Origin of the sequence: Caballeronia sp. SL2Y3, from assembly GCF_022879575.1 — a bacterium.
Taxonomy (GTDB): domain Bacteria; phylum Pseudomonadota; class Gammaproteobacteria; order Burkholderiales; family Burkholderiaceae; genus Caballeronia.
In genome coordinates this window covers 224,279-280,988 of sequence record NZ_CP084260.1, presented here as the reverse complement: position 1 = coordinate 280,988, position 56,710 = coordinate 224,279, and the positions used below count along the sequence as shown (strand labels likewise).

Below are 56,710 nucleotides of genomic sequence, written 5' to 3'. Positions count from 1 at the left end.
CCCGCCCGCAGGCTTCGCGGCCATCGGCGCGTCGCGGTCGATGCCGGCGGCCTGCAGCTTCGTCAGATAGTCGCGCCAGCGTTCGTCCTGTTTCGTCGCGAGATCGTAAAGGATGTCCCACGAATAGATGCCGGTATTGTGCCCGTCCGAAAAATTCAACTGCAGCGCGTAATGTCCGACCGGCTCGATGCCCGTAATGGCGACTTCGCGCTTGCCCGTCTGCAGCGTTTCCTGCCCCGGCCCGTGGCCTTGCACTTCGGCGGACGGCGAATAGACGCGCAACAGTTCGAACGGCACGCGATACGACTCCTTCTCGCCGTATTGCAACTCCAGCACGCGGGATTTCGAATGCAGAACGACGCCGGTGGGAATCGGCGTCGTCGATGTCAGTCCGCTCATGGTGAGCCTTATCTCTTAAGTTAGTGTTGGCCGAACGCCTGATTCAGCTCGCGGCGAATGGCTTCGCGCAGAAGCGTCGCCTGCGCGCGGCGCTTGGCGAGTTGCGCCTCGGACACCGTGCGCTGGCGCGGCGCCCAGATGGGCAACGGAAAACGGGAATCGTTGGAAAAACGCGGAATGACGTGCCAATGCAGATGCGGCACCTGATTGCCGAGGCTCGCCAGATTGATTTTCTCGGGCACGAGCACGCGACGCATCGCGCGTTCGACGCCGTTGACGGCGGTCATCACGCGCGCGCGGTCGGCATCGGCCAAGTCCGACATTTCGGCGACATGCGCGCCCCAGATCACGCGACAAAAGCCGGGCCAGTCCGGCTCGTCGGCGAGGACGACGCGCAACGCGTCGTCCGACCACAGCACTTCGCCGCCGTCTTCGCGGCAAAACACACAGTCCATCTCAAACCTCTAGCGAATCAAACCTCGATTTCGCTATTACACCAGCACGCGCTCGATACCGCCATTGTTCGCGCGTTCGACGTACTGCTCCATCCAGTTTTCGCCCAGCACCTTGCGCGCCATTTCGACGACGATATAGTCCGCCTCGACGTTGGCGTCCTCGTTGTAGCGCGAGAGGCCTTGCAGGCACGACGGGCAGCTCGTGAGAATCTTCACGTCGGTGCCCTCGGTCTGCGCGCCGTCGCCCGCCGAGAGCACGGAGCCGGGCGCGGCGCCCGCCGTGCCCGCCGACGCGTTCATCGGATTGATCGCGTTCGAGCCGGCAACCGACGTCAGCGGAATGCCGCGCAGATTGGCCGCGCCCTTGCGCACTTCCTCCTCCTTGCGAAAGCGCACCTGCGTCGCGATGTCCGGGCGCGTGACCGCGAACGTGCCCGACTCGCCGCAGCAGCGATCGTTCTTCTGAATCTTGTAGCCGTCGTTCTGCGAGCCCATCAGATCGTTGACGAGCTTCACCGGATCCACCGTCTTGATCGGCGAGTGGCAAGGATCGTGATACATGTAGCGCGTGCCCTTCACGCCGTCCAGCCGAATGTTCTTCTCCAGCAGGAATTCGTGAATGTCGATGATCCGGCAGCCGGGGAAAATCTTCTCGAATTCATAGCCCGCGAGCTGGTCGTAGCAGGTGCCGCACGACACCACGACGGTCTTGATATCGAGATAGTTCAGCGTATTCGCCACGCGATGGAACAACACGCGGTTGTCCGTGACGATCTTCTCCGCCTTGTCGAACTGGCCGGCGCCGCGCTGCGGGTAGCCGCAGCACAGATAGCCCGGCGGCAGCACGGTCTGCACGCCCGCTTCCCACAGCATTGCCTGCGTGGCGAGACCGACCTGCGAGAACAGACGCTCCGATCCGCAACCGGGGAAGTAGAACACGGCTTCCGAATCGACGGTCGTCGTCTTCGGATTGCGGATGATCGGGACGATCTTGTTGTCCTCGATGTCGAGCAGCGCGCGCGCCGTCTTCTTCGGCAGATTGCCCGGCATCTTCTTGTTGACGAAGTGGATCACCTGCTGCACGACGGGCGGCTTGCCGGTCGTCGAAGGCGGATGCGCGGTCTGCTTCTTCACAATCTTCTTCAGCACGTCGGTGCCGAGGCGCTGCGCCTTGTAGCCGACGCCCATCATCGCGGTGCGCGCGACGTTGATGGTCTGCGGATTCGTCGCGTTGAGGAAGAACATGCCCGCCGCGTTGCCCGCGTTGAACTTCTTCTTGCCCATCTTGCGCAAGAGGTTGCGCATGTTCATCGACACGTCGCCGAAGTCGATCTTCACCGGGCACGGCGTCGCGCACTTGTGGCAGACGGTGCAATGGTCGGCGACGTCGTTGAATTCGTCCCAATGCTTGATCGACACGCCGCGACGCGTCTGCTCTTCGTACAGGAACGCTTCGACGAGCAGCGAAGTCGCGAGAATCTTGTTGCGCGGGCTGTAGAGCAGGTTCGCGCGCGGCACGTGCGTCGCGCAGACCGGCTTGCACTTGCCGCAGCGCAGGCAGTCCTTGATCGAATCGGAGATCGCGCCGATATCCGACTGCTGCATGATGAGCGATTCGTAGCCCATCAGCCCGAACGACGGCGTGTACGCGTTGCGCAAGTCCGCGCCTTCGAGCAGCTTGCCCGCGTTGAAGCGCCCTTGCGGGTCCACGCGCTTCTTGTACGCGCGGAAGTCGCCGATTTCCTCGTCCGTCAGGAATTCGAGCTTCGTGATGCCGATGCCGTGCTCGCCGGAGATCACGCCATCCAGCGAACGCGCGAGCTTCATGATGCGCGCCACCGCGTGATGCGCGTCCTGCAGCATCTCGTAGTTGTCGGAGTTGACCGGAATATTCGTGTGGACGTTGCCGTCGCCCGCGTGCATGTGCAGCGCGACGAACACGCGGCCGCGCAGCACGTGTTTGTGGATGGCCTGCGCTTCGTCGAGGATCGGCTTGAATTCGCCGCCGTTGAAGATCTGGCGCAACTCCGCGCGAATCTCCTGCTTCCACGAAATGCGCAGCGTGCGATCCTGCGCGAGATGGAACACCGTGGCGTCAGGCTGCACGTCCACGCGATCCGCGAACTTCTCGGCGAACGCCTCGTAGCCGAGCGTCACCAGATAGTGCTGCGCCTCGCGCAGCGGCAAGTCCAGCTTCTCGCCGACGAACGTCCAGCGTTCGCGCACGCGCTTGAGCAGATCGAGCGCCTGCTGCACGCGGTCTTCGAGCAGTTCGGCGCTCGGAATTTCGTTCGCGTCGTCGCTCTTGCCGAGCGGCAGCTTGCCATTGCGGAAGAACGCTTCGAGCGCATCCAGCAATTGCAGCTTGTTCTTGATCGACAGCTCGATGTTGATGCGCTCGATGCCGTCCGTGTACTCGCCCATGCGGTTGAGCGGAATCACGACGTCTTCGTTGATCTTGAACGCGTTGGTGTGCTTGGCGATCGCGGCCGTGCGCGAACGGTCGAGCCAGAAACGCTTGCGCGCCTCCGCGTTCACCGCGACGAAGCCTTCGCCGCTCTTGCCGTTCGCCATGCGCACGACTTCGGACGTGGCCTGCGCGACGGCATCGGCGTCATTGCCGACGATATCGCCGATGAGCACCATCTTCGGAAACGCGTTGCGCTTGCTCTTGGTCGCATAGCCGACCGCGCGCAGATAACGCTCGTCGAGGTGTTCGAGGCCCGCGAGAATCGCGCCGCCCTGCTTCGACGTTTCGAAGAGATAGTCCTTGATCTCGACGATGCTCGGAATGGCGTCGCGCGCCTGCCCGAAGAATTCGAGGCAGACGGTGCGCGTGTGCGCCGGCATCTTGTGCAGAATCCAGCGCGCGGACGTGATGAGGCCGTCGCAGCCTTCTTTCTGCACGCCCGGCAGCCCGGACAGGAACTTGTCGGTCACGTCCTTGCCGAGCCCTTCCTTGCGGAACGTGCGGCCGGCAATGTCGAGGTTTTCGCTGCGGATCAGCTTCTCGCCGGGCGCGCGATTGCCGTCGAACCAGTCGAGCCGGAAGCGCGCCACTTCGACGTCGTGAATCTTCCCGCAGTTGTGGTCGAGACGCGTGACTTCGAGCCAATTGCCTTCGGGATCGACCATGCGCCACCAGGCGAGGTTGTCCAGCGCCGTGCCCCACAGCACCGCTTTCTTGCCGCCCGCGTTCATCGCGACATTGCCGCCGACGCACGACGCATCGAGCGATGTCGGATCGACCGCGAACACGAAGCCCGCCTGCTCGGCCGCTTCCGTGACGCGGCGCGTGACGACGCCCGCGCCGGAGAAAATCGTCGCGACTTTATGATCGACGCCCGGCAGGTCGGTCATCTCGACCGGCCCGAGCTGTTCCAGCTTTTCCGTGTTGATGACCGCCGAAAACGGCGTGAGCGGAATGGCGCCGCCGGTATAGCCGGTGCCGCCGCCGCGCGGAATCACGGTCAGGCCGAGTTCGAAGCACGCCTTGATGAGCCCCGCGATCTCGGCTTCCGTATCCGGCGTCAGCACGACGAACGGATACTCGACGCGCCAGTCGGTCGCGTCCGTCACGTGCGAAACCCGCGCGAGGCCGTCGAAGCGAATGTTGTCCTTCTGCGTTTGCTTGCCGAGCACGCGCGACGCGCGGCGGCGCAAATCGGCCATGCGGCCGAATTCGGAAGCGAAGTCGTCCACGGCGCGGCGCGCGGCGGCAATCAGCAGTTGCACGCGTTCAGCGCGCTCGCGGCTGCCTGCTTCTTCGCTGTGCTCGGACAAGTCCGCGCTGCGGCGCTTCTCGATTTCGGTCAGGCGATGGTTCAGCGCCTCGACCAGCATCGCGCGACGCTTCGGGTTGTCGAGCAGATCGTCTTGCAGATACGGATTACGGCGCACGGCCCAGATGTCGCCCAGCACTTCGTACAGCATGCGCGCGGAGCGGCCGGTGCGGCGCTCGGCGCGCAGTTCGTCGAGCGCGGCCCAGGCTTCGTCGCCCAGGAGCCGCATGACGATTTCGCGGTCCGAAAACGACGTGTAGTTATAGGGAATTTCGCGAAGACGCGGCTCGATATCGAGCGCCAAGGCGGCATGGGCGCCGTTCGGATCGAAGGCTTGAGGTGCGTTCATGTTCGACGGTTCGGTGGTTCGGCGAGTGCGCTTTGCAAAGCGCGGACGCCGACGGTGCGCGTGGGGGCGCAGATTTTCGAATGAGACTTTTGTTTGCGAAGGCGGGCGATTCGCCTGAAAGCGCCGGCTTGCGCGGATGCCGCGAGCCTCACGGCGCCGCCTTCGATGTGCCCGAGATCAACGCCACGATCGCGCATGGCGCGCATGCCGCTCGGCCGCCGCGTGATGCGCGCGGGGAACATGCGCCAGAAATTCGATCCGAAGCTGCAAGTGCATCTGCCGGTCCTGATTGCTGATTTGCAAAAAGAAATTCTAACCCATCGCGAAAATCGCCGTTGGCGGCCGCTAGCACGACGAAGGGGCTTTTGCGCGCCCATTTTCGCCGCCGTTTGGCGTTTTTGCGCGCTTTTAGGCGTCCGGCCGGTCGGTCAAAGCCGCAGGGAGCCGGAAACCCGGTCCTTTGCGGCTATCATTGATGTTTTCGCCCTGAAAAAGCGCAGCCGATCTGCCTGACGAGTCCTCCGCATGAACCATCCCGATTATTTGAAGAAAGTGCTGACGGCGCGCGTCTACGACGTCGCACGCGAAAGCGAGCTGGAACCCGCGCGCAACCTGTCGGCGCGCCTGCGCAACTCCGTGTACTTGAAGCGCGAAGACAATCAGCCGGTCTTCTCGTTCAAGATTCGCGGCGCGTACAACAAGATGGCGAACCTGCCGGCGGATGTGCTCTCGCGCGGCGTCATCACGGCGTCGGCGGGCAATCATGCGCAGGGCGTGGCGCTCTCGGCGGCGCGGCTCGGCTGTCGCGCGGTGATCGCGGTGCCGACCACCACGCCGCAAGTCAAGATCGACGCCATTCGCACGCACGGCGGGCCGACGGTCGAGATCGTGCTGGCGGGCGAATCGTACAGCGACGCCTACGCGCGCGCCGTCGAGCTTCAGGAAGAGCGCGGCCTCACCTTCGTGCATCCGTTCGACGATCCTGACGTCATTGCCGGGCAAGGCACCGTCGCGATGGAAATTCTGCGCCAGCATCAGGGCCCGATTCACGCGATCTTCGTGCCGATCGGCGGCGGCGGACTGGCGGCGGGCGTCGCGGCGTACGTGAAGGCGGTGCGGCCGGAGATCAAGGTGATCGGCGTGCAGACCGAAGATTCCTGCGCGATGGCGCGCTCGATCGCGGCGGGCGAGCGCGTGACGCTCGGCGAAGTCGGCCTGTTCTCGGACGGCACGGCGGTGAAGCTCGTCGGCGAGGAAACGTTCCGGCTGTGCCGCGAACTGCTCGACGAAGTGCTCACCGTCGATACCGATGCGCTCTGCGCCGCCATCAAGGACGTGTTTCAGGACACGCGCAGCGTGCTCGAACCGGCGGGCTCGCTCGCCGTCGCGGGCGCGAAGCTGTATGCGGAACGCGAGGGCATCGAAGGCAAGACGCTCGTGGCCGTCACGTCCGGCGCGAACATGAACTTCGACCGCATGCGCTTCGTCGCGGAACGCGCCGAAGTGGGCGAGGCGCGGGAAGCAGTGTTCGCGGTGACGATTCCCGAGGAGCGCGGCAGCTTCCGGCGCTTCTGCGAACTCGTCGGCACCCGCAGCGTCACTGAATTCAACTACCGCATCGCGGATGCGCGCGCCGCGCATATCTTCGTCGGCGTGCAGATCAAGTCGCGCAAGGAGACGGCGCAGATGATGTCGTCGTTCATCGAGCATGGCTTTGCGACCGTCGATCTGTCGCACGACGAGCTTTCCAAGCAGCACATTCGCTACATGGTGGGCGGCCATTCGCCGCTCGCGCAGGACGAGCGCCTGTTGCGCTTCGAATTCCCCGAACGGCCGGGCGCGCTGATGAAGTTCCTGTCGTCGATGGCGCCGAACTGGAACATCAGCCTCTTCCACTATCGCAATCAGGGGGCGGACTACAGCTCGATTCTGGTCGGCATTCAGGTGCCGCAGTCGGACAACGCCGAGTTCGAGCGTTTCCTCGCGACGCTCGGCTACCCGTGGTGGGACGAGCAGGCGAACCCGGTCTACAAGCTGTTCCTCGCTTAAAGCCCGGGCAGCCGATGGCCTTCACGCTCGAAGACAAGCTCGTCGTCGCGATTTCGTCGCGCGCACTTTTCGACTTCGAAGAGGAAAACCGCGTCTACGAAACCGGCGATCTCGCCCGCTACGAGGCGCTGCAACGCTCGCGGCTCGACACGCCCGCGAAGCCGGGCGTCGCGTTCGGGCTGATTCGCAAGCTGCTGGCGTTGAACGCGCACGAGCAGCGCGTCGAAGTGGTGATTCTGTCGCGCAGCGATCCCATCAGCGGCCTGCGCGCGTTCCATTCGTGCCGCGAGCACGGGCTCGCGATCGAGCGCGGCGTGTTCACGCGCGGGCGCTCGCCGTTTGCCTACTTGAAACCGCTGCGCGCGTCGCTATTTCTGTCGGCGAACCCGGACGACGTGCGCGCCGCGCTCGCCGCTGGCTTCCCCGCCGCGCGCGTGCTGCCCGAAACGCCGCGCGCCGCGAGCCGGTATGCTGATGAAATCCGCATCGCGTTCGACGGCGATGCCGTGCTGTTCTCCGACGAAGCCGAACGCGTGTTCCAGACCGAAGGCTTGGGCGCGTTCGTCGGTCACGAGACGCAGAAGAAGGATTCGCCGCTTCCGGGCGGACCGCTGAAGCCGCTTCTGGCGGCATTGAACAAGCTGCAACGCATTGCCGACGACAACGAAAGCCAGTCGCCGATGCACATTCGCACCGCGCTCGTCACGGCGCGCTCCGCTCCCGCGCACGAACGCGCGATCCGGACGCTGATGGCGTGGAACATCGAAATCGACGAAGCGATGTTCTTAGGCGGCCTCGACAAGGGCGAATTCCTGCGCGAATTCGAACCCGACTTTTTCTTCGACGACCAAATCCGCCACTGCGAATCGGCCCGCGTCGTGACCGCGACGGGGCACGTTCTCAGCGGCATAGCGAACGCACCATGACACCCGACCAATCTCCGCTCGGCAAAGCCGTCAACTACACCGAACAGTACGATCCCTCGCTGCTCTTTCCGATCGACCGCAAGCGCGCACGCGACGAAATCGGTGTGCCTGCGCGCCTGCCGTTCTTCGGCACCGACGTCTGGAATGCATACGAGCTTTCGTGGCTGAACAGGCGCGGCAAGCCGCAGATCGCGGTCGCGACGTTCTTCGTGCCGGCGGAATCGCCGAACATCGCCGAATCGAAGTCGTTCAAGCTGTACCTCGGATCGTTCGCGCAGACGCAGTTCGATTCCATCGACGACGTGCGCGCCGCCATAAAGCGCGATGTCTCGGCGACGTGCGGCGCAACGGTGTCGGTGCAGCTCATGCCGCCCGCCGATTTCGGCAAGCTCACGATGGCAGAATTCGACGGCTTGTCGCTGGACCGGCTGGACCTCGATTGCGAGATTTATGCGCCGGACCCGTCGCTGCTGTCGGCATCGCATGACGAAGCGCCTGTCGACGAGACGCTGTTTTCGAACTTGCTGAAGTCGAATTGTCCGGTTACCGGGCAGCCGGATTGGGGCAGCGTGCAGATTCGCTATTACGGCGGACAGATCGACCACGCGGGTTTGCTGCGGTATATCGTGTCGTATCGCGAACACACCGGGTTCCACGAGCAATGCGTCGAACGCATCTTCATGGACATCATGCGCGAGTGCAAACCGGAACGGCTCGCGGTGTATGCGCGGTACACGCGGCGCGGCGGCTTGGATATCAATCCGTTTCGGACTAACTTCAATTTGCCGATGCCGGATAATGCGCGGTTGGGGAGGCAGTAAGGCAGGACCGCGCGCGTTGAACATACGAACCGGCAACCACTTCGCACGTAACGCTCACATCACCACGACGCCAGTACAGAAGGCCCGCTGTGAATCGGATCATTCCGATTTGTGGCGGGCTTTTTTGCGCCTCACGTATCTTCGACTTATTTAGTAAACCGTATAATCCAGGCGATCTACGCGACAGCTAAAAACGGTGAAGATGAGCAAGTTGTTGCATTCAGAAAGCGATCATCTGTCCATTGATACGCTTTGGGACAGTCTGGTAGCTGACGTTCGCTCAGAGTACCTGTCGCCCGCTCAAAAGTATCCTTGGATCATCGGCTTTTCGGGAGGCAAGGACTCGACGTTGGTCGCGCACCTAGCCTTTGAAGCGCGTTCTGATTGACATCGCGAGACCGCGGGCTCAATGGACGCCTATTGATTTGTCCGATCTGAAGCGTTGGTGTGGTAACAGTCCTAGTCCTGGGGACTTATCTGTCTTTATGGGACTTGACGTGACCGGCGAGAGCGTTTCGATTGACCTGGGCGCGGCGCCACATATGTTACTCGGCGGAGCGACCGGCATGGGAAAGAGTGTTTGCCTGCATTCCGTCATCCTGTCACTTCTACTCCGTCACAAGTCTGACGACGTGCAACTGGCGCTCGTCGATCCCAAACAAGTCGAATTTTCACCTTACTCGGACATCGATTTCCTCTTCGGTGATGAGGTTGTGTCAGAGGCGACGGTGGCCTTGAAGCTCTTCCAAGGTCTCGTAGCAGAGATGGATGCGCGCTATGCCACTCTGAAGGCCTTGGGTGTATCGACTATCGGAGCGGCTAGGTCCGCGGGGGCCCAACTCCCGTATATCGTCGTCATTGTGGAAGAATTCGCTGACTTGGTCCTACAGAACAAGCAGATCGAACCGTTGGTGATTAGACTGGCTCAGAAAGCACGAGCTTCAGGCATTCACTTGGTGTTGGCAACGCAGCGCCCAGACGCAAAGACTTTCTCCGGTCTAATTCGAAGCAATATTCCGACACGGATCGCGTTGACTGTTCAAAAAGAGGCTGAGTCCCGGATCATACTTGATGAAGGCGGCGCGGAATCGCTGACTGGCGCTGGCGACATGCTCATTAAACTCCCGGGCAGATCACTTCTTCGCGCGCATGGCCCACTCATCACGTTGGACGATGTCAAGGCGGTCGTGCAAGCCATATAGAGAAACAATTCTCGCGGAACGCAACTGCGAATTGGAGTGACGTCGCTATGGCCGTCACTCCACTCGATACTGTCTTACGTACGATTTCAGCGAGTCGCCGGCTTCTTATAAGCCACGCAATCCACCTCCACCTTGCAGTCGATCACCATCGACGACACCACGCACGCCCGCGCCGGCGGGTTCGCGCCGAAGTACTCCTTGAACACCTTGTTGAACGAAGCAAAGTCGCGCGGATCGTCCAGCCACACGCCGCAGCGCACCACATGCTCGGTGCCGTAGCCCGCTTCTTCAAGAATGGCGATCACGTTCTGAATCGCCTTGTGCGATTGCTCGACGATACCGCCGTTGATCACCTCGCCGTCCTGCATCGGCGTCTGGCCCGACACGTAGAGCCAGCCATCGGCCTCGACCGCGCGTGCGAACGGCATATGCGCGCCGCCTTGTCCCTTGCCGCCTTCCACGCCATAACGCTTCATCTTTCCACTCCTTTTGGTACGCAATAAGTCTTAAAACGCGCCGGCCGCATCCAGCTTCGATGCCGCGCCGCGCGCCACGAAACGTCCCGCGCGCTCGCCGGTAAGCGCCGCCTCGCGATACGTCAAAACGCCATTCACCCAGACCGCGTCGATGCCATCGGCCGCCTGCTCGGGCTTCGCGAACGTCGCGGCATCGCGCACGCGCTCGGGATCGAACACCACGAGATCGGCGTGATAACCCACCTTCACTTCGCCGCGCTCCGTGAGCCCGAAACGCCGCGCCGAGAGACTCGTCATCTTGCGCACGGCCTCTTCCAGCGCGATCAGCGCCGTGTCGCGCGCATAGTGGCCGAGCACGCGCGGAAACGCACCCCACAAGCGCGGATGCGGCAGCGGATCGTTCGGCAGGCCATCGGAGCCGACCATCGTCGCGGGATGCGACAGGATGCGCCGCACGTCGTCCTCCGACATGTTGTGATACACGGCGCCCGCCGGTTGCAGGCGCTTTGCGGCTTCGTGCTGGCTCACGTTCCATTCGGCCGCAACCTCGCGGATCAGCTTGCCCGCCATTTCCGGATGCGGCGTCGACCATGTGATCGTGATGTCGATATCGCCCGTCACTTGTTTGAGGTCCAGCGTCGACGAACTGCGGTTATACGGATAGCAGTCGCAACCGACCGGCCGTCCTTCGCGGACGGTTTCGATCGACTTAAGCACTTCGACGCTGCGCCCCCAGTTCGACGGCCCCGCGCATTTCAGATGCGAAATCACCACCGGCACGCGCGCATGACGGCCGACGCGGTACGCCTCGTCCATCGCGTCGAGAATGGCGTCGAACTCGGTGCGCATGTGCGTGGTGTAGAGCGCGCCCGCTTTCGCGAGCGGCTCGGCCAGCGCCTGGACTTCCTCGGGCGGCGCGTTGAACGCCGATCCATACGCGAGCCCGCTCGACAAACCCAGCGCGCCGTTGTCCAGCGCCTCTTCGAGCTGCGCGCGCATGCCGGCGATTTCATCGGCGGTCGCGGCGCGGTCGAGCCGGTCCATGTGGTTGTTGCGCAGCGCCGTATGGCCGATCAGCGCGCCGACGTTCACAGCCGGATGGGCGTCGTTCACTGCATAGACGTACGCCGCGAAGGTCGGATAGCGGAACGCGGCGGCGTCGCCGAGCAGGTTCATCGGATCGGGCGGATCGCCCTTCAGCGTGACCGGCGACGCGCTGATCCCGCAATTGCCGACGATCACCGTCGTCACGCCCTGCGTGATCTTCGGCATCATCTGCGGCGAGCGGATCACGTGCGTGTCGTCATGCGTGTGAACGTCGATGAAACCGGGCGCGAGCACTTTGCCCTTCGCGTCGAACACGTCGCCTGCGCTCCAGTGCGACAAGCCGCCCGGCGCTTCCATTGCGACGATGCGGCCGTCGCGCACCGCGACATCGCGCTCGACGGCGGGCGCGCCGGTGCCGTCGATCACGCGCGCGCCGACGATCAGCGTGTCGCCCTTTTCCATGATCAATCTCCCAAAGGTTGGCGCTCGCCGCCGCCGCGATGCGCGTCGAGCGCGTGTTTCATGCGGCGCAGCAGTTCGCGGCTGCGGTCGGCCTGCTTCACGGCAAGTTCGGTGACAAGCAGGTCGAGCGCCATCATCATCGCGTAGCGCGACGACGACGGCTTGTAGATGAAGTCCGTTTCGATGGCGATGACCGGAATGAGCCAGTCCGCGAGCGCGCCGAGCGGCGAAGCGGGCGCCGTCAGCGCGACGACGCGCGCGCCGTATTCGCGAGCGAGCCGGCAGCTTTCCACCATCTCGGGCGTCTGCCCCGTCACCGAAAGCGCGACGACGACATGCTCCTTCGACAACGTCGACGCGACCATGCGCTGCAACAGCCCGTCCTGATAAGACGCGACGGGCCGCCCGAGGCGAACCAGCCGAAAACGCATCTCGTCGGCGAGCGCGGTCGAACCGCCGCCCATGCCGAACACGTAGATCATCGACGCGGCGGCGAGGGCATCGGCGGCTTCGGCGACCGGCGCGGCGCGCAGCGCGCCCTGATTCTGCGCGAGCGTTGTCTGCACTTCCTCGAAGATGCGCGCGGCGAGCGAGTCCGGCAACGCGTCGGGCTCGCGCTTGAGGAACCGCTGGCCGACCGCCGCCGCTTGAGCGAGCCGCAGCTTCAGCTCGCGCACATCTTCGCAACCGACGGCTTTTGCGAAGCGCGTGACCGTGGCAATGCTCACATCGGCCTGCTCCGCGAGCGCGCCGATGCTCGCCCGCGACGCGCCCGTGAGATCGTCGAGAATCAGCGCGGCGACCTTGCGCTCCGCGCTGCGCAGCAGTGGCGCGCGCTCGGCGATGCGCGCGACGATATCGGAGCTCTGCGGATCGGCGGGGCCGTTCATGGTGTCGGGTTTACTCGGGGCGCGTGTTACTAAATAACAATTCAACGCCGATCCTACTTTGGGTACCATAGTGCCGTCAACCGTGAAGGCTTTCAAGCGCGTACACAAACGCATCTATTCGGACGATGGAGCAGCAGCACATGAAAGTTACAAACTATCAGAGCGCGACGATCGACCCGTTCGGCAAGGGTCTCGGCATGGTGCCCGGCACGAGCATCCCGTTGGGGGAAGCCGGCCGTCTGCAATGGAATCTGCTCGAAGAAGACGTGAGCCTGCCCGCCGCCGTGCTGTACGCCGAGCGCATCGAGCACAACCTGAAGTGGATGCAGGCGTTCGTCGAGGAATACGGCGTGAAGCTCGCGCCGCACGGTAAGACCACGATGGCGCCGCAACTCTTTCGCCGTCAGCTCGATACGGGCGCGTGGGGCATCACGCTGGCGACCGCGCATCAGGTGCGCGCGGCGTATCGCGGCGGCGTGCATCGCGTGTTGATGGCGAATCAGCTCGTCGGCAAGCGCAACATGGGCATGATCGCCGAGTTGCTCACGGATCCGAGCTTCGAATTCTTCTGCCTCGTGGATTCAGCCGATGGCGTCGATCAACTCGGCGCGTTTTTCACGGACGTGCGCAAGAAGCTGAACGTGCTGATCGAAATGGGCGTGCCGGGCGGCCGCACCGGCGTGCGCGACGACGCGCAACGCGAAGCCGTGCTCGCCGCGATTGCGCGCTGGCCGGGGGTGATCGAACTGGCGGGCGTGGAGTTGTACGAAGGCGTGTTGCAGGACGAATCGAAGGTGCGCGAATTCCTGAAGAGCGCCGTCGATGTCACGCGCAAGCTGATCGACGAGGGAAAGATCGCGCGCAAGCCGGCGATTCTGTCCGGCGCAGGATCGGCGTGGTATGACGTCGTCGCGGACGAATTCGCGAAAGCGACCAGCGATGCTATCGAAGTGGTGCTGCGCCCCGGCTGCTATCTGACGCACGACGTGGGCATCTACAAAAAGGCGCAGAACGAGATTTTCGCGCGCAATCCCATCGCCAAGAGCATGGGTCAGGGGCTGAAGCCCGCGCTTCAGTTGTGGGCCTACGTGCAGTCGATTCCTGAGCCGGACCGCGCGATCATCGGGCTCGGCAAGCGCGATTCCGCGTTCGATGCGGGCATGCCGGAGCCGGCGAAGCACTATCGTCCGGGCGCGGACGCGCCGCGCGACGTGTCGCCGGAGGAAGGCTGGGAGATCTTCGGCCTGATGGACCAGCACGCGTACATGCGGATCAAGCCCGGCGACGACGTGAAGGTCGGCGACATGATCGCGTTCGACATCTCGCACCCGTGCCTGACGTTCGACAAATGGCGGCAAGTGCTCGTCGTCGACCGGAAGTATCGCGTGACCGAAGTGATCGAAACGTTCTTCTAAGCCTTGTCGTCGGCGGTGGCCGCCGCGCTCGCCGCGGCCACTTCCTGAATGCGCGATTCGAGCATCTGGAGCGCGCCGGATAATGCTTCGATCGCGTCGTCGGGCATCGAGGCCATGGTGTCGTGCAGAAACGCGTTGCGGCGCGGCAGGCCCTCTTCCGTGGCGGCGCGGCCCTGCGCCGTCAACGCGACATTCGACACGCGATTGTCGCGCGCATCGACGCTGCGCACGATCCAGCCGAGCGATTCCAGCGTCTTCAACTGCCGCGTGAGCGCGCCCGGATCGACGCGCAGCCGCTCAACCAGCGCCTTCTGCGACAGCACGCCCGCGTGCTCGTGCAGCGCGAGCAGAATGCGCCAGCGCGGCATCGGCTGGCCGACCGCCAGCTCGAACGCCGACATGAACGCGCGATACGTGCGCCCGAACTGTTGCACCACGGCGATCCGATCCTGTTCGTTCATGCTTGTGCTTCCCTTGATCGTCATTCGGCGAGGATGACCGGTTCAGCCTGGCGTTTCAAGCGCACGAGCGGCACCCGGCGCGATTGCCATACCGACACCACCGCCACCACCGCCGCGACAGCGAGACCGATGTGGATCGCCGCGACCAGCGCCTCGCGCGCCGCTTCGAGCAGCATCGCGCCGTTGTGGCCTGCCGTCGAGAGTTGGGCGAGCAGCGTCTGCTGTCCTTCGTGGTTGATGAGAATCTGCGGGTCGGAGAGGTCGGCGAACCAACGCATCGCGTGATCCCGCTCCAGCGCGAGGCTCACGCCGCTCGCGTACAAATGGCTCACGAGCGTGCCGGTCAGCGCGGTGCCGATCATCCCGCCGATCATGCGCAGCGATTGCAACAGCGCAGTCGCGATGCCGAGATGCTGGCGGCCGGCCGTCTGTTGCGCGAACACGGTCAGGTTCGGCATCACGAAGCCGAGGCCGAGACCGCCGAGCAGCATGAAGACGAGCAGCAGCGCGCGCGGCATCGTGTGCGTCGCGACGACCACGCCGAGGCACGACACGGCGAGGCATCCGAAGCCGATGTACAGCATGCGGTTCGGGTTCGACAGCCGCGTGACGATGCGCCCGTTCAGAATGCTGCCGATGGTGATGAACACCACGAGCGGCGTAATCATCATGCCCGCGCCCTGCGGCGACATCCCGAAGCCGCCCTGAAACAGGAGCGGCGCGTAAAAGAGCAGCGAGAACATCGTGAAGCCGCCGAGAATCGCAAGCGTAAAGAGCGCCGCGAGACTCTGGTTGCGGAACATGTCGATGGGAAGGATCGCGTAATCGCAGCGCATTTCCCACTTCCAGAGCGCGAAGCCCGCGGCGGCGCTCGCCACGAGCAGCGTCGCCGTCTCCAGGCTCACGCCATGCTTGGGCAACAGTTCGACAAACAATTGCAGCGCGCCGAGCGCAACGGCAATGAGCACCGCGCCGGGCCAGTCGAGCCGCATCTTGCCTTCGTGCGCGACATGCCGAAGATGCGGCAGAAAGCGCCACACGAAGAACAGCGAGAGCACGCCGACCGGGAGATTCACGTAGAAGACGGAGCGCCAGCCGTAGTACTGCGTGAGGAAACCGCCGAGCGACGGCCCGACCGCGTTTGCAATGCCGAACGCCGACGACATCAGCACTTGCCAGCGCAGGCGCACGACGTTGTCGGGAAAGAGATCCGCGATGCACGCGAACGCCGTCCCGACCAGCATGCCGCCGCCGATGCCCTGCAAGCCGCGAGCGAGCACGAGGAACATCATGCTGTTGGCGAGCCCGCACAGCACGGAAGCAACCGTGAACACGACGATCGACGCGATCACGAACGGCTTGCGGCCGTAGTAGTCGCCGAGCCGCCCGAAAATCGGCACCGTGATGACGGACGTCAGGAGATAGGAAGTCGCGACCCACGCGTAGAGGTCGAAGCCCCTAAGCTCCGCGACGATGGTCGGCAGCGCGGTGCCGACGACCGTCTGGTCGAGCGCGACAAGCATCGTCACGAAGGAGATGCCCAGCATCGCCATGAGGGACTCGCGAAACGGGAGGACCTGCCCGCTCGAATGATGCGCGGCTGTATGAACGGCCATTTTTTGTAAGAGCAATGATTGACTAGTCAACTTAAATGGAATCATAGCACGGTGCCGCGCTCTAAGCTGCGTGGTCAATCACCCTTTTAGGATCAAGAAACGACGCATGGAACCGACGCCCATCATCACCTCGCCGCTCACGCCGGAGGACTTCGCCGCCCTCTCCCGCGCCAAGGAAGCGCTCGAAAGTCCGTCGCTCACGATGAAGCTGGCGAGCGTGATCGGCGCGCCCATCGAGAAGCTGATGGGCCGCCTGCCCGCCGCCGCGCAGGAAAAAGTCGACGAAGCGACGCAACTCGCGCTCAAGAAATGCCTGCAACTCGCGCTGCGAACGCTTGGCAAGAGCGCGCCGGCCGGTTCGCTGCTCGCGCCGCCGCCCGACAAGCCGAACAACCTGCTCCACAAGCTCGCGGTCGCGACGACCGGCGCGGCGGGCGGCGCATTCGGCCTCTTCGCGCTGCCGGTCGAGTTGCCGGTCACGACCACGCTGATGTTCCGCTCGATTTGCGATATCGCCCGAAGCGAGGGCGAGGACGTGCATCGCGTGGAAACGCAGTTGCAATGCTTGATGGTGCTCGGCATGGGCGGCACGCGTAAGGACGACGACAACGCCGATCTCGGCTATTTCATCGTGCGCGGCGCGCTGGCGCAGTCCGTCTCGCGGGCGACGAGCGAGATCACGGCGAAGGGGCTGAGCGGCCACGGATCGACGGCGCTGCTCAAATTTTTGCAGACCATTGCCTCGCGGTTCTCCGTGCAGGTCAGCGAGCAGGTGGCGGCCAAGTCGATCCCAGCGATCGGCGCGGTGCTCGGCGCGATGGTCAACACCGTCTTCATCGATCACTTCCAGCAGATGGCGCACGGTCACTTCACCGTGCGGCGGCTCGAGCGGCAATATGGCACTGCGGCGGTCGAACGCGCGTATCAGACGATCGAAGTCATGGGCAGCCGATGATGCGGCGCGGGCGCGCCGGTCACGTCGTCGATAAAACGGGCGGCGTGCGCGAGCGCCTGCCGCGCTTCGGGCATGAACGGCGCCCAGATCGGGAAGATATGCGGCACGTTGCGCCAGATCTCCAGATCGACGCGAACGCCCGCCGCTCGCGCCTTCTCCGCGACGCGCGTGGAATCGTCGAGCAGGAGTTCAGTGTCGGCGGCCTGTATCAGCAAGGGCGGCAAGCCGTCGTAATCGCCGAAAAGCGGAGACGCATAAGGATGCGCGGCGTCGGCATCGCCCAGATATTGCGCGGCGACCTTCGGGAAGACGGCGGCGTGGAACATCGGATCTCGGCCCTCGTTGCTCGTCATCGACGCGCCGCTGCCCGTCAGGTCCGCCCACGGCGAAAAGAGCACGGCGCCTGCCGGAAGCGCGTCGCCCGCATCGCGCAAGGCAAGCAGCGTCGCGAGCGCGAGACCGCCGCCCGCCGAATCGCCGGCGATCACGATGGTTTGCGGCGCGGCATCGGCGAGCAACGCGCGGTAGGCCGCGACGGCGTCATCCACTGCGGCCGGAAAGCGGTGCTCGGGCGCGAGCCGGTAATCCAGCGAGAACACATTGGCCTGCGCGCGCACAGCCAGCCCGAAACTGATCGCGCGATGACTACGCGGTGAGCAGAAGTAATAGCCGCCGCCGTGCAGATACAGAATCGTTCTGCGCGATGCCGCCGAGCGCAGCCATTCACCGTTCGCGCCGACTTCCAGTTGCCAGCCCTTCGGCACCGGCGGCGACCATAGCCGGCGCGACGTGTACGCGCGGGCGCGCTCGACATCGAGCACGGGCTTCGCGGTCTCCGGACGCATCCGGCGCCGCAAGACCCAGCACGCGAATGCGCTTTGCCAACTCATCGCGCGCGTTCCTGTCCTTCGATTTGGCGGTTCACGTCAGTTCGACGGCATGACCTGACCGCGAATTTCGCCGGTCGGATTCTCTTGCGTGTGGACGTTGAAGTACCACTGCCCCGCCATGAGATCGGAAACCTGCTGTTCCGTGAGCGTGGTCTTTCCTGACATGGGACTGGCAAGGGCGCCCTTATCGACGGGAACCTGCACTTTCGCGTTCTGCCCGACCGGCGCGGGCCCGTGGAAGTGCCCCATCGTGACGGGGCCGGAGAGGTCGGCGTACGTCGCGGTCCAGGCGAGCTGCCTGGTATTCGTGTCGAAAGTGGCGTCGAGCGTGCCGTGGCCTTTGCTCACGCGCGGCGGCACTTCGCTCGACGGCTGAAGGTTCGCCTTCAGCGCGACGGTGTCGGCATGGGCGATGGTAGATGCGAGCATCGCGGCAACGATGGCTGCGCAGTAGAACACATGCGGCTTGCGTGTCGAGATCATTTCCCGGTTCTCCGTTTTCATGGCGACGCGTCGGCCGCGTCTTATGGTAGTGCATTCGGAGTCGGGGCGCAGTTGGCAGCGGACGAGCCACCCGCAGATGCGAAAAGGGCGCCTCGCGGCGCCCTTCTCTGCTAGCTAGCTACAGCTCGATACTGCCGAGACTGCTTAGAAGCGGTGACGGATACCCGTCGTCACGAGAACCTGACGGCTGCTCGACGATGCACCGCCCGGCGCGCCGTTGATGCCTGCGAAAGGCATCACGCCTTCCGGCAGACCGCTCGCGATCTGGAACACGCCTTCAGCATAAATGTCGGTACGCTTCGACAGAGCGTAGTCCGTCTGGAGGCCGAACTGGTGGAAACGGACGCGCGTCGAATCGCCGTTGTGCAGGGCGTCGTCGAACTTCGCGTTCGTGAACGTGTAGGCAGCGCCCAGCGACAGCGCCGGCGTCAGCGCGTAACGGCCGTTCACTTCGTAGTTGTTGATGATGTTCGAACCGACGTTGAACGTGTTGCTGTCCTGACGCGTCTGCGTCCACAGTGCGCCGAACGTCAGCGCGCCGATGGAGTAGCTGCCGCCTGCGCCGAACGTACGATGGCGATCGATACCAGCGAAGCTGATTTCACTGCGGTCGAGGTTCGGAACGTCGACCGTCGCGCCCGTGATTGCACCCGTGCCCGAACCGCCGTTCTGGAAGTTGGCTTGCATGTATGCCGCGCCGAGCTTCAGGCCGGCGTTGGCATAGCCCGCACCCAGGCTGTACGCACGGTTGGCTGCGAAGCTACCGGCAGCGTTCGAGAACGCGTACAGGCCGCTGAACGTCAGGCCAGCGTAGTTTGCGCTCTGGAACTTGACCGAGTTGTTCTCACGGAACAGGTCGCCGTTCAGGTTGTCCAGGTTGCCCGGATGTGCGAAGTACGTACCGCCCCACGTGCCGCTCGCGCTGAGCGGGCCGAGGTAGTCGGTCACGGAGTCGGTCTGGTGGCCGAGCGTCACGGTGCCTGCGTTCGTCGACAGACCGACGTAAGCCTGGCGACCGAAGCCATTACCGCCGAGGTTGCCGCCGTTCGCGACGTCGAAGCCATTCTCCAACGTGAAGATCGCCTTCATGCCGCCGCCCAGATCCTCGGCGCCGCGCAGGCCCCAACGGCTCATTTGCACGTTGCCGCCGCTCATGCTCCACGAGTTGGTCTTGTAGTTGTCGGCGCTTCGCGGTGCTTGCACGTTGTTCACGAACGTCAGGCCCGCATCGACCAGGCCGTACAGCGTAACGCTGCTCTGCGCGCTCGCGGCAGTTGCGAACGATGCGGCGACGGCCGCAACAATCAGAGTCTTCTTCATTGTGTGTTCCTTAGAAAGAGTCTTACGACTCGATAGGGTTGCTCGCGGCGTCTCGACATGTCGGGAGTTGTCCCGCCGTATGCCTTTCACCGATATTCGGCAGCCCAAAGTGTATGGCTCGCCTCTGCGGCGACCAGCCCAAGGACACACAAAAATCTTTTCGAACAATTCAAAAAATGGAATTTCAATATGAGTAAACGCTTAGGCTTCTTGCACTTACCACCGCACTGAAATGTTGCCGCGCGCGCCGGTCCGTGCGTTCAGTTGCGGACATGCGACAGTGGCCCGAACACCACAGGCGTAAACAGTCGGACTCCTCTGATTACCCTTAATCTTGTGCCCCATTAACATCGCGCACGCGAGAGCGGCGCATCTTCCGCTCGTCAACATCAGGGAAAGAGCGTCCCGCATCGCTCGGCAAACCGTCTCACCATGAATCAACTGCAAGCGATGCGCGTCTTCCTCAAAGTCGCCGAAACCGAGTCGTTCGGGCGCGCGGCGGCGGCGCTCGATCTTTCCAATGCGGTCGTCACGCGCTACGTCTCGCTGCTGGAGGCGCATCTCAATACGCGCCTTTTGAACCGCACGACGCGCAGCGTGTCGCTGACCGAGGCCGGCAAGAGCTACGCCGAGGGCTGTCGCGCGGTGATCGAACAAGTGGAGACAATCGAGGCATCGGTTGCGAACAGTTCCGTCGATCCGTCGGGGACATTGAAGCTCGTCGCGTCCGCATCGTTCTCGTTGCTGGAACTGACGCCGATGCTGCGCGCCTTTCGGGACCGCTATCCGAGCGTCAAGCTGCGTTTGACGCTGCTGCACCGCCCGGTGGACCTCGTCGATGAAGGGTTCGACGCCGGCATTGTCGTGCCGCATCTCGTCAACAGCGGCACGCTCATCAGCCGACCGCTCTTCAAGGTCGCGGCGGCGGTCGTCGCCTCGCCGGAATATCTGGAGCGCCGCGGCACGCCCGCGCGTCCGGCATCGCTTGCCAAGCACGACTTCCTTGCGCCATCAGCGGACATACACGGCTCGACGTGGACCTTCACCGGTCCTTCCGGCGTATCGGAAGAGGTCTCGCTAGACCCGGCGTACACGGTGAACAGCTCGCCGATGTTGCGTCAGGCTGCGATGTCCGGCATGGGCATCGCCGTGCTGCCCGAAAGCTACGTCGAGCGCGATATCCAGGCCGGCGCCCTTGTGCGGCTCTTCGCCGGCTACCGGCTCAGGGATGCGGACAAGGAAGTATCCATCGTCTATCCGGGCCGCAGGCATGTCTCGGCGAAGACGCGTTCATTCGTGGACTTCGCGTTGTCGTATTTCCGGGACCGCGCGCCTGTCGAAGCGGGCCTCGTCCCGGCATCCGGGTAAGCCGTGCTTACGCGAGTGCGGCGCACTGCGCTTCGATGCGCCCGAGCAATTCGGTGCATCGATCAATCAGCGCGAGCCCTTCGCGCCGCCTGACCTCACGGCTCTTGTTCGGCAGATCGCGCCGGAATTCTTCGAGCGCATCCAGCAACGGCCTGTATTGCAGCACGCTCGCCGCGCCCAGCACACGGTGATGCCATTCGCGCAGATGCTCGATGGTGCCGCGCTCCAGCAACGGCTCGAGCGCTTCGAGGTCGTCGCGGAACGAAGTGACGAAGGCATCGAGCAATGCCTTCACGGTGGCCTCGCTGCCCCAGAGCTGCGCCATGCCGCTCAGATCGAGTTCGGCGTCGCGGTCCAGCCTTCTGTCCGACGCGCGATGCATCTGCGCTTCGTGTCTGCGCTCGCGACGCCCCGACGCCTTCCAGCGGTTCAGATGCTCGCGCAATGTGGCGAGCCGCGTCGGTTTGACGAGGAAATCGTCCATGCCGGCTTCGCGGCATCGCGTCGCCTCGCTCGAACATGTGCTCGCCGTAATGGCGAGAATCGGCAAGTGACGCCCCGTGCCCCGTTCTTTCGCCCGCACGCGCCGCGCCAACTCGTAGCCGGTCATGTTCGGCATATGGCAATCGGTAATCAGGAAACCGTAACGTGTCGTCTCCAGAGCGGCCAGCGCTTCTGCTCCGTCCTGCACGACATCGCACGCAAAGCCGAGCAGCGAAAGCTGATGCCGGATGAGTTCCTGATTCACGGGATGATCTTCCGCGACGAGCACGAGCTTGCCTTCGTGCAGCGCATCTTCGCGGCCCGGCGCTTCCATGCGCGTCTCGTGGCCGAGCGTGCCGTGCGCCGCAACTTGCGGCATGCCCGTGAGCGCCGCCACGCACGCCGCGCCGAGGCCGCGCCACGATAGCGGATTCACGCTGACGCGAATGTCGTCTTCCAGAATGCGATAGCCCGTGGGCTTCGGCTTCTCGGTGACATGGATCACGCGCGAGCCGAGCCGCAGCGCTTCTTTACGCGTATCGCTGAAAAAGACGAGATCGACGCCATCGAACGTCGCGAGCCGGCGCAAGCGCGGATCATTTGGTTCCATCCGCTCCAGTTCCAGTCCGAGCGCCTGACCGTACCCGAGCAGCGCCGCCGCGACACGCGAGTCGTCGATCGCGACGATGCCGCGCCTCCCGCGCAAGCCTTCCATTTGATATTGCTGAGTCTCGACCGGCACCTTGAGCTGGACGGTCATCGACGTGCCGACGCCCACTTCGCTTTGCAGCGTAAGCGTGCCGCCCATGAGGTCGACGAGCCGGTAGCAGATAGTGAGTCCGAGCCCTGTGCCGCCGAAGCGGCGCGTGGTCGAGGTTTCGGCCTGCACGAAAGGTTCGAAGAGCCGCGCCTGCGCTGTGGGATCGATGCCGATGCCCGTATCGCTCACGCACAGTTCGATAACTTGTTCGGATGCAGACTGTTCGACCGCTCTCACGTGCAGCGAAACTTCGCCCTTGATCGTGAACTTGATCGCATTGCTCATCAAATTGAAGAGAATCTGACGCAGGCGCACGCTGTCGCTGCTAACGCGCGCCGCCACATCCGGCGCGACGTCCACGCGCACCCTCAAGCCCTTTTCGTGCGCCCGCCCGGCGAGCAAGCCGACGGCACTGTCGACGAGTTCGCGCAAGTCGATCGGCGTGGATTCGATGTCCAGCCGCCCCGCCTCGATCTTCGTGTAGTCGAGCAGGTCGTCGAGAATTTGCAGCAGCGCGCTAGCCGAATCCTGAATCATGCCGAGCATTTGCGACTGGTCGGGATTGAGCGGCGTGTTCTCGATGACCTCGACGAGTCCCAGCACGCCGTTCATCGGCGTGCGGATCTCGTGGCTCATCATTGCGAGGAAATCGTCCTTCGCGCGCGAGGCGGCTTCGGCCGCATCTCTCGCACGGGCAAGCTCCTCGGCACGCGCGTGCTCGACGCTGGCGTCGGCCCAATAGCCGCTCCAGACGACCGAGTCGTCGTCTTCGCGATGCGCGACGAGATCGGCGCGTATCCAGCGCGTGACGCCTTTCACGGTGGAACGGAATTCGGTGTGCACGGGGTCCAGCGTGCGCGACGACGCTTCGATCTCGCCGAAGAGCCGCCCGCTGTCTTGTGCGTCGACGTGCTGCAGAATCGTGGTCGGATCGGCGGCGAGCGCCGCGAGGTCGAGGCCGAGCAGCTGCCGCGTGTCACCGTCGATGTACGGGAGGCTGTATTTGCCGCTGCTCGTGCGGCGCAACTGGAAAACGACCGCCGGCAGGGATCGCGTCACGTCGTGAAGGCGCTGCTCGGTCTGGCGCGCGTGCATTTCGGCATCGCGAATGTCGGTGATGTCGATCATCGTCCCGACGACGCCCATGCGCTCACCGTTGGACGCCGAAAACGCGCCCGTCCAGAAGAGTCCGTAACGCGAGCGGCCGCGATTATCGACGAATTCCGCCTCGACTTCCTGCCCCTGGCCTGACTGCAGCGTAGCGGCGGAAATCTCGTTCACGATCCGGCTGTGTTTCTCGCCCCACGCCCCCGCTTCGATGCTCGTGCGCCCGATGACGTCCTCGCGCCGCACGCCGAGCGCCGCTTCGAACGCGCGGTTCACCGCGATGTATCGGTTCTCCATATTCTTCGCGACGAGCGGATACGGGACCACTTCCATCATCGTCTGCTGGAAGCTCAACTGAGTCGCGAGACGCTGTTCCGTCTCGATGCGACGGTTCATCTCACGCTGAAGAAGGATGAACGCCCTAAGCGTGACGGCCAGAACGGCCGCGACGCCGATCAACACCGGCAGCAAACGAAGGGCACTGACGTCCCAGACCACCGCAAGCGGCGCGCTTGCAGGCCGCGACTGCGCCGCACCGGACGCGAAGCATAGCGGCGAGACAAGAAAGCCGACGACGAACCAACAGCGTGCGAGCAACGACCTCAATTCGACCCTCTCCGAAAATGCGCGCTCCGATGGGCTGCCCATGGGGCAGACTGCACCGAGCAATCTCGACGACCAACTTATGAGTCTGATCGTGCGAGCAACAGAGGAAAATCAGAGGCGTCCGAATTATTTCTTATGCCGCTCCGAAAAATGCGGAATCTCGCTCATACGAGCCCGACTTGACGCAAGTATTCGACGAGTTCGGTCTCCGACTCGAGGCCGAGCTTGCGCATGCCACTGCGCTTCTGCGTAGCGATGGTCTTGCTGCTTCGGCCGAAGCGCTTGGCGATTTCATGCACGAGCAGGCCGCTCGCGTACAGCCGAAAGACTTCCCACTCACGCTTGCTCAGGACGCCGGCTAGCGCCGGCACCGTACCCGGTAGCCGAGCGACCGCTTCGTCCACCGAAGGCGAGAGGAAGCAGCGACCTTCCCGGGTGACAGATATGGCTTCGAGAAGGCATTCGAGGGAGTCGCGCTTGTCGACGATGCCGTTGATCCCCAATTGAATCAAGCCGGCCAACATCCGGTTATGCGACATCATGGTGACGACGATCACGCGGGGCCGGGTTTTCTGCCACAGGAAACGCTTAAGAAAGGCGATCGAATTGCTTTCCCCGTCGATACCTCTCATGCCGATATCAGCAAAGACGTAATCGCAAGGCACGGAGCCGACCGCCTCGGCCAACTGCGACGAATCTTGCGCAGTGGCGACCACTTGAATTGCACCGTCCCGCTCCAGAAACGTCGTGATTCCCTTGACGACTGCGGGATGATCGTCCGCGACAATGGCCCTCAGCGGCGAATGTTTTCTCATTTCGTCTTATTGGTCTCATAGCGAGTAGCCGGCCATTGGACGGCGGTGCGCTCCCCACACTCGCTTTTATTCTTGGCGATTACTGCTTGCTCTCAGAGCAGATCGCTGTCGGCAATGAATCGGTAAAGATCGGCGTCTGTCGACAAATCGAGTTTGCGCATGGCCGCGCATTTCTGAGCGCTGATGGTCTTCACGCTGCGGTCGAGTTCTTTCGCGATTTCCGTCACGTTCGCGCCTCGCGCATAACGCTCGATGACTTCGAGTTCCCGCGTGGTCAGGCGCTGCCGGATGAAGCGGGCGCGGCTCTCGACACTGGCCACCGCCATGGTTCGGCGGACCGCCGGACCAAGGTACGTTTCGTTCGCGATGGCCGATACGATGGCGACGTACACCAGATCGAGCCGGTCTTCCTTGCTCAGGAACGCGTGCGCCCCAGCGTCCAATGCTTGCCTGACAAGTGCCGCATTATCATTGCGTGACAGAACGATGATGCGGACGTCCGGATAACAATGCGCGATGTGCTGGATGAGTTGAATGCCGTCTCCGTATCGGCCGCCCGGCATATAAAAATCCACGAGCGCGACATCACAATCGCCGCGTGCCAGCGATTCATCCAATTGCGTGGAATTGGCGCTTCGGCTGACGACTTCCACGTTGGGGAAGTTCGCCGCAAGCCGCTCAATTGCCAGAATGACGAGCGGGTGGTCGTCCGCTATCGCCAACCTTATCCGCCTTGCACGCGAGAAGACCTCGCTACCATTCCCGAATTCCATCGACACAAACCCTTAGTTATGAAGTCCGACAAGCAGACCTGATCCCGAATATAAGCATCGGGCACCACCCCCCCAAAAGACATAAGATGCATCTGAATTGGAAATGCTGCCCTACGCAAATCAGCATAGTCCGCGTGCTCGCACGAACGCGAAGAGACCGGGATCGTTCTTCACGCCGAGCTTGTTCATTGCATCGCGTTTTTGTCGGCTGATGGTGCGCACGTCGCGCTGCAACTCTCTCGCGATCTCGGTGATGGAGCGGCCTTTCGCGAATAGTTTGACCACTTCGATTTCCCTCGGCGAGAGGCGCGGCGCATCGGGCGAGGAAGGCGTTTCGGCGCCGGCCTCCGCGAGGGCCGCGCGAAACGATGCGCTCACGTAGCGGCGGCCAACACTCGCTTGCTTCACGGCGGTCGGCACAAGCTCAATGGGTTCGGCCTTGTCCACGAGGCCCATTGCGCCGGCATTCAAAATCGAGCGAAGAATGGCGACATTGCTGACGCTGGTCAGCACGACAATGCTTATGCCCGGCCAATCCTGTCTGACCTTGCGAATCAAGCAGAGCCCGTCCTGGGCGTCGCAGCCCGGCTCGGGCATGGCGAAATCGGTGACGAGCACGTCGCACGGCGTCTTCCGTAGCTCAGTAAGCAAACTACTCGCATTTCTCGCTTCGCCAATCACGCACAATCCTTCGTCCGCATTGATAAGCGCCTTCATTCCAAGGACTACGAAAGGATGGTCGTCGGCCAACACTACACGAAGCATGAATAGGCCCCCGGTTATCTCTATGTTTTAGTGGCGCCTTTCGACGCGCGAGCCATCGAAACGCCGCCGATGTGCGCGCGGATTAGCGCAATGACGCGCTCGGAAAACCAAACGCCTGCCCGAGCGGCGCTATTCGATTTGACTTGCTTTCAGACTTGCGTTTCCGCAATAAGATGACCAAACGCAAACATAGCTCTCTCAGTATTACAGAATATTTCCCATCAAAATAAGATGTGCGCTAATTCCAAACCATCGGACTACTCCGATTACGCCCGATTTGAATATATGCCGAATGACAGCGATTCACCCGGCGACGTTCTAATCGCCGCCAGTAAATAGCAAATGCCCGTCGGAATTTGCCAAAAAACACTGAGAGAAATAAAAAACGGGCCTCCTGCCAGAAGCAGGAGACCCGTTTTCTCGATGCGTCGCGCGCCGGAGCGCTTATCAGAACGGAATGTCGTCGTCCATGTCGTCGAAGCCGCCGCCGGCAGGCGCGCTCGGGCGGCTCGCGCCGCCACCGGAACCGCCCGCGCGTCCGCCGCCCGAGCCGGAAGGCGCCCGGCCTCCGCCGCCGCCGGAGCGCTCCATCGGCGCGCTGCGGCTGTAGCCGCCATCGTCGCCGCCGCCGGCACCGCCGCGTCCGCCCAGCATTTGCATCTGGTCAGCGACGATTTCGGTCGAATAACGCTCTTGTCCCGATTGATCGGTCCATTTGCGCGTGCGGATGCGGCCCTCGATGTACACCGACGAGCCCTTCTTCAGGTATTCGTTGACGATTTCAGCGAGCCGCCCGAAGAACGCGACACGATGCCACTCGGTGAGCTCTTTCATCTCGCCGGACGCCTTGTCCTTGTAGCGGTCGGTCGTCGCGAGACGAATGTTGGCCACGGCGTCGCCGCTCGGAAGGTAGCGCGTTTCCGGGTCCGCGCCCAGATTGCCTACGAGAATGACCTTGTTGACAGATGCCATGATTTCTCCGGTTGATTCTTTGCCTACTATCAGCCGTGCGGCGCTGTTCGCGCAGGCGTCGCTCTCATGCGAAGCCGGACAGCACGTCTGATTCGATTCAGATGATTAAACGTCTCTTAAGCCGCGCGCCCGGCTTTGCGCGGCGGCGGCTTCATCCACATTGCAACGACAAGCCACGCCAGCACGAGCGCCGAGCACGAGAAGAAGACCGCGCTCGGTCCGTCCAGCTTCAGGAGCCAGCCGCCGACCACCCCGCCCATGGCGAGGCCGATGGACTGCGTCGTGTTGTACACGCCCGCTGCCGCGCCCTTTCGCGTGCCCGGCGCGAGCTTGGACACGAGCGACGGCTGCGATGCCTCCAGCACGTTGAAGCCCAAAAAGTACACGAACAGAATCGCGGCCACGGACCATAGCGTATGGGGAGCCACGCCCAATAACAACTGTCCGAACAGGATAAGCCCGATTGCACCGAGCATGACGGCCTTCATCTTGCCGCGCTTCTCGGCCGCGATGATCGCCGGCACCATCATGACGAAAGCGAGCCCCATGACCGGCAGGTAGATTTTCCAGTGCGACGCCACGGGCAGTCCGCCCGCCTCCAGAATGCGCGGGACGACGAGGAAGAGCGCCGTCTGCGTCGCGTGCAGGACGAGCACGCCGAAGTTCAGGCGCAGCAGTTCGACGTTATGCAGCACTTCGCTGAAGGGCGCCTTGACGTGCACCGGGCGCGTCGGCGGATCGGGGACGATCCAGAGCACGACGCCAACCGCCACGATGGACAGCGCGCCGATCACCGTGAAAAGCCCGCTCATGCCGATCCAGTGAAAGAGAATCGGCGCGCCGACGATCGCCACCGCGAACGACACGCCGATGCTGCCGCCCACCATCGCCATGGCTTTCGTGCGGTTTTCCTCGTGTGTCAGATCCGCGATGAACGCGATCACCGCCGACGACACCGCGCCCATGCCCTGAATCACGCGTCCGGCGATGATCCACGCCATGGAATGCCCGACGGCCGCGACGAAGCTGCCGATTGCGAACACCAGCAGCCCGAACGCGATGACCGGCTTGCGCCCGAGCTTGTCGGAGATCCAGCCGTAGAAGATATAGAGCATCGACTGCGTGACGCCGTAAGCGCCCAGCGCAATGCCGACGAGCAGGACGTTGTCGCCGCCGGGAATCGTTCTCGCGTAGATGGAGAACACCGGCATGATCATGAAGAGACCGAGCATGCGCAGCGCGAAGATGGCAGCGAGCGACACGGTCGCGCGCAATTCCGGCGCGGAGAGACGTGCGGACGTGGCAGACGGATTGGACATCAGAGACGGGAAATGAATGAGGGTCGCGTCTGGCCCGGCCTGTTGCGACGTCAGGCGCGGCCGCCTTGTTCTTGCTCGAAACGGCACCATATGCAGAGGACGACCCGGCGCGCATGGCCGCTGCCCGCTGCGCCGGCAAGACCGCCGCAAGGCCCGCGGCAGGTGGCCTGGGGCCGGCCCGCGGCACGGGGTGCGCGGGCGCCGCGCCCTGCAAAAGTCGTTATAGTAGCAGGTTTGGCCCCCCCTCATTCCCCGCTCGTCGCCGGAACAAACTCGTGGAAGAAATTCGTATTCGTGGGGCTCGCACCCACAATCTGAAGAACGTCAGTCTCGACTTGCCGCGTCACAAGCTGATCGTGATTACGGGGTTGTCCGGGTCGGGCAAGTCGTCGCTCGCGTTCGATACGCTTTACGCCGAAGGCCAGCGCCGTTATGTCGAGAGTCTGTCGGCCTACGCGCGGCAATTTCTACAGCTGATGGAAAAGCCGGACGTCGATCTGATCGAAGGTTTGTCGCCGGCCATTTCCATCGAGCAGAAAGCCACGTCGCATAATCCGCGTTCGACGGTCGGCACGGTCACCGAGATTCACGATTACCTGCGTCTTTTGTATGCGCGCGTCGGCACGCCGTATTGTCCCGACCATCTGATTCCCTTGGAAGCGCAAAGCGTCTCGCAAATGGTGGACGCCGCGCTCGCGCTGCCGGAAGAAACCAAGCTGATGGTTCTCGCCCCCGTGGTCGCGGACCGCAAAGGCGAGCATGTCGAACTGTTCGAGGAAATGCAGGCGCAGGGCTTCATCCGCTTTCGGATTCGCTCGGGCGGCGGCACGGCGAACGAAGGCGTCGCGAAAATCTATGAAGTCGATTCGCTGCCGAAGCTCAAGAAGAACGACAAGCACACGATCGACGTGGTCATCGACCGGCTGAAAGTGCGCCCCGACATGAAGCAGCGTCTCGCGGAATCGTTCGAGACGGCGCTGCGCCTCGCCGACGGCCGCGCGATCGCGCTCGAAATGGACACGGACCACGAGAAGCTCTTCAGCTCGAAGTTCGCGTGTCCGATCTGCTCGTACTCGCTGCAGGAACTGGAGCCGCGCCTTTTCTCGTTCAACAACCCGATGGGCGCGTGTCCCCAATGCGACGGACTCGGCCAGATCACGTTTTTCGATCCGAAGCGCGTGGTCGCGCATCCGTCGCTGTCGCTGGCGGCGGGCGCGGTGAAGGGCTGGGATCGGCGCAATCAGTTCTACTTCCAGATGCTGCAAAGCCTCGCTGCGTTCTACGAATTCGACATCGACGCGCCGTTCGAGGAACTGCCGGAGAAGGTGCGCAAGACGCTGCTCTACGGCTCGGGCAAGCAGGCGATCCCGTTTTCGTACATCAACGAGCGTGGCCGCGCTTCGGTGCGCGAGCATGCGTTCGAAGGCATCATCCCGAATCTGGAGCGGCGCTACCGCGAGACGGATTCGACCGCCGTGCGCGAAGAACTGGCCAAATACCAGAACAATCAGCCCTGTCCGACATGCGATGGCACGCGCCTGCGGCGCGAGGCGCGCTTTGTCAAAGTGGGCTCGGGCGACCAGGCGCGCGGCATCTACGAAGTGAGCGGCTGGCCGCTGCGCGACACGCTCGGCTATTTTCAGACGCTGCGTCTGGACGGCGCGAAGGGCGAGATCGCCGACAAGGTCATCAAGGAGATCGTCGCGCGGCTGTCGTTCCTGAATAACGTCGGGCTGGATTACCTGTCGCTCGAGCGCAGCGCGGAGACGCTCTCCGGCGGCGAGGCGCAGCGCATCCGGCTCGCGTCGCAGATCGGCTCGGGGCTGACGGGCGTGATGTACGTGCTGGACGAGCCGTCCATCGGCCTGCATCAGCGCGACAACGACCGTCTGATCGATACGCTCAAGCATTTGCGCGATATCGGCAACTCGGTGATCGTCGTCGAGCACGACGAAGACATGATCCGCATGGCCGATTACGTGGTCGACATGGGACCGGGCGCGGGCGAACACGGCGGTGTGATCGTCGCGGAGGGCACGCCGCTGCAGGTGCAGAAGGACCCGAACTCCATCACGGGGCAATATCTGTCCGGCAAGCGCACGATCAGCTATCCGGAAAAGCGCAATGCGCCGGACGAGCGGCGGCTGCGCATCGTCGAGGCGCACGGCAATAATCTGAAGCATGTCACGCTCGATCTTCCGGTCGGCCTGCTGACATGCGTGACGGGCGTCTCCGGCTCCGGCAAGTCGACGCTCATCAACGACACGCTTCAGCACGCGGTCGCCCAGCATTTGTATGGCTCGTCGACGGAGCCGGCGCCGTACGAATCCATCGAAGGTCTGGAGCACTTCGACAAGGTGATCGCCGTCGACCAATCGCCGATCGGCCGCACGCCGCGCTCGAATCCGGCCACTTACACCGGCTTGTTCACGCCCATTCGCGAACTGTTCGCGGGCGTGCCGGCGGCGAAGGAGCGCGGCTACGAAGCGGGCCGCTTCTCGTTCAACGTCAAGGGCGGACGCTGCGAAGCCTGTCAGGGCGACGGCGTGCTGAAGGTGGAAATGCACTTTCTGCCGGACGTTTATGTGCCTTGCGACGTGTGCCACGGCAAGCGTTACAACCGCGAGACGCTCGACATCCAGTACAAAGGCAAGAACATCAGCGAAGTGCTCGACCTCACGGTGGAAGCCGCGCACGAGTTCTTCAAGGCGGTGCCGGTCGTCGCGCGCAAGTTGAGGACCCTGCTCGACGTGGGACTCGGCTACATCCGCCTCGGCCAGTCGGCGACGACGCTTTCGGGCGGCGAAGCGCAGCGCGTCAAGCTTTCGCTGGAACTGAGCAAGCGCGATACCGGTCGGACGCTATATATCCTCGACGAACCGACGACCGGCCTGCACTTTCACGACATCGCGCTCTTGCTCGAAGTGATTCACCGGTTGCGAGATCAGGGCAACACGGTCGTCATCATCGAGCATAATCTGGACGTGATCAAAACCGCCGACTGGGTAATCGACCTCGGTCCGGAAGGCGGCGCGGGCGGCGGGCAGATCATCGCGCAGGGGACGCCGGAGCAGGTCGCGAAGTCGAAGGCGAGCTTCACGGGCCGCTACCTCGCGCCGCTGCTTCAGCGTCCGAAGTCGGCCGCCTGACAACCGCCGCAGCCCGGCGGCAAGAACAACCGTGGTAGGCAGCAGCGAAAAGGGAACGCAGTCATGGGGAAGCGCAACGAAGCGGCCAACGAGGAGCGACGCGTACGGGACATGCCGGCGCGCCCCGTCAGGCTGACGAGCGACATGAGCCTGCCCAAGCTCCCCGCCGTGGAGATCGGCAGTTACATCGCGGCGTTCCTCGCCATGTTCCTCGTGCTGCATCTCAAGCTGCTGGGCGCGCTGCTTGCGGGCATGCTCGTGTTCCAGCTGGTACACATGATCGCGCCCGTCATCGAGCGGCACGTGATGAGCAAGGGCGCGCGGCTGATCGCGGTCGTGCTGATCTCGGCCATCATCATCGGCGGGCTGACCGGCCTCACCATTGCGACCATCGAGCATTTCGAGCACGACGTCCCGAGCCTGCAGCGGCTGCTGGACCAATTGGTGAGCGTCACGTCGCATGCGCGGCTGCGCGTGCCGGACTGGATCGCGAATTATTTGCCGGTCGACGCCGGCCAGATGAAGGAGCGCGCCGCCGAACTCATGCACAAGCACGCCGAGCAGTTGCAGGAAGGCGGCCGGGACATGGCGCGCGGCTTCGGGCATATTTTGATCGGCATGATCATCGGCGCGATCATCGCGGTGGGCGCGCCGAAGCAGACGCATCGGCTGCCGCTATCGACGGCGCTCGTCACGCGCGTCTCGCGTTTTGCCGACGCCTTCCGCCGCATCGTGTTCGCGCAGATCAAGATTTCGGCGATCAACGCCGCGTTCACCGCGCTCTATCTTCTCGTCGCGCTGCCGCTCTTTCACGAACGCCTGCCGCTCTCCAAGACGCTCGTGTTGATCACGTTCATCCTCGGCCTCTTGCCCGTGGTCGGCAATCTGATCTCGAACACCATCATCGTCGCGATCTCGTTTTCGGTGTCGTTCGGCACGGCGGTCGCGTCGCTCGCGTTTCTCATCGTCATTCACAAGCTCGAATACTTCCTGAACGCGCGGATCATCGGCGGGCAGATCGAGGCGCGCGCGTGGGAACTGCTGCTTGCGATGCTCGCGATGGAAGCCGCGTTCGGTCTGCCGGGCGTCATCGCCGCGCCCATTTTCTATGCGTACATCAAGCGCGAGCTGATCTATCTGCGGCTCGTCTGACCGCCGCCGCCCAAAAGCAAAGAAGCCCGCTCGATCCGAAGATCAGCGGGCTTTCTTACTTTATGGCACCTAGCAGCGTCTAGCGGAACACGACCGTCTTGCTTCCGTTGAGCACGATCCGATGCTCCACATGCCATTTCACCGCGCGCGCGAGCGTCACGCACTCGACGTCGCGGCCGATCGCCGTCAACTGATCCGGCGTCATGCTGTGGTCCACGCGTTCCACTTCCTGCTCGATGATCGGGCCTTCGTCGAGATCCGTCGTCACATAGTGCGCGGTCGCGCCGATCAGCTTCACGCCGCGATCGAACGCCTGATAGTACGGCTTCGCGCCCTTGAAGCTCGGCAGAAACGAATGGTGAATGTTGATCGCGCGGCCGGCGAGCTTGTCGCACATGTCCGGCGACAGAATCTGCATGTAGCGCGCGAGCACGACGAGATCGGTATCGTGCTGGTCGATGATCTCCATCACGCGCGCTTCCTGCGCGGCCTTCGCCTGCGCGGTGCCGCCGTTGAGCGGCAAGTGATGGAACGGAATGTCGTAGCTCGCGGCGAGCTGATAAAAATCCTTGTGGTTCGAAACGATCGCCGGAATCTCGATCTGCAATTGTCCCGTGCGATAGCGGAACAGCAGATCGTTCAGGCAATGGCCGATTTTCGACACCATGATGACGACGCGCGGCTTCGCCAATGCATCGTGCAATTCCCAGCGCATGCCGAACTCATCGGCGAGCGTGGCGAACGACTTGCGCAGCGCCTCGAGGCCGGGATCGCCGCCCACTTCCTGAAAATGCACCCGCATGAAGAATTCGCCGGTGCGGCTGTCGCCGAATTGCGCCGAATCCAGAATGTTCGCGCCGAGATCGAACAGAAAACCGGAGACGGCATGCACGATTCCCGGCCGGTCCGGGCACGACAACTTCAGGATAAAACTATGTTCGGTCGACATGAACCGGTTACTCCTTCCTCAATGCGTTGATGCTCGATGTTCAAACGGGCGGCGGCGCGTAGAGCGCCTCGATGCCCTGGCAGGCGTCTTCGTCGATCCAGCGATGGCGCAGCAGGCAGTCGAGCGTGGCGAGGCTCGCATCGACGGTCATCTCGCCTTCTTCGATCCAGCGCGCGACTTCGTCGATGCTCGCCTCGCGATGCTCGGCGACTTCTCCATCCTGATTGCGCGGCGTGAAGTCCGGCGGCAGCGCGATGTCGTACACGAAGATCTGTTCCGCCTGCGTGCCTTCCGGCGCTGATTGCAGTACGTGGAACGTGCCGCCGGGCGTCGCGGTCATGGCCAGTTTTTCGGGCATTCCCGCTTCTTCCCAGCACTCCTTGGCGAGCGTCGGCATCAGCCCGTAACCCCAGCCGACGCCGCCCGCCACCACGTTGTCCAGCATGCCGGGATCGGTCGACTTGGTGTGGCTGCGCCGCGCGATCCAGAGCCGCGGCGCGCTATCCCGATATTTTACGATGCCGTTCACATGCACCGCGTAAGTGATCGTGCCGAAGAAGCGCGACGCCGCGCGCTCGATGAACGCGAGCGGCGCGGCGTCGAAATGATTGCGGATCGCGTAGGTTTCGTCGCGCCAGCCGGGAATGATGCCCTCGGCGTGCAGCGCGGCGATGACGGTGGCGAGCGCCGCGGTGCGCGCGTCGATACCGCCGAGCGACGGATTCAGGCGCACGTCGGCGTCGCCGACCACGAACGTTTCCGGCCAGCGCGCGAGCAAGTCGACATCCGTCCTGCGAATCCAGCCGACGCGTTCATCGCCGATGAAGAACGGCACGTGCGCGGCGGCGTCGAAGCGGCGGGCGGCGACGAGGCAAGGCAAAGTCATGAAGGCTCCGGCGGGACCGTGGCAAAGAAAGACCGACGCGTGCGCGCCGTGCGAAAAGCGAAATCAGTCGCGCAGCGCCACGCGAATGCCGAGCACGATAAACGTCATGCCCGCGAGCCGGTCGAGCCAGACGCCCACGCGCGGACGGCGCTTGAGCCACGCGCCGATCATCCCCGCGCCGATGCCGAAGAGCGAAAACACGGCGACCGTCTGCAACATGAACACGCCGCCCAGCTCGAACATTTGCAGCATCACGCTTTGCGCGCCATGCGGATCGACGAACTGCGGCAGGAACACGATAAAGAACAGCGTGACCTTCGGATTGAGCATGTTGCCGAGCACGCTCTGCCGAAACACGGTCGACAGCGGCTGACTCGGGCGCGCGTGCGCCGTCGCGAGGCCGTGGCTGCGCAGCGCCTTGATGCCGATCCACACGAGGTACGCCGCGCCCGCGAGCTTCACCGCCTGAAACGCGAGCGGTGACGAGCGCAAGAGCGCCGCAACGCCCAGAGCGGCGAGCGTCGTATGAAAGATCACGCCGCACGCGAAACCCAGCGCCGCGACGACGCCCGCGAGCCGGCCTTGCGAGATGCCGCGCGCGAGCACTTGCAGATTGTCAGGCCCCGGCGCGATGGTGATTGCGACCGACGTCGCGAGAAACAAAAGTATGTTCGGCATCAATGGCCTCCGAACTCGCAGACCGTGTAGAGCGGCAAGCCGCCGTCGCGCAGCAGCTTGGAGCCGCCGAGATCGGGCAAGTCGATGATCGCGGCCGCTTCGACGACCTTCGCGCCGAGCCGCTCCAGCAGAATCTTGCCGGCCATCATCGTGCCGCCGGTCGCCACGAGATCGTCGACGATCACGACGCGGTCGCCGGGCTGGCACGCGTCCTCGTGAATCTCGACCGTCGCGCTGCCGTATTCCAGCTCGTACGACTGCGAGAGCGTCTTGTACGGCAGCTTGCCCTTCTTGCGAATGGGCACGAAACCGAGACTCAGCTCGTACGCGAGAATCGGCCCGATGATGAACCCGCGTGCATCCATGCCCGCGATGACGCTCAGGTTCGCGTCGATATAACGCTGCACGAACAGGTCGATGAGCGTGCGCAGCGCGCGGCGGTCCTGCAGAACGGGCGTGATATCGCGGAACTGGACGCCGGCTTGCGGCCAGTCTTCGACCGTGCGCACGCGCTCCTTGATGAACCGCGCCGCATCTGACGATGCAGACGAAGCGCTCGATGAAATGGTGGACATGACTTCTCCGAAATCCGCGCTGTGAGGCCGCGCTTGCCTGATGAAGAGAACTTAGGCTGCCCGGCGATTGCGCGAAAGCCGTTCCTCGGCCTGCGCGAGCACTTCGGGCAGGCCGCGCAACACGACGATGTCGTTCGCGCGGAGCCTGGTTTCGGGGTCCGGCTGGACGCCCCGGATGCCATGACGGCGAATGGCGGTCACTTCGACACCGTTGCCGACGAGACCGAGATCGTCGAGCGAATGCCCGACCGCCTCCGAATGTTCGTCGATCGGTACGGATTGTAGCCGCACCTGCTCGTGGCCATCGTCGTCGTCCAGATCGTCCGCGCCGTGGAAATAGCCGCGCAACAGGCTGTAGCGCGCATCGCGCATTTCTTCCACGCGCCGCACGACGCGGCGCATCGGCACGCCCATCAGCACGAGCGTATGCGAGGCGAGCATCAGACTGCCTTCGACGATCTCCGGAATTACTTCCGTCGCGCCCGCGGCGGTCAGCTTTTCGAGATCGGCGTCGTCCACCGTGCGCACGATCACCGGCAGCGTCGGCGCGAGTTCGTGGATGTTGTGCAGCACGCGCATCGCGGACGGCGTGTTCGCGTACGTGATCGCGACCGTCGCCGCGCGGTTCAGCCCCGCCGCGACCAGCGATTCACGCCGCCCGGCATCGCCGAAGACGACCGATTCGCCCGCCGCCGCGGCAGCCGCCACGCGATCCGGGTCGAGATCGAGCGCCACGTACGAAATGCCTTCCTGTTCCAGCATTCGCGCGAGGTTCTGCCCGGCGCGGCCGTAGCCGCAAATAATGACGTGGCCGCTCTGCTTGAGACTTTGCGTCGCGATCTTCGTCATTTGCAGCGATTGCAGCATCCATTCCGTCGACGACAGCCGCAGCACGATTCGATCCGCGTTCTGAATGATGAACGGCGCGGCGAGCATCGAGAGCAGCATCGCGGAAAGGAGCGCCTGAAGGATGGTGGCGTCGACCAGATGCGAGTCCCGAATGAGGTTCAGGAGCACGAAGCCGAATTCCCCCGCCTGCGCGAGCCCGAGCCCGGTGCGCATGGCGACGCCGGGCGGCGAGCCGAACAGGCGCGCGAGGCCGGTGATCATCACGGCTTTCAGCAAAATGGGCACGACGAAGAACGCGAGCACGAGAAGCGGGTGCTCCCAGATCACGCGCGGATTCAGCAGCATGCCCGTCGTCACGAAGAACACGCCGAGCAGCACGTCGCGAAACGGCTTGATGTCTTCTTCCACCTGATGCCGGTACGGCGTTTCCGCGATCAACATGCCCGCGATGAACGCGCCGAGCGCGAGCGACAGCCCGAACTTGTCCGTGATGAACGCCGCGCCGAGCGTCACCAGCAGCAGGTTCAGCATGAACAGCTCTTGCGAGCGCCGCCGCGCGACGAGGTCGAACCAGCGCGTCATGAACTTCTGGCCGAGGAACAGCAAAACCGTCAGCGCGACGACGATCTTTACCGCCGCGATGCCGAGCCACATCACGAGTTGCGACGAATTGCCGTTAGCGAATGCCGCGATGATGATGAGGAGCGGCACGACCGCGAGATCCTGAAACAGCAGCACGCCAAAGATATTGCGGCCGTGCTCCGATTCAAGTTCGAGCCGCTCCGCGAGCAGCTTGCTCACGATCGCGGTGGACGACATGGACAGCGCGCCGCCGAGCGCGAAGCTCGCCTGCCACGACATGGTGGTCCAGAACTGCGCGAGCCACCCGGCGACGAGCGCGAAGACGATCGTCGCGCCGACCTGGCTCGCGCCGAGCCCGAAGACGATACGCCGCATCGAGCGCAGCTTCGCAAGCGAGAATTCGAGACCGATGGAGAACATCAGAAACACGACGCCGAATTCGGCGAGGTGCTGCGCGCGCTCGGTATCCGGTGCGATACCGGCCGCGTGCGGACCGACGATAATGCCGACGGCCAGATAACCGAGCATCGGCGGCAAGTTGAAGAAACGAAATACGACGACGCCCGCCACCGAACACAGCAGCAACAACAGCGTCATTTCGAGCGGGGAAGTCATCCGTCCAGCGTCCTCGTCGTCAGCGCGCCGATACGTGTCCGGCGCGGCGTTTTCGGTGTCGTGGGAAGCCCCTTTTGCCAGGGCTCGCGGGGGCGGATAAGCGGCGGCGCGCCGCGCACCGTAAGGCGCGGCGAAGAAACGCCTTTGCTATACTCCGCGAATGATAGCGAAAATCAATGGCGACCGGGCACTGGCGCTGGCTCGCAGCGTAATCCAGATTGAAGCGGACGCGGTTCGCGGTCTCTCGGACCTTCTCGACGACAACTTCACCAACGCGGTCGAAGCCCTGCTCGGCTGTCGCGGCCGCGTGGTCGTGTCGGGTATCGGCAAGTCGGGACACGTCGCGCGCAAGTTCGCCGCCACGCTTGCGTCCACCGGCACGCCGGCGTTTTTCGTGCATCCGGCCGAAGCGAGCCACGGCGATCTCGGCATGGTCACCGCCGACGACATCTTCATCGCGCTATCGAACTCCGGCGAGACCGAAGAACTCGTCGCCATTCTCCCGCTCATCAAGCGCCTCGGCGCGAAACTCATCGCCATTACCGGCCGTCCGGAGTCGAGCCTCGCGCAACTCGCGGACATGCACCTGAACGCACGCGTCGAAAAAGAAGCCTGCCCGATGAACCTCGCGCCGACCGCCAGCACGACCGCCGCGTTGGCGCTCGGCGACGCGCTCGCCGTCGCGGTCCTCGACGCACGCGGCTTCGGCCCCGACGACTTCGCGCGTTCGCATCCCGGCGGCGCGCTCGGCCGGCGTTTGCTGACCTACGTGCGCGACGTCATGCGCGTGGGCGACGAGGTTCCCGTCGTGCCGCTCGACGCAACTGTTTCAGACGCCCTCTTTCAGATCACCGCGAAGCGCATGGGCATGACGGCGGTCATCAACGGCAATCGTCACGTGGAAGGCATCTTCACGGACGGCGACCTGCGCCGCATTCTCCAGCGCGACGGCGATTTCCGCTCGCTCAAGCTCGCGGACGTGATGACGCGCAATCCGCGCACCATCGGTCCGGACCATCTCGCGGTGGAAGCCGTGGAACTGATGGAGCGCCATCGCATCAATCAGATGCTGGTCGTCGACGCCGATGCGACGCTGATCGGCGCACTGAACATGCACGACCTCTTCTCCAAGAAGGTAATCTGATGGCGCAGAAGCCTTTCCCCGCCGAGCGCGCGAGCCGCATCAAGCTCATGGTGTTCGATATCGACGGCGTTTTCACCGACGGCAGCCTGTACTTCAGCGCCGAAGGCGACACCATGAAGTCGTTCAATTCGCTCGACGGCCACGGCGTGAAGCTGCTCGAACGCATCGGCGTGCAGACGGCGATCATCACCGGGCGGCAGTCGGGAATCGTCGCGGCGCGGGCGAAGGAACTGGGCATCACGCATCTTTATCAGGGCGTCGCGGACAAGACGGTGGCGCTCGCGCAATTGCTCGACGCGACCGGCATCGCCGCCGCCGAATGCGGCTACATGGGCGACGACTGGCCCGATCTCGCCGTCATGCGCCGCTGCGGATTCGCCGCCGCGCCGGCCAACGCGCATGCGGAAGTGAAAGAGCGCGTGCATTGGGTAACCGAAGCACGCGGCGGCCACGGCGCCGTGCGCGAAGTGTGCGATGCGATTCTCCGCGCACAGAATCGCTATGACGCGCTGCTCGCGGCGGCGCTCGGAGACTGACGCCATGCCGCCCACCCGACGCCTCACTTCGCTGTTGCCGCTTCTGGCTATGGCGGCGCTCGCGGGCATCACGTACTGGCTGCTGCAGGCCACGCTGCCGTCCGCGCCGCAGGCGCCCGAGCAGCCTAAACGTCACACGCCCGACTACTTCGCGGATAACTTCTCCGTCTCCGAACTGGATTCCACCGGCACGACGCAATACCGGCTGACGGCGAAATCCATGGTCCATTACGAGGACGACGAGAACAGCGACCTGACGCTGCCCGCCGTGCGCATGTTCCAGCCGCAAAAGCCAATCGTGACGGCCACGGCGCAGCGCGGCACGGTGAACGGCGACGTGTCGATCGTCGATCTCTACGACAACGCCCGCATCCTGCGCGCGGCCGGTTACGGCGATCCGCAGATGCAGGCGGATTCGCAGCATTTTCGCGTGCTGGTGAACGACGATGTCATCGAAACGGAAAAGCCGGTTAAACTTCAGCGCGGTCCGTCGGTGATGACCGCCAACGGCATGAACTACAACAACGTCACCCGGGAAATGAAGCTCTTCGGTAACGTGCGCGGCGCGATCGCGGCCACGGATATCAATGGCGGCTCCTCCAAGTGAACCCGGCATTCCATCCTGATCTTGACTGCATGAACCACAGCTTCCCTTGTCCCGATGGCGGCCCCGCGGGCGCGACGTTCGCGCATCGCACCACCGCGCGCGTGAGGCGTGTGATGCGGGCCGCGCTGGCCGCAGCCGCCGCCGCGCTCGTCGCGCTGCCGCTCGCGGGCTTCGCGCCCGCCGCGCACGCCGAAAAAGCCGACCGCGACAAGCCGCTCAACATCGAAGCGGACAACATGTCCTACGACGATCTGAATCAGAAGAACGTCTTCACCGGTCACGTCGTCGCGACCAAGGGCACCATCGTCATCAAGGCGGATCGCGTGGAAGTCACGCAGGATCCGCAGGGCTATCAGTACGCGACCGGCACGTCCACCGGCAGCAATCTGTCGTACTTCCGCCAGAAGCGCGACGGCGTCGACGAATACATCGAAGGCAATGCCGTGCGCATCGACTATGACGGCAAGAACGACTTCACCAAGCTCACGACGCGCGCCGTGGTGCGCCGCCTGCAAGGTCTGACCACGGTTCAGGACGAAGTGCGCGGCAGCGTCATCACCTACGACGGGCAGAAAGACTTCTACACGGCGAGCGCCGGCAAGGACGTGGCCGGTCCAGGCAACCCGAGCGGCCGCGTCCGCGCGATGCTCGCGCCCCGCTCCGGCGGCGCCGCGCCGCTCAACGGCTCGCCCGCGACCCTCGCGCCGTCGAACACCATTCAAGGAACGCCGCAGCAGTGAATTCGCCCGCCCTGTCCCCAAGCAAGCCGGACGGCAAGTCGAGTTCGCTCGTCGTCCGCAACCTGAAGAAGCGGTACGGTTCGCGCACCGTCGTGAAAGACGTCTCGCTCGACGTGAAGAGCGGCGAAGTCGTCGGTCTGCTCGGCCCGAACGGCGCGGGCAAGACCACGTCGTTCTATATGATCGTCGGCCTCGTGCCGCTCGACGCGGGCGAAATCGATCTCGACGGCAAATCCATCAGCCTGCTGCCGATCCATCAGCGCGCGCATCTCGGCCTGTCGTATCTGCCGCAGGAAGCGTCCGTGTTCCGCAAGCTCACCGTCGAGCAGAACATTCGCGCCGTGCTGGAACTGCAAACGGACGCGTCGGGCAAGCGACTGTCGAAGGATGCCATCACGCAGCGCGCGGAGGCCCTGCTCGACGAACTGCAAATCGCGCATCTGCGTGAAAATCCGGCGCTCTCGCTGTCGGGCGGCGAGCGGCGGCGCGTGGAAATCGCACGGGCGCTCGCGACGAATCCCAGCTTCATTCTGCTCGATGAACCCTTCGCCGGCGTCGATCCGATCGCCGTGCTGGAAATCCAGAAGATCGTGAAGTTTCTGAAGCAGCGCAACATCGGCGTGCTGATCACGGACCACAACGTGCGCGAGACGCTCGGCATTTGCGACCACGCTTACATCATCAGCGACGGCAGCGTGCTCGCGGCCGGCGCGCCGAGCGAGATCATCGAGAATGAGAACGTGCGGCGCGTCTATCTCGGCGAGCATTTCCGCATGTAGCGTCAGCGCGATCCGGCGCTCGGCGATGCGGCGGATTACCGCATCTCCCGTGCGAAGACAGCAAAACTTACGTGCCGCCCTCGAGGCGGCACGCGCTTTTTTGGTTGGGCCGCGAGGTTTCGCGCGCGTGGCAAACTCTCTACAATGAAATAAAACTTTGCCATGAAAGCCAGCCTCCAACTTCGCCTATCGCAGCATCTTGCGCTCACCCCGCAACTGCAGCAGTCCATCCGGCTGCTGCAGTTGTCGACGCTCGAACTGCAGCAGGAAGTGGCGATGGCCGTCGCGCAAAACCCGCTGCTGGAAAACGACGACGACTGGATCGCGAGCCCCCTTCGCGTGGCCGCAGACGGCTCGCTGATTGCCACGGCCGGCGCGAGCAGCGCCGCCCCCGAGCCGATGATGAGCAACGGCTCGACTTCCAGTTCGTCGAGCTCCGAACGATCGGAAAGCAGCGAGCCGCAGGGCGTCGATGAGTACAACGGCCTTTCATCCGACGGCGGCACGGATTCGAGCAACTGGAATTTGGAAGACTACGGCCGTTCGAGCAACGCCTCCGACGACGACGACCTCCCGCCGCTGCAAATCCACGAATCGACAACGACGCTGCGCGACCATCTCACCGCGCAACTGCGCATGACGCAGGCGAACCAGCGCGACCGCGCGCTGATCACGTTTCTGATCGAATCGCTGGATGAGGACGGGTATCTCACGTCGTCGCTGGAAGAAATTCAGGCAGATTTGCCGGACGAACTCGAAGTCGATGTCGACGAACTCAGCGCGGCATTAGCCTTGCTCCAGAGTTTCGACCCGCCGGGTGTCGGCGGCCGGTCGGCGTCGGAGTGTCTGAAGCTGCAATTGCTGCGGCTCGATGCATCGCCCACGCGCACGCTCGCGCTCGATATCGTCACGAACCATCTGGAACTGCTCGCCGCGCGCGACTTCACGCGCTTGCGCAAGCAACTGAAGGCAAGCGACGACGCGCTGAGAGACGCGCATGTGCTGATCCGGTCGCTGGAGCCGTTTCCCGGCGCCGCATACGGCAAGAGCGAAGCGGACTACGTGGTGCCGGACATTCTGGTGCGCAAATCCGCGAGCGGATGGACCGCGGAGCTGAACCCGGAGATCGTGCCGCGGCTGCGGATCAACCATCTGTACGCGAACATTTTGCGCAACAACCGTGGCGATCCGGGCAGTGGTTCGCTGCGTCAACAGCTTCAGGAAGCACGCTGGCTGATCAAGAATATCCAGCAGCGCTTCGAGACGATTCTTCGCGTCGCGCAGGCAATTGTCGAGCGTCAGAAGAACTTTTTTGCGCATGGTGAAATCGCCATGCGGCCCTTGGTTTTGCGGGAGATTGCTGATACGCTGGGTTTACACGAATCGACGGTTTCTCGTGTGACCACCGGGAAGTACATGCTCACCCCATTCGGGACGCTTGAATTTAAGTACTTCTTTGGATCGCACGTTTCCACCGACACGGGCGGCGCCGCATCCTCCACGGCGATCCGGGCCCTCATCAAGCAACTGATAGGAGCGGAAGACCCGAAAACGCCTCTTTCAGACAGCCGCATCGCCGAACTGCTGGCGGAACAAGGCTTCGTGGTCGCGCGGCGCACCGTCGCCAAATACCGCGAGGCGCTGAAAATCCCCGCAGTCAATCTGCGCAAGTCTCTTTGACCCGTCTCTGTGGTTCACCGCATACCGCGGTGGACTTTTACCGGCCGCAATCGCGAAAGCGCGGACGAGCCGGCCAAGCGGCCCGTTCCTTGCGCGTACAAACATCGTGCACGGCGGGACGCGTAGCCGACCGGTATCGGACGAGCCGCCGTGGTTCAACGGCCCTTAGCTTGGAGAGCAACTATGAATCTGAAGATCAGTGGACACCACCTCGAATTGACGCCTGCGTTGCGCGAGTTTGTGATCACGAAGCTGGACAGAGTGCTCCGTCATTTTGATCAGGTGATGGATGGCAACGTTGTCCTCTCGGTCGACACTCATAGGGACAAGGACAAGCGCAACAAGGCGGAAATCAATCTGCACCTGAAGGGCAAGGACATTTTCATCGAGAGTTGTGACGCTGATATGTACGCCGCCATCGACCTGATGGTCGACAAGCTGGATCGCCAGGTCATTCGCCACAAGGACAAGATCCAGGGTCACGCACACGAAGCCGCGAAGTACCGCGAAGAAGCGCACGGCCTGGAAGCGCCCTCGCCCTGAGCGGCAGGCGCGCTAAACGACGCAGCCCGCCGGCCATCGGCGGGCGCAATTCGAGGCATTCCTCGAATGTAAAAGCGCCAGAGAAACGCCCGCTTCGGACAAACGCCGCCCATTGGCGGCGTTTTTGTTGCATAGTGCATGACAGCGTGGCACAAAGCATTGATTTTCCGAGCTTTGTACTGCACATTCGAATGCGGCGACTGCAATGGCGCGCTGCACCATTGCGCTGTCCCCTGTTCTATAATGAGCCGGTTATGATCGGGGTCCGCAGTACGGGAACGCCGCAGGGAACGCCGCAAGCGCATCTTCCGTATCACCATCGCCGTGAGCGCTTTCAGACAGCAGCCACGATGAGGAGCTATCAGGCCACGCATCAGCCTGCCAACATGAATCGTTTAGCCAAATTTCTTCCCATCGAGAACGTGGTTCTCGGACTGTCCGTCACCAGCAAGAAGCGTGTATTCGAGCAAGCGGGCCTGATCTTCGAGAACCAGAACGGCATCGCCCGCAGCATCGTCACCGACAACCTCTTCGCCCGCGAGCGCCTGGGTTCCACCGGGCTCGGCGAAGGCGTCGCCATTCCGCATGGCCGCATCAAGGGGCTGAAGCAGCCGCTCGCTGCCTTCGTGCGCCTGGCCGAGCCTGTCGCGTTCGAATCGCCCGACGGTCAGCCGGTGTCGCTCCTCATCTTCCTGCTCGTGCCCGAACAGGCTACGCAGCAGCACCTCGAAATTTTGTCGGAGATCGCGCAACTGCTCTCCGACAGCGAAGCGCGCGAGCGTCTGCACAAGGAAGAGAACCGTGAGGCGCTGTACCAGGTGCTCACGCAATGGCAACCGTAATCGCTTCTTAGACGCGGGCCACCGCTTCTGAAAAACGCACCGAGCGCGCCGCGCCGCTCGCGCGCTTTTGACGCGTCTCGCGTGCGCGGTGCTTCTGCGGCACAATCGGTCACACGCAGCGCCATGCGGCGAATCGAAGCTCAGGCTTCGTCACGCGAAGGCTGCTCCCGGCTTCCAACGGAGTTCCGGCCTCATGGATACGTCCAGCATCAACGCCCAAAGTATTTTCGACGACAACGCCGCCGCTCTGAAACTCAGCTGGCTCACCGGGCACGAAGGCTGGGAACGCGGGTTTTCGAGCGAAACGGTGGCGAACGCAACGTCGAGCGCCGACCTCGTCGGCCACCTGAATCTCATTCACCCGAACCGCATTCAGGTGCTGGGCGACGCCGAGATCAACTACTACCAGCGCCAATCCGACGAAGACCGCTCGCGCCACATGGCCGAGCTGATCGCGCTGGAGCCGCCGTTCCTGGTCGTAGCGGGCGAAGTGGGCGCGCCGCCCGAACTCGTGCTTCGCTGCACGCGCTCGTCGACGCCGCTTTTCACCACGCGCATGTCGGCGGCGGCCGTCATCGACAGTCTGCGCGCGTATATGTCGCGGATTCTCGCGCCGCGCGCCACGCTGCACGGCGTGTTCATCGACATTCTCGGCATGGGCGTGCTGCTGACGGGCGATTCCGGCCTCGGCAAAAGCGAACTCGGCCTCGAACTTATCAGCCGCGGCCACGGACTCGTTGCCGACGACGCCGTCGATTTCGTGCGTCTCGGTCCGGATTTCGTCGAGGGACGCTGCCCGCCGCTCCTGCAAAACCTGCTGGAAGTGCGCGGCCTCGGCCTGCTCGATATCAAGACCATCTTCGGGGAGACCGCGGTGCGCCGGAAGATGAAGCTCAAGCTGATCGTGCAGCTCGTGCGCCGCCCGGACGGCGAATTCCAGCGCCTGCCGCTCGAAAGCCAGACCGTCGATGTGCTCGGCCTGCCCATCAGCAAAGTGACGATTCAGGTCGCCGCAGGCCGCAACCTTGCTGTACTGGTGGAAGCGGCAGTGCGCAACACGATTCTGCAATTGCGCGGCATCGACACCTTGCGCGATTTCATGGACCGTCAGCGGCTTGCCATGCAGGACCCGGACAGCCAGTTTCCCGGCAAACTCGTCTGAAGCCCGCGCGTCTTCACGGAATCCGCACGAAGTCCGTACGATACGCAGGTGCTAAGATGAAGCGAACGAGCACACTTCCATGCGTATCATCCTGATTACCGGCATTTCCGGCTCCGGCAAGTCCGTCGCGCTCAACGCGCTCGAAGACGGCGGCTACTACTGCGTCGACAACCTGCCTCCGCGCTTTCTGCCCGAACTCGCCGCGTATCTCGCGAGCGAGGGGCAGCAGCGTCTCGCCGTCGCGATCGACGCCCGTTCGAGCCTGTCGCTCGACGAAGTTCCGTCCATCATCGACAACCTCACGAAAGCCTACGACCTGCGCGTGCTGTTTCTCAACGCCAGCACGCAGGCGCTCATTCAACGCTTCTCCGAAACACGCCGCCGTCATCCGCTGTCCGGTCCTCCGGGGCACGACGCGAGCGTGGGCGTGCTGAATTCGCTTGGCGAAGCCATCGAGCGGGAGCGCGAACTCGTCGCGGGACTCGCGGAATACGGGCATCAGATCGACACGAGCAACCTGCGTGCGAACGTGCTGCGCGCGTGGGTGCGGCGCTTCGTCGAAACCGACGCCGCCGATCTCACGCTGATGTTCGAATCGTTCGGATTCAAGCGCGGCGTGCCGCTCGACGCCGATCTCGTCTTCGACGTGCGCACGCTGCCGAACCCGTACTACGACCGCGAGTTGCGCCCGTTCACCGGCCGCGATCAGCCGATCATCGACTATCTCTCGGCTCAGCCGATGGTCGGCGAAATGATCGACGATATCGACGGCTTCGTCGGCAAATGGCTGCCGCGTTTTCGCGACGACAACCGCAGCTATCTGACCGTCGCAATCGGCTGCACGGGCGGGCAGCATCGCTCGGTGTATATCGCGGAGGCGCTCGCCGCGCGCTTTCGCGACGCTGCAACCGTGATCGTGCGGCATCGTGACGCGCCCATTCCCGTGGATGAGAGCGCGAGCACCACGCGAACCTGATCGCCGCGCAGGCGGTCCACCCTGGAGGGGTGCGATGTCCTCGAATCCCGCGAATCCCGCGAATCCCGTTCTCTTCGACGTGCCGCTGTTTCCGCTGCACACGGTGCTTTTCCCCGGCGGGCTTCTGCCGCTCAAGATCTTCGAGGCGCGCTATCTCGACATGGCGCGCGGCTGCCTGCGCGAAAAGACGCCGTTCGGCGTGTGTCTTCTGAAGAGCGGGCACGAGATCGCGTCGCCGGGTGAGCCGTCGGTGCCCGAGAACGTGGGCTGTCTCGCGGAAATCATCGAATGCGATGTGGATACCTTCGGGCTGCTGCTCGTGCAGGCGCGCGGCACGGAGCGGTTCCGGCTGCTTTCGCATCGCGTGGAGGCGAGCAATCTGCTCGTCGGCACCGCCGAGCTATATGGCGACGACCGGCCGTTGCAAGGCGCGGAGGCGCTCGCCAAGTTCGGCGCGTGCGCGGAAGTGCTCGAACGGATCATCGAGGCCATCAAGACGCGCGAGCCGGAGAACCTGCCGTTCATCGAGCCGTTTCTGCTGGACGATCCCACGTGGGTCTCCAACCGGCTCTCGGAAATCCTGCCGATTCCCATGCGCTCCCGCCAGAAGCTGATGGAACTGCTCGACGCGGGCGCGCGCATCGACGTCGTGCATCACTACATGCAGCACCATCAACTGCTTTAGAGCAGCGTGCCGGTCAGCGCGTCGAGCAGCTTGCGCACGGGCGCGGGCACGCCGAACGAATCGATGCTAGACAGCGGCGCCCATACGGTGCGCGCGTCCTTTGCTTCCGGCGTCGCGCCGCGCATTTCGCCGAGGCGCGGCTCGATGTCGAGCTTGAAGTGCGTGAACGTGTGCGAGAAGGGCGTCAGGCGCTGCAAGTCCGCCTCGCAGCCGTTGTCTTGCGCGACTGCGGCGAGCGCCGCCTCGTCGGGCGCTTCGGGCAGGCTCCACAATCCGCCCCAGATGCCCGTCGGCGGGCGCTTTTCCAGCAGAATCGAATCGCCGTCCTTCAGCACCAGCATCCACGTCTTGCGCGTCGGCACCGTCTTCTTCGGGCGCGCCGCCGGCAGTTCGCGCTGCCGCCCTTCGACATTCGCGACGCAATCCGCAGCGAACGGACACCGCGCGCAGTCCGGCTTGCCGCGCACGCAGAGCGTCGCGCCGAGGTCCATCAGGCCCTGCGTGTAGGCGGTGACTTCGTTCTTGTCCGCGGCGTCGGGCAAGAGCGATTCAGCCAGCGTCCACATCGCGTTCTCGACGCGCTTCTCGCCCGGAAAGCCTTCCACGCCGAAGACGCGGGCCAGCACGCGCTTCACGTTGCCATCGAGAATCGTCGCGCGCGCGCCGAATGCGAACGACGCGATGGCCGCCGCCGTCGAGCGACCGATGCCCGGCAACTCCGCGAGTTCATCGACAGTTTGGGGAAATTCGCCGCCATGCTCGTGCGCGACGACCTGCGCGCAGCGATGCAGATTGCGCGCCCGCGAGTAGTAGCCGAGACCGGCCCACAGCGCCATGACGTCGTCGATCGGCGCATCCGCGAGCGCGGTCACGCTCGGGAAGCGTTCGAGAAAGCGCGCGTAGTACGGAATGACGGTCGATACCTGCGTCTGCTGCAGCATGATCTCGGAAAGCCAGATGCGATAGGCGTCCCGCGTGTTTTGCCACGGCAGATCGTGACGGCCGTGAATGCGTTGCCACGCGATCAGGCGCGCAGAGAAATCGGTGAGTGCAAGCATCGGATTTAGCGTTGGCAGCGCGGACAAAAGTAAGTCGAACGCTGTCCCTGGACGATTTGGCGGATCGCCGTGCCGCAGACGTGGCACGGCAGACCCGCGCGATCATAGACGAAGTAGTCGAGCTGAAAGTATCCCGATTCGCCATTGCTGCCGACGAAATCGCGCAGCGTGCTGCCGCCTTTGTCGATGGCCGCGGCGAGCGTCACGCGCACCGCATCCGCGAGCAGATCGTAGCGCACGAGCGAGATGCGGCCAGCGGCGGTCGTCGGCCGGATGCCCGCGCGGAAGAGGCTCTCCGACGCATAAATGTTGCCGACGCCCACGACGATGCCGCCCGCGAGCAGCGCCTGCTTCACCGAGACCTTGCGCCCGCGCGTCTCGCGAAACAGCAGCGCGCCCGAGAACTCTGGCGAGAACGGCTCGACGCCCAGACTCGCAAGCAGCGGATGCGCGAGCACGTCGCCGTCTTCGCGCGGATGCCAGAGAATCGCGCCGAAGCGACGCGGATCGCGAAAACGCAGAATGAATTCGTCGAAGATCAGATCGACGTGATCGTGCTTCGCCGCGTCCGGCGGCCGCGGCACGTTGCGCAGCACGCGCAGCGTCCCGGTCATCCCGAGATGAACGATGAGCCAGCCTTCGGCGGTCTCGAACAACAAATACTTGCCGCGCCGCTCGACCTTCTCGATTTTCAGATGCCCGAGCGTCTTCGCGAGATGCTTCGGGATGGGCCAGCGCAGCGCGGGCGTGCGAACGTCGACATGCTCGACGCGCCTTCCCGCGACGTAGGGTTCGATTCCCCGGCGGGTGACTTCGACTTCCGGAAGTTCGGGCATTTTCTGGAGAGAGACTTGCTTCAGCGGTTGTGCCGGTATTTTAGCGACCGCGTTACAATCGACCGAAACATCGTCTGGATTTCCATGAACTCGTTCGTCATGAAGCTGTTTGCGAAGCGTCAGGCCGGCTTGACGCAATCGTTCGCGATGCCAATGTCCCGCGCCGCCGGCGCGGTGGCGCTGGCACTCGCCGCACTCGCGTTTGCACCCGCGCATGCGCAGTCGCCCAACGCGACGCCCGTTCCAGGCGACGACGATTCCGCTGTGCAAACCGCCGCCGACGCGCTGACCGCGCCCGTCAGCGGCGCGGAGCAACAAGACCTGCCGAACGTGGCCGTATCGAGCCAGATCGTGTTTCAGGTGCTGGCCGCCGAAGTGGCATTGCAGCGCGGACAGCCCGCGCCCGCTTTCCAGACTTACCTCTCGCTCGCCCGCGACACGCACGATCCGCGCTTCGCTCAACGCGCGACCGAAATCGCGATTGCCGCGCAAAGCCCGAACGACGCGCTCACGTCCGCGCAACTCTGGCAGCAGTTCGCGCCGCATTCGGAGCGCGCGGCGCAGTTGAGCGCATCGCTTCTGATCGTTGCGGGCAAGCCCGACGACGCGAAGCCCACGCTCGAGCGCGAACTCGCGAAGGTGTCGCCCGAGCAGCGCGGCGAGGCGCTTCTGTCGCTGCAAGCGCTGCTGGCGCGCGGCCCGAATCGCGTGGGCGGCCTCAACGTGCTGAAGGATCTCACCGCGAACGACCGCGATCGCCCGGAAGCGCAACTCGCGATCGCGCGTCAGCAATTGCTCGCGGACGATCAGCCGGGCGCGAAGGCATCGCTCGAAAAGGCGCTGCAATTGCGGCCCGATTATCTGCCCGCTGCGTTGACGCTCGCGCGCATGGGGCCGCAAGAGCGCGCGGAAGGCATCGCTTCGTTCGAGCAGTATCTGGCAAAGAACCCTAAGTCGCATGATGCGCGGCTCGCGCTCGCGCAACTGTATCTGTCGTCCGACCGGCTCGACGACGCGCAGAAGCAGTTCGAAATCATGCGCAAGAACGATTCGAAGGACCTGACGCCGTTGATGGCGCTCGCGCTCATCGACATCCAGAAGAAGCAGTTCGACAAGGCGAAGGACTATCTAAATCAGTACGCGAAGGCTGCCGAAAGCACGCCGGGCGCGGACCCCGGTCAGGCGTATATCTATCTCGCGCAGCTCGCGCTCGAACAGAAGGATGAAGCCGCCGCCGCGCAGTGGCTCGACAAGATTCCGCGCACGAGCCAGCAGTATTTGCCCGCGCAGATCACGCGGGCGCAATTGCTTGCGAAGCAGGGCAAGGTGGACGATGCGCGGGCGCTCATCAACAGCCTGCAAAGCTCGGATCCGCGCGATCTCGCGCTTCTCGCGCGCACCGATTCCGCGATTCTCTTCGAAGCGCATCGCTATAAGGAAGCCGAGGAAAATCTGGCGAAGGCGGTCGCCGCGTTTCCGGACGATCCCGACCTCGTGTACGACTACGCGATGGCCGCCGAAAAGAACGGCCACTACGACGTGATGGAAACGCAACTGCGCACGCTGATGCGCACGCAACCGAACAATCCGCAGGCGTACAACGCGCTCGGGTACTCGCTCGTCGACCGGAATCAGCGGCTCGACGAAGCGGTGCATCTGATCGAGAAGGCGGTATCGCTCGCGCCGAACGACGCGTTCATCATGGACAGTCTCGGCTGGGCGCGCTTCCGCCAAGGAAACGCAGCCGAAGCTGAGAAGATCCTCAAGAATGCTTATGACCTTCAGCCGAACGCGGAAATCGGCGCGCATCTCGGCGAAGTGCAGTGGGAGTCCGGCCAGCAGGACCAGGCGCGCGCTACGTGGCGGCAGGCTCAGAAGCTCGAACCGGGCAACGATACGCTCGTCAAAACGCTGAAACGACTTCAGGTGAACGATCTCTAATGGCATTCGACTTCTTCGCCGGCGCGAAGCGTCCCGGGGCGCGGCGCTGCGCGCTCGGATTCGCGGCGGCCGCCGCGCTCGTTCTGTCCGGCTGTGCCCTTCAACCGCGCCTGCCGACTACGTCGGAAGGCTCGACATCGCTCGCGACGCAGACGAGCCGCATGTACCACGGGCGCTTCGCCGTGCAGTACGTCGATCAGAACGGCGTCGCGCGTAACGCCTACGGCAACTTCGACTGGCAGGAAACGGGCGATACGGTCACGCTTCAGTTACGTAATCCGCTCGGGCAGACCATGGCGATCGTCACGTCCTCGCCTTCCCTCGCGACGCTCGAATTGCCGAACCGCCAGCCGCTCAACGCGGACAACGTCTCGGATCTGATGCGCAACGCGCTCGGCTTCGCGCTGCCCGTCGAAGGCTTGCGCTACTGGCTGCAACCGTCGGCGGCGCCGACATCGCGCGCAGAGACGACGCTCGACCCCGAATCGAACACCGGCCGTCCCAAGGAAATCAAGCAGGACGGCTGGACGATCGACTACCTGGCCTATGCCGAGCCGCCTGCCGCCGGCGTCAAGCGCATCAATCTCACGCGCAGCGAGCCGCCGCTCGACATCAAGCTCGTCATCGACCAGTAACGCCTTCTTGCCTGCCGCATGTCTTCTTCCAATGATTCGATGCGCGATTGCCTCGCGCCCGCGAAGCTGAATCTGTTCTTGCACATCACGGGCCGTCGTCCGGATGGCTATCACGAGCTGCAAACCGTCTTTCAGCTGCTCGACTGGGGCGATGTCCTTCACTTCAAGCGCCGAGAAGACGGCGTCGTGACGCGCAAGTCCGAGGTGCCCGGCGTGGCCGAGGACGACGATCTCGTCGTGCGGGCCGCCCGATTGCTCCAGAAGCACACGGGCAGCGGCTATGGCGTTGAGATCGAGATCGACAAACGTCTGCCCATGGGCGCGGGTCTCGGCGGAGGAAGTTCCGACGCGGCGACGACTCTTTTGGCGTTGAATCGTCTATGGGGAGTTGACCTTTCGCGTGAAACTCTGCAGAATCTCGCCCTGCAACTCGGCGCGGACGTGCCGTTTTTTGTCTTCGGGCAAAATGCATTTGCAGAGGGTGTGGGCGAGGCGCTGCAGGCGGTCAAACTGCCGAAACGCTTCTTCCTGGTAGTCACGCCCGCTGTGCACGTTCCGACCGCGGCGATTTTCTCCGAAAAAAGCTTGACACGGAATACGGAAGTCGCCACAATCATGGACTTTCTTGCACAGCAAAGGTCAGACACTAACTGGCCAGACAGCTTCGGTCGGAACGACATGCAGGCTGTAGTTGCAGAAAAGTACGCGGAAGTTGCAAAGGTGCTCGAGTGGTTTTCCAATCTCGCACCGGCGCGAATGACCGGATCTGGAGCAAGCGTGTTCGCCGCTTTCCCCAGCCAGGCCGAAGCGGAGTTGGCGCAAGCCAAGCTGCCGGCAAGCTGGAAGAGCGTGGTGACAAGCAGTCTGGATTCTCATCCTCTCTTCGCTTTCGCGTCATAGATTTAGTTTTGTCGGGTATGTCCTACACTTCCCGGCAAGATTCAAGGTTAAGTGTAGGGGAGTCGCCAAGTTGGTCAAGGCACCGGATTTTGATTCCGGCATGCGAGGGTTCGAGTCCTTCCTCCCCTGCCATTCTTTCTCGCGTTTTCCTCACGCCTCCAGCCGCAGACAGGTGCACGATGAGCAGTGACGGCCTGATGGTTTTTACTGGCAACGCAAATCCGGCGCTTGCTCAGGAAGTCGTCAAGATCCTAGGAATCCCTCTCGGCAAAGCGATGGTCAGCCGTTTCTCCGACGGCGAGATCATGGTCGAGATCCAGGAAAACGTGCGAGGCAAAGACGTATTCGTTCTTCAGTCCACCTGCGCACCGACGAACGATAACCTGATGGAACTCATGATCATGGTCGATGCGCTCAAGCGCGCATCCGCAGGCCGGATCACCGCAGCCATCCCCTATTTCGGCTATGCGCGCCAGGACCGCCGTCCGCGTTCCGCGCGCGTGGCCATCTCGGCGAAGGTCGTCGCGAACATGCTGGAAATTGCCGGCGTCGATCGCGTGATCACCATGGACCTTCACGCCGACCAGATTCAAGGTTTCTTCGACATTCCCGTCGACAACATCTACGCCACGCCCGTTTTGCTCGGCGATCTGCGCAAGCAGAACCATGATCATCTGCTGATCGTGTCGCCGGACGTCGGCGGCGTCGTGCGCGCCCGCGCGCTCGCCAAGCAGATGAACACGGATCTGGCAATCATCGACAAGCGCCGTCCGAAGGCGAACGTCGCCGAGGTGATGAACATCATCGGTGAAGTCGAAGGCCGCACCTGCGTCATCATGGACGATATGGTCGATACCGCCGGCACGCTGTGCAAGGCCGCGCAAGTGTTGAAGGATCGCGGCGCGAAGCAGGTTTTCGCCTACGCCACGCATCCGGTCCTGTCGGGTGGCGCCGCGGAGCGCCTCACGGCGTCGCAACTGGACGAACTCGTCGTCACGGACACCATTCCGCTGTCGGCGGAATCGCTGGCATGTCCGAAGATTCGTCCGCTGACGAGCGCAGGCTTGCTCGCGGAGACGTTCTCCCGCATCCGGCGCGGCGACTCGGTGATGTCGCTCTTCGCCGAAGGCTAAAGCATTGGCAATACACGCGAGGCTCGGGCTTCGCGTTCTTGCATGATCGGCGCGAACGTACGAAGGTTCGCGCCGTTTGTTATGGGATCGTCTATTTCGATGATCCCGGTTTCCCTGCCTGGTCGCGGGCAGTTATAGGAGTCAAAGATGAAAGTCGTCGCTTTCGAGCGTAGCAAGCAAGGTACGGGTGCGAGCCGCCGCCTGCGTAACTCGGGCAAGACCCCGGGTATCGTGTATGGCGGTAACGCGGACGTTCAACTGGTCGAGCTCGACCACAACGCCCTGTGGCACGCCCTGAAGAAGGAAGTGTTCCATTCGTCGATTCTCGACCTGGAAGTCGGTGGCAACTCGCAGCAAGTGCTGCTGCGCGACGTGCAATATCACCCGTTCAAGCAACTGGTGCTGCACGTGGATTTCCAGCGCGTCGATGCGACGAAGAAACTGCACACCAAGGTGCCGCTGCACTTCATGAACCAGGAAACGAATCCGGCTGTGAAGCTGGCGGGCGCCGTGATCTCGCACGTCGTCACCGAACTGGAAGTGGAATGCCTGCCGGGCGACCTGCCGGAATTCCTCGAAATCGATCTGGCGAAGATCGAAGCCGGCCAGACGATGCACGCGAAGGACATCGCGCTGCCGAAGGGCGTCGCGCTGACCGCGCACGTCGAGGCGGAAAACCCGGTGGTGGCATCGGCGACCGTGCCGGCTGCGAAGCAGTCGGATGCGGCAGGCGACGCAGCGGAAGGCGAAACGCCGGCTGCCTAAGCTTCGCAAGGTGCCTGACGGCGCTGTAGTATCCTCTCGATCCGTTCACGGAACGGTCGACGTGACCCGCCGGTGTGCAAGCCCCGGCGGGTTTTTTTTGGCATGACAACACGCGGGCTGCGGCTCGCGACGATTCGACATGATCAAGCTGATCGTTGGCCTCGGCAATCCGGGCGCCGAATACACGGCGACGCGCCATAACGCGGGCTTCTGGTTCGTCGATCAACTGGCGCGCGATGCCGGCGCGACGCTGCGCGAGGAACGGCGCTTTCACGGGCACTACGGCAAAGGGCGTCTGCACGGCCAGGAGATTCACCTGCTGGAACCGCAGACGTTCATGAATCGCTCAGGCCAGTCGGTGGTTGCGGTCGCGCAATTCTTCAAGATCCTGCCCGACGAGATTCTCGTCGCGCACGACGAACTCGACCTTCCGCCCGGCACCGTCAAGATGAAGCTCGGCGGCGGCAGCGGCGGCCACAACGGGCTCAAGGACATTTCGGCGCATCTGTCGTCGCAGCAATACTGGCGCTTGCGCATCGGCATCGGGCATCCGCGCGATCTGATTCCGGAAGGCGCGCGGACGGGCGCGAAGCCGGACGTCGCGAATTTCGTGCTGAAGCCGCCGCGCCGCGAGGAGCAGGACGTCATCGACCAGTCCATCGAGCGCGCGCTCGCCGTCATGCCTTTCGTCGTCGCGGGCGAGACCGAGCGCGCGATGATGAACCTGCACCGCACTTCCTGACCACGAATCCGGAGCCCAACGTGAGCCGTTTCTGGAGCGATATCGTTCACCGTCTGACGCCGTATGTGCCGGGCGAGCAGCCCGCGCTGACGCATCCGATCAAGCTGAACACGAACGAAAATCCGTATCCGCCGTCGCCGCGCGTGGTCGAGGCGATCCGCCGCGAACTCGGCGAGGACGGCGCGTCGCTGCGCAAGTATCCCGATCCGACGGCCCGCGCGCTGCGCGAGGCGGTGGCCGCGCACCACGGCGTGCGCGTCGAGCAGGTTTTCGCGGGCAACGGTTCCGATGAAGTCCTCGCGCATGCATTCCAGGCGCTGCTCAAGCGCGACCTGCCGATCCGCTTTCCCGATATCACGTACAGCTTCTATCCGGTCTACGCGCAGCTATACGGCGTCGCGTACGAGACGATTCCGCTCGATGCCGCTTTCGCCGTCGATATCGACGCGTACGGCGCGCCGAACGGCGGCGTGCTGCTGCCGAACCCGAACGCGCCGACCGGCCGCGCGCTGCCGCTCGCGGACATCGAAGCGTTGTTGAAGGCGAATCCGGACGTGCCGGTGATCATCGACGAGGCGTATGTC

General features: G+C 63.5%; 52 protein-coding genes and 1 tRNA gene (2 of these 53 cut by a window edge). 29 read left to right on the top strand and 24 right to left on the bottom strand.

Going from position 1 to position 56,710, the window contains the following annotated elements; translation table 11 throughout:
- The 3 genes in view from LDZ26_RS01375 to LDZ26_RS01365 are tightly spaced (at most 36 nt apart) and all read right to left on the bottom strand, a layout consistent with a single transcriptional unit that may run on beyond the window.
- A protein-coding gene (locus LDZ26_RS01375; protein WP_175939401.1) for a gamma-butyrobetaine hydroxylase-like domain-containing protein crosses the window boundary here: on the bottom strand, positions 1-399 show its 5' portion. Its footprint begins 12 nt before the window's first position; only the first 399 of its 411 coding nucleotides appear in the window; it begins with the start codon at positions 397-399; its stop codon lies off the left edge, out of view.
- Between the two features lie 20 nt (positions 400-419).
- A complete protein-coding gene (locus LDZ26_RS01370) occupies positions 420-854 on the bottom strand; it encodes an HIT family protein (RefSeq protein ID WP_244847850.1) in 435 nt (144 codons plus the stop codon).
- A gap of 36 nt (positions 855-890) precedes the next feature.
- A complete protein-coding gene (locus LDZ26_RS01365) occupies positions 891-4,985 on the bottom strand; it encodes an FAD/FMN-binding oxidoreductase (protein ID WP_244847849.1) in 4,095 nt (1,364 codons plus the stop codon).
- A 195-nt stretch (positions 4,986-5,180) separates the two neighbouring features.
- Between LDZ26_RS01365 and LDZ26_RS01360 the strand changes: the two genes are divergently transcribed.
- From LDZ26_RS01360 to LDZ26_RS01340, 5 genes are all read left to right on the top strand, one after another.
- Complete coding sequence (locus tag LDZ26_RS01360) at positions 5,181-5,498, top strand: hypothetical protein (RefSeq protein ID WP_244847848.1); 318 nt, start codon at positions 5,181-5,183, stop codon at positions 5,496-5,498.
- Positions 5,499-5,510: 12 nt separating this feature from the next.
- Positions 5,511-7,034 carry a threonine ammonia-lyase, biosynthetic gene (gene ilvA / locus LDZ26_RS01355; RefSeq protein WP_244847847.1) on the top strand — a complete coding sequence of 508 codons (1,524 nt, stop codon included), beginning with the start codon at positions 5,511-5,513 and terminating at the stop codon, positions 7,032-7,034.
- A 14-nt stretch (positions 7,035-7,048) separates the two neighbouring features.
- Positions 7,049-7,960 carry a 5'-nucleotidase gene (locus LDZ26_RS01350; protein ID WP_244847846.1) on the top strand — a complete coding sequence of 304 codons (912 nt, stop codon included), beginning with the start codon at positions 7,049-7,051 and terminating at the stop codon, positions 7,958-7,960.
- Positions 7,957-8,781 (top strand): NADPH-dependent 7-cyano-7-deazaguanine reductase QueF, encoded by an 825-nt coding sequence (gene queF / locus LDZ26_RS01345; RefSeq protein ID WP_244847845.1) that lies wholly within the window; start codon positions 7,957-7,959, stop codon positions 8,779-8,781. The genes LDZ26_RS01350 and queF overlap by 4 nt, the downstream gene beginning before the upstream one ends.
- 425 nt (positions 8,782-9,206) lie before the next feature.
- On the top strand, positions 9,207-9,983 hold the full coding sequence (locus LDZ26_RS01340; protein ID WP_244847844.1) for an FtsK/SpoIIIE domain-containing protein: 777 nt from the start codon (positions 9,207-9,209) through the stop codon (positions 9,981-9,983).
- Positions 9,984-10,069: 86 nt separating this feature from the next.
- On the opposite strand, the gene LDZ26_RS01335 is transcribed toward LDZ26_RS01340, so the two are convergent.
- Genes LDZ26_RS01335 through LDZ26_RS01325 form a run of 3 tightly spaced genes read right to left on the bottom strand, consistent with a single transcriptional unit; the run spans position 10,070 to position 12,858 of the window.
- Positions 10,070-10,459, bottom strand: a complete 390-nt coding sequence (locus tag LDZ26_RS01335) for a RidA family protein (protein WP_244847843.1) — start codon at positions 10,457-10,459, stop codon at positions 10,070-10,072.
- 30 nt (positions 10,460-10,489) lie between these two features.
- The gene (locus tag LDZ26_RS01330; RefSeq protein ID WP_244847842.1) at positions 10,490-11,968 is read right to left on the bottom strand and encodes an amidohydrolase family protein; all 1,479 of its coding nucleotides are present in this window, start codon (positions 11,966-11,968) and stop codon (positions 10,490-10,492) included.
- 2 nt (positions 11,969-11,970) lie between these two features.
- Complete coding sequence (locus tag LDZ26_RS01325; protein WP_244848817.1) at positions 11,971-12,858, bottom strand: MurR/RpiR family transcriptional regulator; 888 nt, start codon at positions 12,856-12,858, stop codon at positions 11,971-11,973.
- Positions 12,859-12,998: 140 nt separating this feature from the next.
- On the opposite strand from LDZ26_RS01325, the gene LDZ26_RS01320 reads away from it, so the two are divergent.
- The gene (locus LDZ26_RS01320) at positions 12,999-14,273 is read left to right on the top strand and encodes an amino acid deaminase (RefSeq protein WP_244847841.1); all 1,275 of its coding nucleotides are present in this window, start codon (positions 12,999-13,001) and stop codon (positions 14,271-14,273) included.
- Here LDZ26_RS01320 and LDZ26_RS01315 read toward each other — a convergent pair.
- Both LDZ26_RS01315 and LDZ26_RS01310 read right to left on the bottom strand, forming a co-directional pair.
- Positions 14,270-14,734, bottom strand: a complete 465-nt coding sequence (locus LDZ26_RS01315; protein ID WP_244847840.1) for a MarR family winged helix-turn-helix transcriptional regulator — start codon at positions 14,732-14,734, stop codon at positions 14,270-14,272. The genes LDZ26_RS01320 and LDZ26_RS01315 overlap by 4 nt on opposite strands.
- Before the next feature lie 20 nt (positions 14,735-14,754).
- On the bottom strand, positions 14,755-16,350 hold the full coding sequence (locus tag LDZ26_RS01310; RefSeq protein ID WP_244847839.1) for an MFS transporter: 1,596 nt from the start codon (positions 16,348-16,350) through the stop codon (positions 14,755-14,757).
- A gap of 106 nt (positions 16,351-16,456) precedes the next feature.
- Between LDZ26_RS01310 and LDZ26_RS01305 the strand changes: the two genes are divergently transcribed.
- Complete coding sequence (locus LDZ26_RS01305) at positions 16,457-17,305, top strand: EcsC family protein (protein WP_244847837.1); 849 nt, start codon at positions 16,457-16,459, stop codon at positions 17,303-17,305.
- On the opposite strand, the gene LDZ26_RS01300 is transcribed toward LDZ26_RS01305, so the two are convergent.
- The 3 genes from LDZ26_RS01300 to LDZ26_RS01290 all read right to left on the bottom strand — a co-directional run bounded on the left by LDZ26_RS01300 (position 17,275) and on the right by LDZ26_RS01290 (position 20,019).
- On the bottom strand, positions 17,275-18,195 hold the full coding sequence (locus LDZ26_RS01300) for an alpha/beta hydrolase (protein WP_244847836.1): 921 nt from the start codon (positions 18,193-18,195) through the stop codon (positions 17,275-17,277). The two genes, LDZ26_RS01305 and LDZ26_RS01300, sit on opposite strands and share 31 nt — an antisense overlap.
- A gap of 36 nt (positions 18,196-18,231) precedes the next feature.
- Positions 18,232-18,678, bottom strand: coding sequence for a CHRD domain-containing protein (locus LDZ26_RS01295; RefSeq protein ID WP_244847835.1), 447 nt, complete (start codon positions 18,676-18,678; stop codon positions 18,232-18,234).
- A gap of 165 nt (positions 18,679-18,843) precedes the next feature.
- Entirely contained in the window at positions 18,844-20,019 is a 1,176-nt protein-coding gene (locus tag LDZ26_RS01290) for a porin (protein ID WP_244847833.1), read from the bottom strand.
- Between the two features lie 432 nt (positions 20,020-20,451).
- Between LDZ26_RS01290 and LDZ26_RS01285 the strand changes: the two genes are divergently transcribed.
- Positions 20,452-21,387, top strand: coding sequence for a LysR family transcriptional regulator (locus LDZ26_RS01285; RefSeq protein WP_244847832.1), 936 nt, complete (start codon positions 20,452-20,454; stop codon positions 21,385-21,387).
- A gap of 7 nt (positions 21,388-21,394) precedes the next feature.
- Here LDZ26_RS01285 and LDZ26_RS01280 read toward each other — a convergent pair whose 3' ends face one another.
- From LDZ26_RS01280 to LDZ26_RS01255, 6 genes are all read right to left on the bottom strand, one after another.
- A complete protein-coding gene (locus tag LDZ26_RS01280) occupies positions 21,395-24,334 on the bottom strand; it encodes an ATP-binding protein (protein WP_244847830.1) in 2,940 nt (979 codons plus the stop codon).
- 173 nt (positions 24,335-24,507) lie between these two features.
- Positions 24,508-25,158, bottom strand: coding sequence for a response regulator transcription factor (locus LDZ26_RS01275; RefSeq protein ID WP_244847829.1), 651 nt, complete (start codon positions 25,156-25,158; stop codon positions 24,508-24,510).
- A gap of 92 nt (positions 25,159-25,250) precedes the next feature.
- Entirely contained in the window at positions 25,251-25,931 is a 681-nt protein-coding gene (locus LDZ26_RS01270) for a response regulator transcription factor (RefSeq protein WP_244847827.1), read from the bottom strand.
- Between the two features lie 120 nt (positions 25,932-26,051).
- On the bottom strand, positions 26,052-26,684 hold the full coding sequence (locus LDZ26_RS01265; RefSeq protein WP_244848816.1) for a response regulator transcription factor: 633 nt from the start codon (positions 26,682-26,684) through the stop codon (positions 26,052-26,054).
- A gap of 459 nt (positions 26,685-27,143) precedes the next feature.
- Positions 27,144-27,668: a single-stranded DNA-binding protein gene (locus tag LDZ26_RS01260; protein ID WP_206467456.1), complete on the bottom strand. Its 525-nt coding sequence runs from the start codon at positions 27,666-27,668 to the stop codon at positions 27,144-27,146.
- A 116-nt stretch (positions 27,669-27,784) separates the two neighbouring features.
- Positions 27,785-28,987 carry an MFS transporter gene (locus LDZ26_RS01255; RefSeq protein WP_244847826.1) on the bottom strand — a complete coding sequence of 401 codons (1,203 nt, stop codon included), beginning with the start codon at positions 28,985-28,987 and terminating at the stop codon, positions 27,785-27,787.
- Between the two features lie 275 nt (positions 28,988-29,262).
- Here LDZ26_RS01255 and uvrA point away from each other — a divergent pair, with 275 nt between their 5' ends.
- A complete protein-coding gene (gene uvrA / locus LDZ26_RS01250) occupies positions 29,263-32,136 on the top strand; it encodes an excinuclease ABC subunit UvrA (protein ID WP_244847825.1) in 2,874 nt (957 codons plus the stop codon).
- Between the two features lie 63 nt (positions 32,137-32,199).
- The gene (locus tag LDZ26_RS01245) at positions 32,200-33,288 is read left to right on the top strand and encodes an AI-2E family transporter (RefSeq protein WP_244847823.1); all 1,089 of its coding nucleotides are present in this window, start codon (positions 32,200-32,202) and stop codon (positions 33,286-33,288) included.
- Between the two features lie 79 nt (positions 33,289-33,367).
- Here LDZ26_RS01245 and purU read toward each other — a convergent pair whose 3' ends face one another.
- The 5 genes from purU to LDZ26_RS01220 form a co-directional block, all read right to left on the bottom strand.
- A complete protein-coding gene (purU, locus tag LDZ26_RS01240; protein WP_244847822.1) occupies positions 33,368-34,237 on the bottom strand; it encodes a formyltetrahydrofolate deformylase in 870 nt (289 codons plus the stop codon).
- Between the two features lie 40 nt (positions 34,238-34,277).
- Positions 34,278-35,123: an NUDIX hydrolase family protein gene (locus LDZ26_RS01235; protein ID WP_244847820.1), complete on the bottom strand. Its 846-nt coding sequence runs from the start codon at positions 35,121-35,123 to the stop codon at positions 34,278-34,280.
- A gap of 63 nt (positions 35,124-35,186) precedes the next feature.
- Positions 35,187-35,801, bottom strand: coding sequence for a LysE family translocator (locus LDZ26_RS01230; protein WP_244847819.1), 615 nt, complete (start codon positions 35,799-35,801; stop codon positions 35,187-35,189).
- Complete coding sequence (locus LDZ26_RS01225; RefSeq protein ID WP_284502812.1) at positions 35,801-36,376, bottom strand: adenine phosphoribosyltransferase; 576 nt, start codon at positions 36,374-36,376, stop codon at positions 35,801-35,803. Before LDZ26_RS01225 ends, LDZ26_RS01230 begins: the two co-directional genes overlap by 1 nt.
- Before the next feature lie 51 nt (positions 36,377-36,427).
- A complete protein-coding gene (locus LDZ26_RS01220) occupies positions 36,428-38,422 on the bottom strand; it encodes a cation:proton antiporter (RefSeq protein WP_244847818.1) in 1,995 nt (664 codons plus the stop codon).
- 160 nt (positions 38,423-38,582) lie between these two features.
- Between LDZ26_RS01220 and kdsD the strand changes: the two genes are divergently transcribed.
- The 11 genes from kdsD to LDZ26_RS01165 all read left to right on the top strand — a co-directional run bounded on the left by kdsD (position 38,583) and on the right by LDZ26_RS01165 (position 48,116).
- Positions 38,583-39,566, top strand: a complete 984-nt coding sequence (gene kdsD / locus LDZ26_RS01215; protein WP_175939340.1) for an arabinose 5-phosphate isomerase KdsD — start codon at positions 38,583-38,585, stop codon at positions 39,564-39,566.
- On the top strand, positions 39,566-40,102 hold the full coding sequence (locus tag LDZ26_RS01210; RefSeq protein WP_244847817.1) for an HAD family hydrolase: 537 nt from the start codon (positions 39,566-39,568) through the stop codon (positions 40,100-40,102). The genes kdsD and LDZ26_RS01210 overlap by 1 nt, the downstream gene beginning before the upstream one ends.
- Positions 40,103-40,106: 4 nt before the next feature.
- Positions 40,107-40,709, top strand: a complete 603-nt coding sequence (gene lptC, locus LDZ26_RS01205; protein ID WP_244847815.1) for an LPS export ABC transporter periplasmic protein LptC — start codon at positions 40,107-40,109, stop codon at positions 40,707-40,709.
- 29 nt (positions 40,710-40,738) lie between these two features.
- Complete coding sequence (gene lptA / locus LDZ26_RS01200; protein ID WP_244847813.1) at positions 40,739-41,449, top strand: lipopolysaccharide transport periplasmic protein LptA; 711 nt, start codon at positions 40,739-40,741, stop codon at positions 41,447-41,449.
- Positions 41,446-42,228 carry an LPS export ABC transporter ATP-binding protein gene (gene lptB, locus LDZ26_RS01195; RefSeq protein WP_244847812.1) on the top strand — a complete coding sequence of 261 codons (783 nt, stop codon included), beginning with the start codon at positions 41,446-41,448 and terminating at the stop codon, positions 42,226-42,228. Before lptA ends, lptB begins: the two co-directional genes overlap by 4 nt.
- A 162-nt stretch (positions 42,229-42,390) precedes the next feature.
- Positions 42,391-43,908, top strand: a complete 1,518-nt coding sequence (locus LDZ26_RS01190) for an RNA polymerase factor sigma-54 (protein WP_244847810.1) — start codon at positions 42,391-42,393, stop codon at positions 43,906-43,908.
- A gap of 183 nt (positions 43,909-44,091) precedes the next feature.
- Positions 44,092-44,451, top strand: a complete 360-nt coding sequence (hpf, locus tag LDZ26_RS01185; protein WP_159835157.1) for a ribosome hibernation-promoting factor, HPF/YfiA family — start codon at positions 44,092-44,094, stop codon at positions 44,449-44,451.
- Between the two features lie 386 nt (positions 44,452-44,837).
- Positions 44,838-45,293 (top strand): PTS IIA-like nitrogen regulatory protein PtsN, encoded by a 456-nt coding sequence (gene ptsN, locus LDZ26_RS01180; RefSeq protein WP_244847809.1) that lies wholly within the window; start codon positions 44,838-44,840, stop codon positions 45,291-45,293.
- A gap of 193 nt (positions 45,294-45,486) precedes the next feature.
- Complete coding sequence (gene hprK, locus LDZ26_RS01175) at positions 45,487-46,455, top strand: HPr(Ser) kinase/phosphatase (protein WP_244847807.1); 969 nt, start codon at positions 45,487-45,489, stop codon at positions 46,453-46,455.
- 79 nt (positions 46,456-46,534) lie between these two features.
- Positions 46,535-47,431, top strand: coding sequence for an RNase adapter RapZ (gene rapZ / locus LDZ26_RS01170; protein ID WP_244847806.1), 897 nt, complete (start codon positions 46,535-46,537; stop codon positions 47,429-47,431).
- 34 nt (positions 47,432-47,465) lie between these two features.
- The gene (locus tag LDZ26_RS01165; RefSeq protein WP_244847805.1) at positions 47,466-48,116 is read left to right on the top strand and encodes an LON peptidase substrate-binding domain-containing protein; all 651 of its coding nucleotides are present in this window, start codon (positions 47,466-47,468) and stop codon (positions 48,114-48,116) included.
- On the opposite strand, the gene mutY is transcribed toward LDZ26_RS01165, so the two are convergent.
- Positions 48,113-49,174: an A/G-specific adenine glycosylase gene (gene mutY / locus LDZ26_RS01160; RefSeq protein WP_244847804.1), complete on the bottom strand. Its 1,062-nt coding sequence runs from the start codon at positions 49,172-49,174 to the stop codon at positions 48,113-48,115. The genes LDZ26_RS01165 and mutY overlap by 4 nt on opposite strands.
- Before the next feature lie 5 nt (positions 49,175-49,179).
- Positions 49,180-50,010: a bifunctional DNA-formamidopyrimidine glycosylase/DNA-(apurinic or apyrimidinic site) lyase gene (gene mutM / locus LDZ26_RS01155; protein ID WP_244847803.1), complete on the bottom strand. Its 831-nt coding sequence runs from the start codon at positions 50,008-50,010 to the stop codon at positions 49,180-49,182.
- Between the two features lie 84 nt (positions 50,011-50,094).
- Between mutM and LDZ26_RS01150 the strand changes: the two genes are divergently transcribed.
- The 8 genes from LDZ26_RS01150 to hisC form a co-directional block, all read left to right on the top strand.
- Entirely contained in the window at positions 50,095-51,951 is a 1,857-nt protein-coding gene (locus LDZ26_RS01150; protein WP_244847801.1) for a tetratricopeptide repeat protein, read from the top strand.
- Positions 51,951-52,586 carry a lipoprotein insertase outer membrane protein LolB gene (gene lolB, locus LDZ26_RS01145; RefSeq protein WP_244847800.1) on the top strand — a complete coding sequence of 212 codons (636 nt, stop codon included), beginning with the start codon at positions 51,951-51,953 and terminating at the stop codon, positions 52,584-52,586. Before LDZ26_RS01150 ends, lolB begins: the two co-directional genes overlap by 1 nt.
- Before the next feature lie 18 nt (positions 52,587-52,604).
- Positions 52,605-53,486 (top strand): 4-(cytidine 5'-diphospho)-2-C-methyl-D-erythritol kinase, encoded by an 882-nt coding sequence (gene ispE, locus LDZ26_RS01140; protein WP_244847799.1) that lies wholly within the window; start codon positions 52,605-52,607, stop codon positions 53,484-53,486.
- A 55-nt stretch (positions 53,487-53,541) separates the two neighbouring features.
- Positions 53,542-53,618 (top strand) — tRNA-Gln (locus LDZ26_RS01135).
- 47 nt (positions 53,619-53,665) lie between these two features.
- The gene (locus tag LDZ26_RS01130; protein WP_244847798.1) at positions 53,666-54,619 is read left to right on the top strand and encodes a ribose-phosphate pyrophosphokinase; all 954 of its coding nucleotides are present in this window, start codon (positions 53,666-53,668) and stop codon (positions 54,617-54,619) included.
- A gap of 147 nt (positions 54,620-54,766) precedes the next feature.
- The gene (locus LDZ26_RS01125) at positions 54,767-55,384 is read left to right on the top strand and encodes a 50S ribosomal protein L25/general stress protein Ctc (RefSeq protein ID WP_244847797.1); all 618 of its coding nucleotides are present in this window, start codon (positions 54,767-54,769) and stop codon (positions 55,382-55,384) included.
- A 139-nt stretch (positions 55,385-55,523) separates the two neighbouring features.
- Positions 55,524-56,126 (top strand): aminoacyl-tRNA hydrolase, encoded by a 603-nt coding sequence (gene pth, locus LDZ26_RS01120; protein ID WP_244847796.1) that lies wholly within the window; start codon positions 55,524-55,526, stop codon positions 56,124-56,126.
- Between the two features lie 20 nt (positions 56,127-56,146).
- Positions 56,147-56,710, top strand: the 5' portion of a protein-coding gene (gene hisC, locus LDZ26_RS01115) for a histidinol-phosphate transaminase (protein WP_244847795.1). 507 nt of this gene lie beyond the right edge of the window; 564 of the gene's 1,071 nt are visible here — the first part of the coding sequence; its start codon is at positions 56,147-56,149; its stop codon lies beyond the right edge, outside the window.

What these genes read in the sequence shown, in the direction of transcription:
- LDZ26_RS01315 (WP_244847840.1), bottom strand. Translation starts at nt 14,734, where the DNA reads ATGAACGAACAGGATCGGATCGCCGTGGTGCAACAGTTCGGGCGCACG.
- LDZ26_RS01220 (WP_244847818.1), bottom strand. Translation starts at nt 38,422, where the DNA reads ATGACTTCCCCGCTCGAAATGACGCTGTTGTTGCTGCTGTGTTCGGTG.
- LDZ26_RS01190 (WP_244847810.1), top strand. Translation starts at nt 42,391, where the DNA reads ATGAAAGCCAGCCTCCAACTTCGCCTATCGCAGCATCTTGCGCTCACC.
- queF (WP_244847845.1), top strand. Translation starts at nt 7,957, where the DNA reads ATGACACCCGACCAATCTCCGCTCGGCAAAGCCGTCAACTACACCGAA.
- lptC (WP_244847815.1), top strand. Translation starts at nt 40,107, where the DNA reads ATGCCGCCCACCCGACGCCTCACTTCGCTGTTGCCGCTTCTGGCTATG.
- lolB (WP_244847800.1), top strand. Translation starts at nt 51,951, where the DNA reads ATGGCATTCGACTTCTTCGCCGGCGCGAAGCGTCCCGGGGCGCGGCGC.
- kdsD (WP_175939340.1), top strand. Translation starts at nt 38,583, where the DNA reads ATGATAGCGAAAATCAATGGCGACCGGGCACTGGCGCTGGCTCGCAGC.
- LDZ26_RS01225 (WP_284502812.1), bottom strand. Translation starts at nt 36,376, where the DNA reads ATGTCCACCATTTCATCGAGCGCTTCGTCTGCATCGTCAGATGCGGCG.
- LDZ26_RS01310 (WP_244847839.1), bottom strand. Translation starts at nt 16,350, where the DNA reads ATGGCCGTTCATACAGCCGCGCATCATTCGAGCGGGCAGGTCCTCCCG.
- hprK (WP_244847807.1), top strand. Translation starts at nt 45,487, where the DNA reads ATGGATACGTCCAGCATCAACGCCCAAAGTATTTTCGACGACAACGCC.
- LDZ26_RS01270 (WP_244847827.1), bottom strand. Translation starts at nt 25,931, where the DNA reads ATGGAATTCGGGAATGGTAGCGAGGTCTTCTCGCGTGCAAGGCGGATA.
- ilvA (WP_244847847.1), top strand. Translation starts at nt 5,511, where the DNA reads ATGAACCATCCCGATTATTTGAAGAAAGTGCTGACGGCGCGCGTCTAC.
- LDZ26_RS01245 (WP_244847823.1), top strand. Translation starts at nt 32,200, where the DNA reads ATGGGGAAGCGCAACGAAGCGGCCAACGAGGAGCGACGCGTACGGGAC.
- LDZ26_RS01330 (WP_244847842.1), bottom strand. Translation starts at nt 11,968, where the DNA reads ATGGAAAAGGGCGACACGCTGATCGTCGGCGCGCGCGTGATCGACGGC.
- LDZ26_RS01305 (WP_244847837.1), top strand. Translation starts at nt 16,457, where the DNA reads ATGGAACCGACGCCCATCATCACCTCGCCGCTCACGCCGGAGGACTTC.
- LDZ26_RS01285 (WP_244847832.1), top strand. Translation starts at nt 20,452, where the DNA reads ATGAATCAACTGCAAGCGATGCGCGTCTTCCTCAAAGTCGCCGAAACC.
- LDZ26_RS01370 (WP_244847850.1), bottom strand. Translation starts at nt 854, where the DNA reads ATGGACTGTGTGTTTTGCCGCGAAGACGGCGGCGAAGTGCTGTGGTCG.
- LDZ26_RS01125 (WP_244847797.1), top strand. Translation starts at nt 54,767, where the DNA reads ATGAAAGTCGTCGCTTTCGAGCGTAGCAAGCAAGGTACGGGTGCGAGC.
- LDZ26_RS01275 (WP_244847829.1), bottom strand. Translation starts at nt 25,158, where the DNA reads ATGAGAAAACATTCGCCGCTGAGGGCCATTGTCGCGGACGATCATCCC.
- ispE (WP_244847799.1), top strand. Translation starts at nt 52,605, where the DNA reads ATGTCTTCTTCCAATGATTCGATGCGCGATTGCCTCGCGCCCGCGAAG.
- LDZ26_RS01325 (WP_244848817.1), bottom strand. Translation starts at nt 12,858, where the DNA reads ATGAACGGCCCCGCCGATCCGCAGAGCTCCGATATCGTCGCGCGCATC.
- LDZ26_RS01360 (WP_244847848.1), top strand. Translation starts at nt 5,181, where the DNA reads ATGGCGCGCATGCCGCTCGGCCGCCGCGTGATGCGCGCGGGGAACATG.
- ptsN (WP_244847809.1), top strand. Translation starts at nt 44,838, where the DNA reads ATGAATCGTTTAGCCAAATTTCTTCCCATCGAGAACGTGGTTCTCGGA.
- purU (WP_244847822.1), bottom strand. Translation starts at nt 34,237, where the DNA reads ATGTCGACCGAACATAGTTTTATCCTGAAGTTGTCGTGCCCGGACCGG.
- mutY (WP_244847804.1), bottom strand. Translation starts at nt 49,174, where the DNA reads ATGCTTGCACTCACCGATTTCTCTGCGCGCCTGATCGCGTGGCAACGC.
- LDZ26_RS01255 (WP_244847826.1), bottom strand. Translation starts at nt 28,987, where the DNA reads ATGTCCAATCCGTCTGCCACGTCCGCACGTCTCTCCGCGCCGGAATTG.
- pth (WP_244847796.1), top strand. Translation starts at nt 55,524, where the DNA reads ATGATCAAGCTGATCGTTGGCCTCGGCAATCCGGGCGCCGAATACACG.
- LDZ26_RS01335 (WP_244847843.1), bottom strand. Translation starts at nt 10,459, where the DNA reads ATGAAGCGTTATGGCGTGGAAGGCGGCAAGGGACAAGGCGGCGCGCAT.
- rapZ (WP_244847806.1), top strand. Translation starts at nt 46,535, where the DNA reads ATGCGTATCATCCTGATTACCGGCATTTCCGGCTCCGGCAAGTCCGTC.
- LDZ26_RS01290 (WP_244847833.1), bottom strand. Translation starts at nt 20,019, where the DNA reads ATGAAGAAGACTCTGATTGTTGCGGCCGTCGCCGCATCGTTCGCAACT.
- LDZ26_RS01295 (WP_244847835.1), bottom strand. Translation starts at nt 18,678, where the DNA reads ATGATCTCGACACGCAAGCCGCATGTGTTCTACTGCGCAGCCATCGTT.
- lptA (WP_244847813.1), top strand. Translation starts at nt 40,739, where the DNA reads ATGAACCACAGCTTCCCTTGTCCCGATGGCGGCCCCGCGGGCGCGACG.
- LDZ26_RS01300 (WP_244847836.1), bottom strand. Translation starts at nt 18,195, where the DNA reads ATGAGTTGGCAAAGCGCATTCGCGTGCTGGGTCTTGCGGCGCCGGATG.
- LDZ26_RS01350 (WP_244847846.1), top strand. Translation starts at nt 7,049, where the DNA reads ATGGCCTTCACGCTCGAAGACAAGCTCGTCGTCGCGATTTCGTCGCGC.
- LDZ26_RS01260 (WP_206467456.1), bottom strand. Translation starts at nt 27,668, where the DNA reads ATGGCATCTGTCAACAAGGTCATTCTCGTAGGCAATCTGGGCGCGGAC.
- hpf (WP_159835157.1), top strand. Translation starts at nt 44,092, where the DNA reads ATGAATCTGAAGATCAGTGGACACCACCTCGAATTGACGCCTGCGTTG.
- LDZ26_RS01150 (WP_244847801.1), top strand. Translation starts at nt 50,095, where the DNA reads ATGAACTCGTTCGTCATGAAGCTGTTTGCGAAGCGTCAGGCCGGCTTG.
- LDZ26_RS01230 (WP_244847819.1), bottom strand. Translation starts at nt 35,801, where the DNA reads ATGCCGAACATACTTTTGTTTCTCGCGACGTCGGTCGCAATCACCATC.
- LDZ26_RS01130 (WP_244847798.1), top strand. Translation starts at nt 53,666, where the DNA reads ATGAGCAGTGACGGCCTGATGGTTTTTACTGGCAACGCAAATCCGGCG.
- mutM (WP_244847803.1), bottom strand. Translation starts at nt 50,010, where the DNA reads ATGCCCGAACTTCCGGAAGTCGAAGTCACCCGCCGGGGAATCGAACCC.
- LDZ26_RS01235 (WP_244847820.1), bottom strand. Translation starts at nt 35,123, where the DNA reads ATGACTTTGCCTTGCCTCGTCGCCGCCCGCCGCTTCGACGCCGCCGCG.
- LDZ26_RS01320 (WP_244847841.1), top strand. Translation starts at nt 12,999, where the DNA reads ATGAAAGTTACAAACTATCAGAGCGCGACGATCGACCCGTTCGGCAAG.
- LDZ26_RS01210 (WP_244847817.1), top strand. Translation starts at nt 39,566, where the DNA reads ATGGCGCAGAAGCCTTTCCCCGCCGAGCGCGCGAGCCGCATCAAGCTC.
- LDZ26_RS01165 (WP_244847805.1), top strand. Translation starts at nt 47,466, where the DNA reads ATGTCCTCGAATCCCGCGAATCCCGCGAATCCCGTTCTCTTCGACGTG.
- LDZ26_RS01365 (WP_244847849.1), bottom strand. Translation starts at nt 4,985, where the DNA reads ATGAACGCACCTCAAGCCTTCGATCCGAACGGCGCCCATGCCGCCTTG.